The sequence below is a fragment of the Dorea sp. D27 genome, assembly GCF_001185345.1.
Classification (GTDB): domain Bacteria; phylum Bacillota; class Clostridia; order Lachnospirales; family Lachnospiraceae; genus Extibacter.
In genome coordinates, this window is sequence record NZ_KQ236743.1 from 502343 (window position 1) to 560013 (window position 57671).

Here is a 57671-nt window from a genome sequence, read left to right on the forward strand (position 1 = left end):
TAGTGTATACAGCACATACAGTTTAAAACGTTGTATATTATCGTAGTTAAACGTTTGCAGCGAGGCGTACACGCCGTTGCTGCTGGAAGAGCCGGAGTCAGGCAAGGGATGTTATCTCACATAACAGCCCTGTACCTGATACCGGCTCTTCCTCATTATAATTCCATTTCGCCAAGGGTTTCAACTTGACGCATCTTTTATTCATATAGCCACACAAGCCAAATTCTTTCCGGCCTCCAGTATTGTCACACAGCCGACCCCGCCCGTGCCAGTAAAGTAGATAGCCGCTGGGGAGGCAGGGGGCAGATGCGAAGGTATAAGCGGAAGGGACGGAGAATCCTCACCAGATTCCTTAGCTTGTGGGATGAGAGCCGCTATCGGCGAACATTCCACAGGCTTAGGAATCTGTGTGATAGTCGCAGTCCCGGACGCATCGCAGCATATGCCCCCTGCCTTCCCAGCGGCGCCCTGCTTCACTAAACCTACATTTGCGATACGGCAATGCTGGACATAGGACGTAAAGAACGGTATCATTATGGTAAGAAAGTGACAGGAGGTTTTTGCTATGGTACGGGATTTTGGTATTACGGAAAAGGGAGAAAAAACGAGGTTATATGAACTGAGGAATGTTAACGGCATGACGGTTTGCGTAAGCGACTACGGCGCCACTGTCGTATCGGTAAATGTGCCGGGGCAAGATGGCAGGGTCAGAGACGTGGTGCTTGGTTATGACTGTGCCCGTGACTATGAAGCAGGAGGACAGTCGTTCGGGGCGACAGTAGGGAGAGTCGCCAACCGTATTGGCGGGGCGCGGTTTTCGCTGAATAATCAGACATACATACTTGTACAAAATGACAATGGCAATAACCTGCACAGTGGTCCTGATATATATAACCATCGTCAGTGGGAAGTAGAAGAGGCGGATGAGAGGCATGCCGTATTTCATCTGTTCAGCCCGGATGGAGACCAGGGCTATCCTGGCAGCCTGGATATAACGGTAACATACAGCCTGGATGACGGGAACGGACTAATGATTCACTATGAGGCGGAAGCGGAAGCGGATACGCTCGTAAACATGACAAACCACAGCTATTTTAATCTGAATGGACACGACTCGGGAGATGTGCTGGAACAGAAGCTGTGGCTGGAAGCAGATGCCTATACACGTGCGGACAGGGAGTCCATCCCCACCGGTGAGATAGTGGATGTGGCTGGAACGCCTATGGATTTTCGTACCGGAAAACCGGTTGGCCGGGACATACAGGCAGATTATGAAGCCTTGAATTTTGCCGGAGGCTATGACCACAACTGGGTGTTGAATGGCGGCGGTTTCCGGAAAGTGGGCGGCTTTTCATGTGAAGAGAGCGGCATCAGCATGTACATATATACGGATATGCCGGGGATGCAGGTGTACAGCGGTAATTTTCTTGCTCATGAACGTGGGAAAGAAGGGGCGCTTTATGAGAAGCACCAGGGCATTTGTTTTGAGACGCAGTATTTTCCCGATGCGGTGAATAAGGACAATTTTGTAAGCCCGATAGTAAAGGCTAAAGAAAAGGCGGTTTCTGACACATCTTACGTATTTGAGTTTTAAAGATTCAGAAAATTATAAGTATTTTTTCATAAAATATTTCTCCTTCTTGTGATAGAATGATATAGGATGAATGGAGAGATATTATGGACAGAAGGATAGCGGAAGCAAGGCGCAGGAGGATGATCCAGCGTAATGTACGGCTCGGAATACTCGTGCTTGCCGTGCTTATTGTGCTGGTGGGGATACTCAGGATTGTAAAGCCGGCCTGGTTTACAGATGATTACATAGAGCTCAAGGGCAGCGATATCGACGCTTCCCGGCCGGACCTGGATGTGGAGCTGCTCACGGAGAACCCCTACTCAAGGCCGGGGACGAAGACGGACAAGATTAAAGGAATCGTCGTGCATTATACAGCCAATCCTGGTGCAACCGCCATGGATAACCGGAACTATTTTGAAGGGCTCAAGGACAGCCATGAGACGAAGGCAAGCAGTAATTTTATCGTAGGCCTGGAAGGTGAGATTGTCCAGTGTGTTCCGACGTGGGAAGTTGCCTATGCTTCTAACAGCAGGAACAATGATACGGTGTCTATCGAGTGCTGCCATCCGGATGAGACAGGGAAGTTCAATGATGAGACGTATAAGTCCATGGTCCGGCTCTGTGCGTGGCTTTGCATGAAGTTTGACCTGGACAGCGAGAATGTCATTCGGCACTATGATGTAACGGAGAAGAACTGCCCGAAATATTTCGTGGAAAATGAAGATGCGTGGAAGCAGTTCCGGGCAGATGTGCAGGCAGCTATCGAAAAATAAAGAATCAAAAAATAATAGGAAAATGCGTTGACTTTTTATTATGTGTTGATATAATGAGAGGTAGCTGGTATACAGCGATTAACATGAGAAAAGCAGAGACGGAAAAGAGTAATCTATCGGAGCCGTACAGAGAGAAAAACAATTGGTGGAAGTTTTTTATGGCAGAAGGCAGATGAAAACCATTCCTGAGCTGTGATGCTGAACCGACAGTAAGCATTGCCGTATTCCTGCGTTAAGGGATAGGATTTGTGAGAGTCTGAAGTGAAAAGTTAAGGTGGAACCGTGCAGCAATCAGATGCACCCTTAAACGGACAGCGTAGGCAGTCTGTTTTGGGTGCTTTTCTTATGTTAGAGGAAATTTCACTGCCCAAAGCAAATTTATTTCCTAAAGCAAAATAAACAATAAGGTGAAAGGAGCATAACAAGATGAAAGTAAGTATGAGAGACGGATCCGTGCAGGATCTGGCATTTGCAGATGAAGTGGGACAGGAGGCGTTCCGCCACACGACATCCCATATCCTGGCTCAGGCCGTAAAGCGTCTGTACCCGGATACGAAGCTGGCAATCGGGCCGGCCATCAAAGACGGCTATTATTATGATTTTGAATTCAGCTTTCCATTTACGACAGAACATCTGGCTGAGGTAGAGAAGGAGATGCGCAGGATCGTCAAGGAATCCCTACCGCTTGAGAGAAGTGTCGTAAGCCGTGAAGAAGCACTGAAGCTGATGGAAGAAAGAGGAGAGACGTATAAGACAGAGATGATTCAGGATCTTCCGGACGAGGAAGAAATCAGCCTTTACCGGCAGGGAGAGTTTGTGGACTTTTGTGCAGGCCCTCACGTGTCTAACACGAGCGTCATCAAAGCGTTCAAGCTCCAGAGCGTGGCAGGGGCTTACTGGCACGGAGATGAGAACAAACAGATGCTCACAAGAATCTATGGGACATCTTTCCCGAAAGCGGACGAGCTGGATGCATACCTGAAGAGGATGGAAGAAGCGCGGCTGCGTGACCACAGAAAACTAGGAAAAGAATTGGGGCTGTTTGCTATTATGGATGAAGGCCCCGGCTTTCCATTTTTCCTGCCAAAGGGGATGGTGCTCAAGAACCTGCTTATTGATTACTGGAGACAGCTGCATCTGAGAGAAGGATATGTGGAAATCTCTACACCTATTATCTTATCCAGACACCTGTGGGAGAATTCAGGGCATTGGGACCACTATAAAGATAATATGTACACGACAGTCATCGATGACGAGGATTATGCGGTGAAACCGATGAACTGTCCGGGTGGGATGCTCGTATACAAAGTAGAGCCACGATCTTATAAAGACCTTCCGATGCGGGTGGGTGAGCTCGGACTCGTACACCGCCACGAGAAGTCAGGACAGCTTCACGGTCTCATGCGTGTGCGCTGTTTCACCCAGGATGATGCTCATATCTTTATGACTGAAGATCAGATAAGGGATGAGATCAAAGGGGTGGCAAGGCTGATTGACGAAGTGTACTCCAAATTTGGATTCAAATACCATGTGGAACTGTCTACGAGACCAGAAAACAGCATGGGGAGCGATGCAGACTGGGAGATGGCAACAGAAGGCTTAAGAGGGGCTCTGGAAGAGCTTGGGGTAGATTATGTGGTTAATGAAGGCGATGGCGCATTCTACGGCCCTAAGATCGACTTCCATCTGGAAGATTCTATCGGACGGACATGGCAGTGCGGAACGATTCAGCTTGACTTCCAGATGCCGCAGAGGTTTGAGCTTGAGTATACAGGCGCCGACGGTGAAAAGCACAGGCCGATTATGATACACCGGGTTGCTTTCGGTTCCATTGAACGTTTTATCGGTATCCTTATCGAGCATTACGCGGGCAAGTTCCCGACATGGCTGGCGCCGGTACAGGTGAAGGTCCTGCCGGTATCCGACAAGTTTGCCGACTATGCACAGAAGGTGACGGACGAGCTGAAGGAAGCCGGAATCCGTGTAGAACTCGACAGCAGAAGCGAGAAGCTCGGCTATAAGATTCGAGAGGCACAGATGCAGAAAGTACCTTACATGGTAATTGTGGGAGAGAAAGAGGTTGCCGAGAATGTCGTATCCGTCAGAAAGCGCGACGAGGGAGATATCGGAAGTATGGAGCTGAAGGCATTTGCAGATAAAGTGCTGGAAGATAAATAAAAAATAAAAAAGGAAATGGGGACGGGGTTTTTTTCAAAAAACCCCGTCCCCATTTCCTTTTAACCTGTCCCTGATTCGCTTTATAAGTATCCGAGCTGTTCCAGTGTGTTGAGAACCATATGCCTGCCAGCGTCAGTTCCGTCGATGATTCTTCTGGCACGGACAGAGTCGCCGATGTTGAGAAGTGCCGTATCCTCATCTTCAAAGGCTCTGGTGAGCGATTCCCAGATGGGGGCGTGGGCTTTCATGCCGAGGCAGACGAAACCGTAGTCGAACGGAAGCTCTTCCTCTCTGCCGTCTCGCTCCACGATGAAGGAGTGGGGATTGACTTTCTTAAGTGCGGTGTTTACGAGCTGCGTCACATTATGCTTCTCTATGCACTCTTTCATGGAAGAGGCAGAGGAGGCGTCCAGGCCGCTGCCGATAGCAGGCATCATCTCTATGATGGTCGTGTCTGCGCCGCGGGGGGCGAAGAATTCTACTACGTCAAGCCCGACGGCTCCGCCTCCGATTACGATGACGCTCCTGCCGGACATGTCTTCCGGATAACTGTCGATATTGTGGATAAGATCCAAAATCGAGTACACATCCGATTGCTTGTCCGCAAGACTCTCATGCAGGCCGTCAATTGGAGGAAGAAGCGGTACGGAGCCGGTAGCGTTTACAACGAGGTCAGGCTGGAAGGACCTGATAATATCGGCAGAGGCGTCCACCCCGGTTTTGACGGTCAGGTTATCAAGTCCTGCCGCGCGGTGCTCAAGATAGTCAGGGAAGTCGGCAAGCCGCTTTTTGGCGGGAATCTTAGAGATTTCCACGGAGAGCCCGCCTATGTGGTCCTGCCTTTCCAGAAGCGTTACGTTACAGCCTGTCTCAGCCGCGGTACAGGCAGCCTCCAGCCCGGCGGTTCCCGCACCGGCGACGACTACGTTGCAAGGTCTTCTTACTTTCTGTCTCTTATAAGCTTCGCCTCCGGTCACATCGGGATTAATCGTACAGCGCAGCGGCCGGTTGCCGCCGATGCGGTTGCCGACGCAGCCCACATTGCAGGAAATGCATTTACGGATACTGCCTGTGTCGCCCTGCCTTGCCTTGCTGCACCAGTCAGGGTCCGCGATAAGGCCGCGCCCGATTCCGATAAGGTCTGCATCTCCCCTAACCAGTATGTCTTCCGCAACCTGCGGGCTCCGGATGTTGCCGATAGCGATGGTCGGCTTGTGGAACTTTTCACGGACCGCCCTGGCCATGTAGGAGCGCCAGCCATCCACCAGGTAGTTGGCATCAATCTGGTACTGGATGGACGGATTCAGCGCAGCTGAGGTGTCAAAGAGATCTACGCCGTCATTCAGGAATTCCAAATATTCAAGGCAGTCATCGATCGTATTGCCACCCTCCACGAGTTCATCCACGCTGAGCCGCAGAGAGACAGGAACATGTGGCCCGGCAGCAGAGCGGACCTCATCTATGACCATCCGGCAGAAGCGGGCGCGGTTCCTGGCACAGCCCCCGAACTCGTCTGTCCTGTCGTTCATCGTTGGCGAAAGGAACTGGCTGATCAGGTAGGAGTGCCCTGCATGGATTTCTACCAGGTCAAATCCCGCGTTGACCGCCCGCCTTGCGGCGGCACCGTAGTCTGCGGCGATGCTTTCTAGCTCTTCCCTGGACAGCGGCCTGGGGCATTCGCCGCCTTGTTTGGATGGCAGGACGGAAGCGGAGACAGGCTGCACGCCCGTGCGGGCTGACATGGCGGAAGCACCTGCATGGTTGAGCTGAATCCCCATACATGCGCCGTGTCTGTGACAGGCTTCCGTCAGTTTGAAAAGCCGGGGGATATAGCAGTCTTTGTCTATGCGCAGCTGTGTCGTTCCGTTGGAACCTTCCGGATATTTTACACAGATATTTTCCACAAGGATAAGCCCTGTACCACCCTTTGCCCGAAGCTCATAATATCTGATGTGTTCATCGCTCAAGTTACCGTCATGTTCCGCCAGGTTGCTGCCCATGGGCATCATGACAACGCGGTTTTTCATCGTCATCCCTCTGATAGAGAGTGGGGAAAACAAGTGCTTAAAATTATTTTTCATCTTAACATCCTCCATTGTTTAAACTATCGTTCGTCACTGTTCTATAGTTGGATTATAAGATATTGTTAAAGATAAAACAAATTCATGTTTTTGTATTGTTTAATAGATATGTTCTATGAATTGTGATATGATTGTAAAAAATAGACAAAGGAGGCAGAACATGAATTTGAATCAATTGCACTACTTTGTTACACTTGCACATATGGAGCACTATACAAATGCTGCCCAAAAGCTGTCAATTACGCAGCCCAGCCTGAGCCACGCCATATCATCTCTGGAACTCGAACTCGGTACAAGCCTGTTTGAACGACAAGGCAGGAATGTAGCCCTTACCAAATACGGGAGGCTTTTTATGGAATACGCCGAAGAGGCGCTCGATATACTGGATGCAGGAATCAAGAAGACGAAGGCCATGACGAGTGAAAAGAGCGGAAAAGTCGACATCGGTTACATATATACGCAGGGTAGTGAGTTCATCCCTGAGATAGTATCCGGCTTTCTGGAGTCAAACAGGGACAAGAAGGTAGACTTTGGCTTCAGTAATGGTATCACGAAGGAAATCGTACAGGGCGTAAAAGAAGAAAAGTATGACATCGGTTTCTGCTCGATGGCATCGGGGGAAAAAGAGCTGGAATTCACCCCTGTGTCGCAGGAAAAGCTCGTTGCGGCCGTACCGCCGGGACATCCGCTGGCAGGCAGGAAGAAAGCAAGCTTTGAGGAGATTGCCTCATACCCTCAGATATTCTTCAATAAAGGGAGCGGCCTGCGCGGCGTCATCAGCCAGATATTCAGAGATTACGGAATGAAGCCGGATATCGTCTATACCGTGGACGAGGACAGTGCCATGGTCGGGCTTGTGGCGAGAGGGTTCGGCGTCTGTATCGTGCCGGATGCGGCTACGGTGCGCAGCATGAAGGCCTCCTTCCTGGAGATAGAGAACCTTGACTACCGGAGGTTCATCTATATGGTGACGCTGAAAAACAAGTACCAGGCCCCTATCGCCAGGCTGTTTGCGGAATACGTAAAAGACTATTACAGCCTGAAAAAATAAAGTATAATTGTTGCGCTGTACCGGGAAAATTGATATAATATATCGGTGTGAAAACGGATTAGTATAAAACAGGAGAGAAAAAATAATATGAATGATTTAGAGATGTACAGAGAGCAGCTGGCATTGTGTGATGATAAGCTCATCGACGCACTCGTAGAGCGGAATGCGGTCATTGAGAAAATCATGGCATACAAAGAAAAGTATGGAATGCCTATCCTGCAGCCTCAGCAGGAAGCGAAGCAGAAGCAGCGACTGGAAGAAAAGCTGGCTGACAGCAAGTATAAAGATGAAATATATGACGTGTTCCGCTGCATACTGAAGAACAGCAAGAGAATCCAGGCAAGGAAGCTGTTTGACTACAATATCGTGCTCATCGGATTTATGGGGGCAGGCAAGACGACGGTTTCCGATTATCTGAGTACGATGTTTGCAATGGAGATTATAGAGATGGATCAGGTGATTGCAGACAGGGAAGAAATGAGCATTCCGGATATATTCGCTACATACGGGGAAGAATACTTCAGAAATCTGGAGACAAACCTGTTGATAGAAATGCAGTCGAGAAAGAATACCGTAATCTCCTGTGGAGGCGGAGCCGCTCTTAGAGAGCGCAATGTAGCCGAGATGAAGAAGAACGGCAGGGTCGTACTATTGACGGCCAGCCCTGAGACGATATACGAGCGCGTGAAAGACAGCGATGACAGGCCGGTGCTTAACGGGCGCAAGAACGTGGAAGGGATATCAGAACTGATGGAGCAGCGCCGTGAAAAATATGAGGCGGCTGCTGACATTGTAATCAATACCGACAATAAGAACGTGCTTCAGATATGTGAAGAGCTTGTACAGCGCGTTACAGAAATGGAAGATAAATAATGTTTAATAGATTTTTTCCGGACCGATATGTGGCATCTACCTATGTCATAGACTTTGAAAAACTGTACAGTGAAGGTGTCAAAGGACTTATCTTCGACATCGATAATACACTTGTCCCCCATGGCGCTCCGGCAGACGAGCGGGCAGAAGAACTGTTCGCGAAACTTAAGCGTATCGGCTTTGGCTGCTGCCTCATCTCTAACAACCAGGAGCCAAGGGTCAAGATGTTCAATAAGAATATCCAGGTGGATTATGTATATAATGCACATAAGCCGTCCACGAAAAACTACATGAAAGCTATGGAGATAATGGGGACGAAAGCGGATAATACGGTCTTTATCGGCGACCAGCTGTTCACCGATGTCTGGGGAGCAAAGAGGGCGGGGATTCCGAATATACTCGTGAAGCCGATACACCCGAAAGAGGAGATTCAGATCGTACTGAAGCGATATCTGGAGAAAATAGTGCTGCACTTTTATAAGAAGAGCCTGAACAGGTAAAAAAAGGTTGAAAAAACGCAGAATGTATTATAGAATTAGAAAAGTGAGAAAGAACGTCAGGTGCAATCGGAGCACCTTTTAAGGAGGATTATTCATGGTATCAGCAGGTGATTTTAAGAACGGCTTGACCGTAGAGATTGAGGGGAATATCTACCAGATTCTGGAGTTTCAGCATGTAAAGCCAGGAAAAGGAGCTGCCTTCGTACGTACAAAGATGAAAAATATCATCAACGGCGGTGTGGTCGAGAAGACATTCCGTCCGACAGAAAAGTTTGAGCAGGCACACATCGACAGGAAAGAGATGCAGTACCTCTATTCAGACAGCGATTTATTCTATTTTATGGATGTGGAGACATACGACCAGATTGCAGTCAATGCAGAGACGGTCGGTGATTCTCTGAAGTTCGTAAAAGAGAATGATAACGTAAAAGTTATCTCTTACCAGGGAAGCGTATTTTCAATAGAGCCTCCGATTACGGTTGAGCTTGACATTATTGAGACAGAGCCTGGATTCAAAGGCGATACGGCTCAGGGGGCTACGAAACCGGCTATCGTCGAGACAGGGGCTCAGGTTATGGTACCTCTGTTCGTGGAACAGGGAGACAAGCTGAAAATCGATACACGTACAGGAGAATATCTGTCACGGGTATAGCCATGCTTCAGCTGCCGGCCCTGCCGGGCGGCATGACAAGATTATCGTTATTAAGACAAGAAAAGCCTTGCATTTTATGCAGGGCTTTTTTATAATTGATATACCATAATATTTCAGGGCTGTATCGCACAGCCTGTCCAGATGACATCTATATTCATGCCGATTCATGTATACGGCCGGATTCAGGCAGTTTCTGCCGGATATTCAGAATAAAGCCAATAAGATACTGCTGCACGAAGAAAGGAGTAATATGACTTACGATCAGTTTGTGCAGGCCGTGGAAAGAAAAGTGAACGAGGAAACCGATGATGATATTGCCGTATGCATTCACACGGCAGTCAAGAATAATGGAAGGGAAAGGAAAGGGATAAGGCTGACGAAACGTGGTATCAACATATCGCCTGCCATCTATCTGGAAGAGTACTATGAGCAGTTCCGGTCAGGAGGCTCGGTAGAGGATGCCGCCAAGGATATCTTGAGGCTGTATGACGAGGTAAGATTCAGCCGTTCATGGGAAAAGGATACCATATCAGACTATGTGAAGGTAAAAGAGAAAATCGTATATCACCTCGTCAACAAGGAAAAGAATGAAACTATGCTGTCAGATACCCCATATGTACCGTATCTTGATATGGCAGCCGTGTTTTATGTCCTGCTAGAAGCAAATGCCTATGGCACGGCTGCTATGATGGTCAAGAATGAGCATCTGATGCTTTGGAACGTAACGGAAGAGGAGATATACCGTCAGGCATGCCGCAACACAGAACGGCTTCTTCCCTACGAGTTCAGGACGATGAAAGAAGTGATAGCAGAGCTGACGGGAAGCAAAGAGGATACAGGAAAGGATGTCATGTACGTACTGAGCAATACGATAAGGAGCTTTGGCGCGGCTGCAGTCCTGTATGACGGCGTGCTTGCGTATATCGGAAGCTGCCTTAAAGAGAACTATTACGTGCTGCCGAGCAGCGTCCATGAAGTGATAATCATACCGGAAAGCGAAGCCCCGGGCAGGGAAGAGCTGTCAGCGATGGTGGCAGAAATAAACGCGGCCGAGGTAGAAGAAGAGGATGTGCTGTCGGATAATGCATATTATTACGACCGGAAGCTGAAAAAATTACAGGAGTAATGAAGATGTCCCTTTCCATCACGTGCACCGGGTGTTAAAATGATACAAAGGAGGGTGGTGGAATGGGACAGGATACGGTCAGGCTGTATACGAGACAAAATGAAAAGACGCTGCTGCCGCTAAAGAGGCAGGGACGCATCATCAATCAGAGAATATATGTGGAGATGCACTTCGGAGATATCGCGCCGTTGTTTCTGGAAAGCTATGACTGGTTTACAGAAGAAGCGGCAAAGAGGGTGCCTAAGCCGGAGGACGTCAAGGCGCCGATCTGGTGTTCGATCAGTGCACAGAACTGCCTGAAGCCGATTGACGGGACGGTCGTATATGTGCTGGAAGTACCGGAGGAAAAGGTGATATATTTTGACGAGGGAAAGTGGGACTACGTGCTGAACCGGATCTATCTTCCGAAAGACGACCGCGACAGGGCTGCATATAAGGAACATCTGGAGGGGCTTGGCATCTCCAGCGGGTTTGAATTCTTCGATGGGCGGTATAAAGGCATGTATCCTGAGGAAGAGCGGCGCATCAGAGACAGCTGGCAGCGCGTCTTTGAGATTGACAGATGGACTATATTCAACGTATGCGGCAACCTATGGGAAATCAGAGAAGAATATGTACAGAAAATCGTATATCCCGGGGACGACCTGGAAGGGCTTAAGTATTAAGCGAACAAAAAAGGATACCTTTTTTGCCGGCAAAGTGCTATAATAGAACTGTTCACAATCTGCACTGCTAAGGAGGAATCGGTATGAAACTGGTAATAACTATGAGCCGGCGTTACGGTACGGGCGCAAGCATCATCGCGCAGGAACTTTCCAAGAGGCTTGAGGTACCCGTATATGACAAGGTCAACGTGGAACAGGAACTGTATAAGAATATCTATGAATCTGAAGTGGAAGTGATAAAGGAGCTTGCAGAGAAGCCATGCATCATCCTTGGGCGGTGTGCTTCGGAGATATTGAAGGACAGGAAGAATGTGTTCAATGTCTACGTGTGCGCTGACAAAGAGGACCGGGTACAGCGGATTATGGAGAAGGACGGCATCTCCTACGAGGAAGCAGAAGAGAAGGTGGAGAGGACAGACGAAGAACGGGCTACGTACTATCATGAACATACTGGCAAGGCGTGGGGAGACGTCAACAATTACCATATGATACTGAATACATCCGATTTGGGAGTAGAGAACTGCGCGGATATACTTATGCGCTACTTTGAGAAGATGGAGTACATATAAACTTTTATTTTGTCGAAGATATCTTCTTTACATTATTTGAGAAATGTGATAATATTACAAAGGCAATTTCATATAGGACAAATTATGCACCCGTAGCTCAGGGGATAGAGCACCGCCCTCCGGAGGCGGGAGCGGCGGTTCGAATCCGCCCGGGTGTGTACTTAAAAAAGTGCTTACAATGGAGGGAGTCTTATGAGAGCAAGATGGAAAGACTGCTCCGGCCGGCTTAAGAAGTATAGAAGGGCTAATATAATCATAGCCGTCATGCTGCTTGTTCTGGCTTTGGGCGTAGTCGGGTTCAATCTTACGGAAGAGAAGGTCCAGAAAGCACAAAAGACAAATTCCCAGGACATCAAGGCGGAAAATAAAGGATATGACAGTATGGAGACAAATCCGCTGAGACTGGAAGAGTACCCTGAGGTGACAGATGTGGTAAAGTCTTATTACGCGCGTCTGGCAGAGAATTCGGATTTTGTCGAGTCTTATGACAATGTACAGGTCTATACGAAATTGGGAAAATACAAAGATTCATATGTGGCTTTTGTCAAATATGATATGAAGATAAAAGATATCTACACAGGGGTTCCCGGATTAGGAACGCTGTATGTAGAAAAAAACAAAGGGAGCGGCAAATATCATGTGAGCCAGACCGTGGAAGACGACGAGCTGAAAAGCTCCGTGGAAGAAGTGGCCGGCCAGGATGATGTGGACAAGCTGCTGGCGGACACTACGTCACAGTATCACAGTGCCGTCGAATCTGACGCGTTGCTCAGGGAAGCTCTGGCAGATTTGAAGAATGCATACGAGGATTCCACTGGGACAAGCAGTAATGAATAAAGTATATTAAGTCAGACCTCTGTATCTCCAGAGGTCTGACTTTTTAAAAAATACAAAGGATAGGATGGGTAAGAGAAGATGTCGGGATATAAAGAGGCATTTAAAAAAGCGTTTCCATACACGATTCCGGTAATGACGGGCTATATCTTTATCGGTATCGCATTCGGAGTCATGTATGCAGAGAAAGGCTATTCTTTTTTGTGGGCGTTACTGATGAGCCTGCTCGTATATGCGGGTTCGGGACAATACCTGGCAGTGAACTTTTTTGTGCCTGGAATCTCGTTCCTCCAGGTCATATTTATGACGCTCATGGTGAACGTACGCCATATATTCTATGGCATCTCTCTTCTGGAAAAATTTAATAACATGGGAAGAAAACGCTGGTATATGATTTTCGGCCTGACCGATGAAACGTATTCCCTTCTCTGTACGACAAAAGTGCCGAATGGGGTAGAAGAAGAGAAGTTCCTGTTTGCCATATCCTTGATGGACCAGTCGTACTGGCTTATCGGTTCCGCTATCGGCGGACTGGCCGGCAGCCTGCTCCCTTTCAATTCGGATGGGATTGACTTTGCCATGACCGCTTTATTTGTCGTCATATTCATAGAACAGTGGATGGACAGGAAGAACAGGACGCCTGCGGTGATCGGAATCGCGGCTGCGTTCCTCTGCCTCCAGATATTCGGCTCGGATAAGTTTGTGCTTCCTTCCATGCTGCTCATCGTCCTCGTACTGTTTATGCTGCGAACGAGGCTGGAGAGAAGGGAGGAGATACAATGCCCATAAGTGCAGCCATGTCATTTTTCATAATTCTTGCAGTCGCGGGTACGACCTTCGCGACTCGTGTCGTTCCCTTCCTCGTGTTTCCGAAAGGAAAAGAGATACCTCGTATCGTACAGTATCTCGGGAAGGTGCTTACGCCTGCGGTTATCGGTATGCTTGTCGTGTACTGTCTGAAAGCGACTCCTGTGCTGGAGAGCCCCCATGGCGTGCCGGAAGCGCTGGCGGTCATCGTGACGGCGGGGCTCCATGTGTGGAAGCGCAACAATCTGCTCAGTATCGGGGCAGGAACCATATTATATATGCTCCTTATCCAGGTGGTGTTCTAGAATACCTGGCCATTCAGATAGGGGTCTGTAAGTCTTAACAAGCCAACGATGGACGATGGCAGGACAAAACGGAAAGAACCGGGCGGCATCTGCCGCCCGGTTCTTTCTCGTACGAAGTATTGCATGCTTACTGAAGATTTGTCTTCTTCCTCAAAATATAGTACGTAAAGATGTAGAGGATGACAGACGTAACGATGGAGAGTGCGGCTGTAATCTTACAGAGATAAATCATATATTCCGCGAAGTTAAAGTCTAATGTTCCATTCTGCGTAGCTATCGGAAGATAGTCCGCGAAGAATCCGGTAAGCGTCATGACGAGCAGGCTGAAGATAGAGATGACGGTCGTGATGATGAAGTAGGACACGACGGCACCAAGGATACGGTGGTTTGAAAACAGCTGTCCCATGGCGATGGAAGCATATATCATGATTACGCTGCTGACCGCACCTATGATTACGAGCAGGATGATTGCGGCGATGAGCAACGCCGGTGTGGTATTTCCCGTAATACCCAGCTGCTTCAGAACTTCTGCCTTGTTCGTGTTGTATGCATCTGTAACAGACGGTGTCATAATGACTATCCACATTGACAGCAAGACGAGCGCGATGTCAATGATGCACCAGATGGTTGCTGCGATTGTCTTTGAGAGCAGATGCTGTCCCGGCGTCACCGGGAGCGTCCGCGTCAAATATCCTTCACTGGAGAACAGGTTCTTGTAGAACTTGACCGCGATTATCATCTCTGTTCCAAATACGACACCAGCCACTATGAGAAAATAAAGCATGAAGGCAAGTGACAGCATAAGCGTGGTCGTGTCATTGAATTCTGTAAACTGGATCCGGTTCGTGAGAAAGAATCGTCCTGCCAGGGCAGATAGAATGAGAAAGCCGTGTATAATGATTAAGAACCGGTTCAGCGCTTTCATGTCATATTTTATCAGTTTGCCTAACATCTGAACACCTCCCTGAACAGTGCATCTACGGATTTGCCATGGTCCATGCGTATCTCATCTACCGTGGCATTGAGCGCGAGCTGGCCCTGCCGGATGAATATGACTCGGTCCAGTATATTTTCAATGTCATGGATCAGGTGAGTGGACAGGATTACAGTGGCATTTTCGTTGTAGTTGCCCAATATCGTCTGCAGTATATAATCCCTTGCGGCCGGATCCACCCCGCCAATCGGCTCATCCAGGACATAGAGCTGTGCGTCGCGGCTCATGGCAAGCACGAGCTGGACTTTTTCCTTCGTGCCTTTTGAAAAGGTCTTCAGACGTTTGTTCACGTCTATCTCCAGGTCTGTCAGCATCTTATAAGCCCTGTCCGTCACGAAATCACTGTAAAAGTCGGAAAAAAATGCAATCATGTCTTTTATCTTCATGGAGTCATCGAGGTGGATGCGGTCAGGAAGATAAGACACGATTTTCTTCGTCTCTACGCCCGGTTCCTTCCCGTCTATCAATACCTTGCCGGAAGTAGGTACGAGAATATCATTGATCAGTTTGATGAAAGTGGTCTTTCCGCTGCCGTTAGGTCCTAGCAGCCCCACGATCTGTCCCCTTCCGATAGAAAGGCTCAGATTGTTCAAAGCATAGAAGCTGCTGCCATACCTTTTGGAAAGACCCTGACATTCCAAAATTGGATTCATATTAGTGTTCCCCCTTTATCGCTTCCTGTATCAGCAGAAGAGTTTCTTCTTCCTGAAAGCCTAGCTGTTTCATTTTTTCAAAAAAATCTCTGATGTGCTCTGACGCCAGTTCCGTCTTCATCTGTTTCAGCATCTTTTCATCCTCCGTTATAAATCGTCCGCTTGTCCGCTGGGAGTATACCAGGCCGCCGCGTTCAAGCTCGGACAGCGCCTTCTGCATCGTGTTAGGATTCACGGCAGCGGCCAGCGCGAGGTCGCGCACAGATGGAAGCTTGTCGCCAGGCTTATATATGCCTGCTATGATATCCTGCTGGATCTTTTCCATAAGCTGCAGATAGATGGGCCGTTCGTTATCTAAATCCCATGGCATGTAATCACCTCGTTTCTGAAAGGATAATTGTTATTGTATTATCTATGTAATACAATAATACAGAAGGGAGGAATTGTCAAGTGATTGTGTTAGATTGGCTGGAAAATCATGCAAAAAGTCCCGGCAGAGATGGTAAGTTTCTGCCGGGACGATGGTATGTCCGATATAATGAGCTATTTGACACTATCCGCCTCGTATTCTTCCAGTACGGAACCCGCGAGATGGGAATGGAACAGGCCGCTTCGGAGCATCGCTATCTCGTGTCTATAAGGAGGATAAGACTTCTTGGGATTGTCAATTGACGGAATATACGGCGTCTCGAGAATCTTAGGTATATCCTGAAAGTCAGGATGGTGTACGATATAGGAGAGTGCGTCAAAACCGATTTCCCCGCTGCCGATGTTGATATGCCTGTCCTTTCGGGCGCCCTGCGGGTTGCGGCTGTCATTGATGTGGAATACCGCAATCTGATCCTTGCCGATTATCTTATCAAAATGTTCCATGACACCGTCAAAATCATGGATGATATCATAACCGCTGTCATGTGTATGGCACGTATCAAAACATACTCTAAGCTTATCATTGCAGACGACGCCGTCATAGATGCGGGCGAGCTCTTCAAAAGTACGGCCGATCTCAGACCCCTTTCCGGCCATCGTCTCCAGCGCGATATGAACGGAGGTATCAGGAGTCAGTATCTCATTAAGCCCCTTTATGATCTGGGCGATACCCTTTTCTGGCCCTTCGCCTACGTGGGCACCGGGATGGAGGACGAGGGTCCCGCTTCCGCACGCCGCGCTACGCTCAAGATCCATCCTGAGAAATTCTACGGCCAGTTCATATGTCCTTGGATTGACCGTATTGCCCAGATTGATAATATAGGGCGCGTGGATGATAATATCGCTTATATTATGACGATTCATATATTCCCATGCAGCGTCTATATTCAGTTCGCTTATGTCCTTTCGTTTCGTATTTTGGGGAGCCCCGGTAAATACCATAAAGGTATCGGCACCGTAGGACACCGCTTCTTTTGCCGAGCCGAGCAGCATATCCTTTCCGCTCATGCTGACGTGGGAACCTATCTTTATCACTTTTGTATACCTCTCTTCTTATTCATTTGTCACTGCCTGCGGAACTTATCCTTTCCCTGGCCGCAGACCGGACATTTATAGGAATCAGGAAGGTCTTCAAACGGCGTCTCGCCGTCGTACACATAACCGCATATGCTGCATACCCAAGCTCCGTCAGAGCTTTCTGCTTCTTCCGGCAGATAGGTAGGCGCGTTCTTCGGGCTCTTTCCTTTGACGACATTGTGGTAGTAAGCGTAAGTCATTGCCGGGGAATCTCCCAGGATATCACCATCGACAACTTCGCCGAGGAAGACGGTGTGGGTCGAAGTCTCCATCGTATCTATCACTTTACAGACGATATAGCCGCAGGAATCATCGATGACAGGAAGCCCTTTCTTCATGGTATGGCTGATGCCTTCAAATTTGTCCACATCTTTACCGCATTGGAAACCGAACTGTCCGATGAGAGAAGAGGCCGAAGTCTCCGACAATATGGATATTGCGAAGAGGCCGCTTTTGGCGATGCAGGAGTTGGTAAAGTTGTCATGGTTCATGCTGAGCGCGATGGTGGCTGGCTCCGACGTAATCTGCATGATGCTGTTGGCGACACAGCCGGTGCTGCGGTCACCGTCCAATGTAGATATGATATAGACGCCATAGGATAAGTTGCGGAATACATTTTTGTTCATATGCTTACCTCCTGATAATATAATAATAGTAATTGTTATTAATATAATACCATGTTATGGGAAGTTTTGCAACAGCAGATTTAAAATATGGTTGTTGCAAAACTTCCCTTGTGATAGAATAACTAGGTAAAATACGTTATAATCAAGTTTTTCATATATAGAAGCCATATATGCAAGGAGGAGGCAAAATGGAGAAAATAATCAGTCTCATCGAGAAAGAGATGGAAGAAGCGTTTGAGAAAGCAGGGTATGACAAGTGTTATGCCAAGGTGACGCTGTCCAACCGTCCCGACCTGTGCGAATATCAGTGTAACGGTGCGATGGCGGGTACGAAGGCATACCGGAAGGCGCCGTTGGTGATTGCAGAGGATGTAACGGCAAATCTTTCCGCAGATTCATGTATAAAAGAGGCAGTGGCTGTGAAGCCGGGATTCATCAATATCCGGCTGAAAGAGTCATTTGCCGCGGGCTACCTGAATGAGATGAGTAACGACGACACACTTGGCTTGTCAAAAGCCGGGGAGCCGAAGATGATCATCGTCGATTACGGCGGACCGAACGTAGCCAAGCCGCTTCATGTAGGACATCTGCGCTCCGCGATTATCGGAGAGAGCTTGAAGCGCATCGCGAGAGCGATGGGACACGTAGTGCTTGGTGATATCCACCTCGGCGACTGGGGATATCAGATGGGGCTGATCATCACAGAACTTAAATGCCGCCAGCCAAAGCTGCCCTACTTTGACGACAGCTTTGCAGGAGAATACCCGAAGGAAGCGCCATTTACCATCTCAGAGCTGGAAGAGATATACCCGGCGGCAAGCAGCAGGGCAAAAGAGGATGAGGACTACCGTGACCAGGCGCTCAATGCCACTTACCTTCTGCAGAACGGGCACCGAGGATATACTGCAGTCTGGAACCATATTATGGAAGTGTCTGTGGCGGATCTGAAGAAAAACTACGAGAACCTGGGGGTCAGCTTTGACCTGTGGAAAGGGGAGGCAGACGCGCAGAAATATATCCCGGATATGCTGAAGCGGCTGAAAGAAGAGGGACATGCCCGTTTCGATGACGGTGCCCTCGTGATTGATGTGCAGGAAGAGACGGACACGAAGGAAGTGCCTCCGTGCATGATTCAGAAATCGGACGGCGCGTCACTCTATGGGACGACCGACCTTGCGACGCTCGTGCAGAGAGAGCAGGACTATCATCCGGATGAAATCATATATGTTGTGGACAAGCGGCAGGAACTGCACTTTGAACAGGTATTCCGGGCTGCTAAGAAGTCAGGCATCGTGAGGGAAGAGACGAAGCTTTGCTTCCTCGGTTTTGGCACGATGAACGGAAAGGACGGAAAACCCTTCAAGACGAGGGAAGGCGGAGTAATGCGGCTGGAAAGCCTGATTGCTGAAATCGAGGAGGAGATGTACAAGAAGATAAGCGATAACCGTACGGTGTCTGAGGAGAACGCGGCCCGTACAGCGCAGATAGTCGGCATGTCCGCCATCAAATACGGCGACTTATCCAACCAGGCGTCCAAAGATTATGTGTTCGATGTGGACAGGTTCACTTCTTTTGAAGGCAATACGGGACCGTATATCCTGTACACGATTGTGCGTATCAAGTCTATCCTGAACAAATATAAGGAAAACGGCGGTTCCTTTGAAGGAATCAAGATGGAGGGAGCCCATTCCGAGAGCGAGAAGGCGCTTATGCTTGAAGCGGCCAAGTACAATGAAGTGATTCAGACCGCGTTCGACGATCTTGCGCCCCACAAGATTTGTGCCTATATATATGACCTGGCAAATGTCTTCAACCGTTTTTACCATGAGACGAAGATACTTGCGCAAGAAGACGGGAACAGGAAACAGAGCTATGTCGCGCTGCTCGTGCTGACGAAGAAGGTGCTGGAGGCATGTATCGGCCTGCTCGGATTCGAAGCACCTGAGAGGATGTAGGAAAAGGTGGATGAGATGACAAGGAAATTGTTTTATGAAGACAGTCATATGCAGGAATTTGAAGCGGAGGTGCTGTCATGTGAACCTTCCGGGGACGGATATATCATCACTCTTGATGAGACGGCCTTCTTCCCGGAAGGCGGTGGACAGTACGCTGATACAGGATGGCTTGGTGATGTCCGTGTTACGGATGTACATGAAAAAGGCGGTATTGTCAGGCATATGGCTGACAGGCCGCTGGAGCCGGGGACGAAAGTAAAAGGGCGGATCAACTGGGAAGAGCGGTTCGAGAAGATGCAGCAGCACTCGGGCGAACACATTATATCCGGGCTCGTTCACAAGAAGTTCGGCTATGACAACGTAGGATTCCATCTTGGGAGCGGGTACTGCACGATTGATTTCAACGGGCCGATAACGAATAGAGAGCTGAAGGAGATCGAGGAGCTTGCCAATGAAGCCGTGTTCAGAGACCTCGACATCCAGGTCGCATATCCCTCAAACGAAGAATTGCAGAGCATTGATTACCGAAGCAAGATAGAGATAGAAGGGCAGGTGCGCATCGTAACCGTGCCAGGTTATGATGTGTGTGCATGCTGTGCGCCCCATGTGGACAGGACAGGGGAAATCGGCCTTATCAAGCTGACGGATATGGTAAATTACAAAGGCGGGGAACGTATCAACATGTTGTGCGGTATCCGTGCTCTCAGGGACTACCGGCAGAAGGAACGCAATGTCAAGGAAGTCTCGGCGCTTCTCTGTGCGAAGGAGGATGAGGTCGCGGAGGCAGTGAGACATCTGAAAGAGGAACAGATTCAGCAGAAAGGGAAGCTCGCTTCTCTCCAGCAGAAGCTGATTGCATATAAGGCGGCGGAAATCAGCGCGGACAGCGGGCGAGTGGTCGTGTTCGACTCTGAGCTTAGCGGGAACGGGCCAAGGGAACTTATGAATCTGCTTCTGGACAGAGGGGCACGCGTATGCGCCGTGCTGGCGGGCACGGACAGGGAAGGCTACCGTTATGTCATCGGAAGCAGGGCGGAAGATGTCCGCCCCCTGTGTAAGAGCATGAACAGCAGATTCTCCGGCAGAGGCGGAGGCAAGCCTGAGATGGTGCAAGGTTCGCTGGCCGGAGAGGAAAAAGAAATCCGAAGTTTTATAGAGGGCCTGTAGGCAGTTCTCTGAGTGAAAGCAGGGGAAGGGCGTATATAGCCGCGGCAGCGTGCTCCATTTTACGGAAAGCGATGCGGCAGGCATATGCGCTTTTCCTTTTTTTTGACATTTAACGATTTTCTCATGGTTTTATCACAGATTGAACACAATTACACGGTACACTACATACATAAACAGTTAGAAATAATGGTTCATCTGACGTATAAAAACGAAAGGAGTCTTATATATGGATAATCAATATAATTATTATAATCCGGAGCAGGAGCATACAGGAGGGGCGCCCGGCGGTTATGACAATAAGCCGGAGCGGGTGAAGAAGACAGCACCGAAGTGGGTAAGGCTTGTAAGCTCTGCGCTTGTATTCGGCCTTGTGGCAAGCGTGGTATTCCAGACGGGCAATGTGGTCGGAAATAAAATCTTCGGAACAGGCGGCAGCGAAAAGACTGCAAAGCAGACATCCACCGTAGGCAGCACAAAGCTGAACACGTCGACAAACAGCACGGTTAATTCGGACATTGCCGATATAGCGAATAAGGCTATGCCGTCAGTCGTTTCCATCACAAACATGAGCGTTCAGCAGGTGCAGAACTTCTTCGGCGGCGTGCAGGAGCAGGAAAGCAAGAGCGTAGGTTCCGGCATTATCGTCGGACAGAATGACGACGAACTTCTTATCGTAACGAATAATCATGTGGTGGAAGGAAGTAATACGCTTACCATATCCTTTATCGATGAAGAGAGTGTAGAAGCGAATGTAAAAGGTACGGACGCGGCGAAAGACCTGGCAGTGATTGCAGTGCCGCTGGATTCTATCAAGAGTTCCACGATGGACGCTATCGCGGTTGCAACGCTCGGTGATTCCACAAAGCTGAAGGTCGGCGAGCCGGCCATCGCGATTGGCAACGCCCTCGGCTACGGCCAGTCTGTTACGACGGGTATCATCTCTGCGACGAACAGAGAACTTGACACGTATGACGGTGAACTGATTCAGACAGATGCCGCCATCAACCCAGGCAATAGCGGTGGCGCGCTTCTCAATGCCAATGGCGAGGTAATCGGAATCAACTCGATTAAAGTCGCTACCGACACGGTAGAAGGTATGGGTTACGCGATACCGATATCCGATGCGGGCAGCATCATACAGAATCTGATGAATAAAGAGACACGTACGAAGGTTGCAGAAGGCGAGCAGGGATATCTTGGAATCCAGGGCGTGGACGTCAATTCCGAAAGTGCGCAGATGTATAATATGCCGACCGGCGTCTATATATCTGAAGTTATCGACGGCGGTGGTGCCAAGAAGGCGGGGCTTGCCAAAGGCAGTATTATCACTGAGCTTGACGGTTCGTCCATCAACAGTATGGATACATTGAAAGAACAGCTCCAGTATTATAAGGCGGGCGAGAAAGTTACGCTGACCGTACAGACGCCGGACAAGAGCGGAGAGTATAAAGAGAGCAGCGTAGAAGTAACCCTTGGAACAAGTGCACAATAATGATATAATGTACCTGGAAGGTAACGTATAAACACGAAAATTGCCTGGGAGGTACGAAGATGTATTCATTTGACGAAATCAAAAAAGCAGACAGTGAAATAGCAGAGGCGATTCATTCAGAGATGGAGCGGCAGAATTCCCACATCGAACTGATTGCCTCTGAAAACTGGGTGAGCAAGGCCGTGATGGCGGCCATGGGAAGCCCTCTTACCAACAAGTATGCGGAGGGATATCCGGGGAGACGTTACTATGGCGGATGCCAGTGTGTGGATATCGTGGAAAATCTGGCGCGTGAACGGGCGAAAAAGCTGTTCGGCTGCGATTATGTTAATGTACAGCCTCATTCCGGCGCGCAGGCTAACCTTGCCGCATATTTTGCTATGGTAGATCCCGGTGATAAGGTGCTGGGCATGAATCTGGATCATGGAGGACATCTGACCCACGGGTCACCGGTGAATTTTTCCGGGAAGTATTTTGATATCGTATCTTACGGAGTCAACGATGAAGGTGTGATTGACTATGACAACGTAAGGGAGATTGCACTTGGCGAAAGGCCAAAACTCATTATTGCAGGGGCCAGTGCGTATGCGAGGACGATAGATTTCAAACGGTTCCGGGAGATTGCGGATGAGACGGGTGCATACCTGATGGTGGATATGGCTCATATAGCCGGTCTTGTAGCCGCGGGACTTCATCCGAGCCCGATACCGTACGCCGATGTGGTAACGACAACGACCCATAAGACGCTGCGCGGGCCAAGAGGCGGCATGATACTGTGCAACAGGGAAGCCGCGGACAAGTTCAACTTTGACAAGGCGATATTCCCGGGAACGCAGGGCGGTCCGCTGGAACATGTTATTGCAGGAAAGGCAGTCTGTTTCAAGGAGGCGCTTGAACCGGAATTCAAAGCATACCAGCAGCAGATTATCGACAACGCGCAGGCGCTGTGCAGGGGACTTATGGACAGAGGGGTAAGAATCATATCCGGAGGCACGGACAACCATCTCATGCTGGTGGATTTGAGCGAAGAGGAGGTTACAGGCAAGGATTTGGAGAGACGCCTGGACGAGGCTCATATTACATGCAACAAGAACACAATTCCAAATGACCCGCGTTCCCCGTTTGTGACGAGCGGAGTAAGACTTGGTACTCCGGCGGTGACGACGAGAGGGATGAAGGAAGAGGATATGGATGCCATCGCGGAAGCGATTGTGCTTGTGATAAAAAGTGAAGAGAATATAGAAAAAGCAAAAGAAATTGTGGCAGGGCTTACGAAGAAGTATCCACTCTGCCAGTAGTGAGAGTAAGGGGCTGGAGCTGCCGCGTACGAGAGCGGGGATCTGGCCCCTTTATTTTCATTTGATAATTTTTTTTCATTTTGTACGTTCTCCGTTGACAAATATACCGTATAGAGGTATAATCTAAATACCCAATAGGGGTATGAACGGAGGCGTTGAAATGATTACAAAACAGTTTAATATAGGCGGTATGAGCTGTGCGGCCTGTTCCAGTGCGGTGGAGAGGGTTACGAGGAAGCTTGACGGTGTGGAACAGAGCAGCGTGAACCTGACGACCGGCATAATGACGATAACCTTTGACGAACAGGCATTGTCGGACGAAGTGATTATCAGAAAAGTGGAGAGGGCGGGATTCCAGGCAGTGCGCCATATCGATAAGAGCAAAGAAGAGAAGAAAGAAGAAGAAGCGGAGATGGAAGACGAGGTTCATAAGACGAGGACGCATCTCATCATCAATATTATCCTTGCCGTTCCTCTCCTCTATATTTCCATGGGGCATATGGTTCCGTTTCCGATGCCCCTCCCGGCACTGCTGGATATGCATCACAGCCCGCTCAATTTTGCGCTGGCGCAGCTCATACTTACGTCAGTCATTTTATTTAACGGAAGAAAATTCTACCTCGTCGGCTTTAAGAGTCTGTTCAGGGGACATCCGAATATGGATTCGCTTGTGGCGATTGGTACGGGAAGTGCATATGTGTACAGCCTTGTGATGACGTTTCTGATACGGTCGGACGATATGGCGGTCCACAACCTATACTATGAGTCGGCTGCTATCGTCGTGACGCTTGTCATGGTCGGTAAATATATGGAAGGCCGGAGCAAGAACAAGACGAAGGATGCCATACGGAAGCTGATGGAGCTGGCGCCGGACACGGCCTGCGTGCTGAGAGGCGGAGAACAGGCAGAAGTGCCGGTGGAACAGGTTGGACTGGGAGAGCTGATTCTCATCAGGCCGGGTGATAAAGTGCCCCTTGACGGAACCATTACCGAAGGGCGCACGACGGTGGATGAATCCATGCTTACAGGTGAAAGTATCCCGGTAGAGAAGGAGGCGGGTTCCGAGGTAATAGGAGGCAGTGTCAATTACCAGGGTGCTGTCACGGTTAAGGTTACGCGCGTCGGTGCTGATACGACGCTTGCGAAGATTGTGAAGATGATGGAGGACGCCCAGGGTAAGAAAGCGCCTATCTCAAAACTTGCGGATACGGTAGCGGGGTACTTTGTCCCTGCCGTCATGTGTATCGCGTTTGTAGCGGCTGTCGTGTGGGCGCTGCTCGGCCATGACGTTGCGTTCGTGCTTACCATATTCGTATCAGTGCTTGTCATTGCGTGTCCGTGCGCGCTCGGGCTTGCCACTCCAACCGCGATTATGGTCGGAACCGGGCTTGGGGCAGGTAACGGTATCCTGATTAAGAGTGGGGAGGCGCTTGAGATTGCACACAAAGCTGACGCGGTCGTGCTTGACAAGACAGGAACGATTACCGAAGGAAAGCCGGCGGTCATGAACATCGTAAGTCAAGACACGGCGGAAGAGCGGCTGCTGCAGATTGCGGCGTCCTGCGAACAGGCATCGGAGCATCCACTCGGACGTGCCATCGTGGATGAGGCAAAAAAGAGAGGTCTGCCGCTTCTGAGAGCAGAAGATTTCCAGAGCGTCACCGGACAGGGAATCGAGGCGGTTATCGAGGGCGACACATATTATATCGGAAACAAGAAGCTGTGCGAGTCTCTTGGGATTGGACTTGGAGCATACCGCAAGGCGGCAGAGGAAATTGCTGCGAAGGGGCAGACGCCTATGTTTGTCGTGCGAAAGTCCGACAGACCGTCAGAAGGTGAGAAAGAGCCGGCTGCTCCGGCAGGGATTATCAGCGTGGCGGATCCGGTGAAGGAGACGAGCCGGGAAGCCATAGCACACATGAAGGAACTTGGCATTCAGGTCTATATGCTGACTGGTGATAACCGGTTGACGGCAGAGTATATTGGAGGTAAAGTAGGAGTAGACCATGTGGTCGCAGAGGTGCTGCCGAAGGATAAGGCAAATGTGGTGGAGAAGCTTCAGAAAGAAGGGCGCCGCGTGATGATGGTGGGTGACGGCATCAATGATGCTCCCGCGCTCGTACAGGCGGACGTCGGAGTGGCAATTGGAAGCGGAAGTGATATCGCCATCGACTCAGGAGATATGGTTCTTATGAAGTCTGATCTGAATGATGTCTATAAGGCTATCCGGCTGAGCAACGCTACCATAAGAAATATCAAGCAGAACCTGTTCTGGGCGTTTTTCTATAACTGCTGTGGCATTCCGCTCGCAGCCGGAGCGCTGTACGCGATAAACGGGACGCTGCTGAATCCCGTCTTTGCGGGTCTTGCCATGTCCTTGAGCTCCGTGACCGTTGTGGGAAATGCACTCAGGCTTCGCAGGCTGAGATTATAGGAAGAATACACGAAGAGGAGATGAACTATGGAAGAGAATAGCTGTTGTACGGAACGTACGAAGCACCGGGATGCCGGCGAATATAAAGAGCTGGTGACGAGGCTGAACCGTGTCGAGGGACAGGTGAGGGGAATCAAGAAGATGCTGGAGGAGGACCGGTACTGTGTGGACATATTGACACAGGTCTCTGCAATTCAGGCAGCATTGAATGCATTCAGCAAAAAGCTGCTCGTGAATCACATCCATACGTGTGTGGTCGATGATATACAGGAAGGCAAAGTAGAAGTGGTCGATGAACTGTGTGATACGATTCAAAAATTGATGAAATAGGAGGATGGGTCAGATGACAGTTATTAAGGTGGCAGATATGCACTGTGAGAAATGTGTGGAGAGGATTTCTAAACTTCTGACAGAGGAAGGGCTTGATTTCAAGGTGAGCCTGGAAGATAAGACGGTGACGGTGGACGGATGTGAACACTGTGTAAAAACTGCGTTGGAAGCTTTGGATGACCTTGGATTTTCCGCGGAAGTGTAGAGAAGTGGGGGCAGCTGAGTAATTTGTTTTGATATTTGCACTGTTATATAGTATAATACGCAGTGGAAGTACAGTATAGAAACGAACGAGGAGGGACAAATTTCCATGAAATGTCCAAAATGCGGCCAGCCGTTAAAGCCGAGCCAGAAAGACCCGGATTACATGTTATGCTTCAACTGCAGAAAGAAGTTCAAGGTATCAGGTGCGAAGCAGCGCAGGGAAGAGGAAGAAGACCAGAAGTATGCCAATATTCCGCCGAAGAAGGTGCGGGATAAGCGGGAAAAGGAAATGCGCAGGGCATATGATGAACTGCTTTCCGTGGAAGAGGAGAGACCGAGAAAGAGGCCGAAGAGAAGGCCGGAGCCGGAAGTTGAGGACGACTATTATGATCTGGAAGATGATAAAGTGTCCAAAGTGCCGGTGATTATACTGGGAATTGCAATTGTAGCCGTGGCAGCATTGATTATTTACATGCTCTTAAAATAGGCAGCCGATAGTGAGGCCGCTGATTGCAGATGCGCAGTCATCTGTAGTCAGCGGCCTTTTTCTGCACAACTTTCCGGTCAGTCCCATACTATAATATTGCAAATGATTATGGAAGGAGTATGACACATGCCGAATTACCGTTATAATGCGCCGGAGTACGGAAGGCGTAATAATTGTGGAAGAACAGCACCTGTCATGAGAGAGGAAGGCTGCCGTACGAAAGTACAGCCGAAGATGCAGCCGGCCTGCTGCGATGACAGGGCAGCTTGTGACGAACTGAGCGGAATGCCGATAGCGATGGCCTATGTACCGTGGCAGCAGTGGCGTGCCTTGTACGAAGTAGAAAAAGGATTTCACTGTGGTACGATTTTTGAAGAACTGAACAAACCATTCCGGGGGATAGGAGGGTGTTCAAGATGACAGATAATAAACCTTGCAGGCGGGAACTTTTAGAGTGGATTAACGTGGTGAGCTTTGCGGTGGACGATGTGAAGCTGTTTCTCGATACGCATCCTTGTAATGCAGAAGCTCTTGAATTTTTTAACGAATTTGAAAAACAGAGAGTCCAGGCATTGAAAGAATATGCCAGATATTACGGCCCATTGACACTTGACACAGCTGATACGGAAGCAGACAGGTGGAAATGGATCAACGAGCCATGGCCGTGGCAGGAAGGAGGATGTTAGTATATGTGGAATTATGAGAAAAGACTGCAGCATCCGGTAAAAATAACGCAGACGAACCCAAAGATCGCCCAGATAATTATCACTCAGTTCGGAGGACCCGACGGAGAGCTGGCAGCGTCAATGCGGTATCTGTCCCAGAGATATTCGATGCCGTATAAAGAGGTAACCGGCATCCTGACCGATATAGGTACGGAGGAGCTGGCACACATGGAGATGATCTGCGCAATCGTTCACCAGCTTACAAGAAACCTGACACCGGAAGAGATTGAAAAATCAGGCTTCGACAAATACTACGTAGACCATACACTGGCACTGTGGCCGCAGGCGGCCAGCGGCGCGCCGTGGACGGCAACATACTTCCAGTCCAAAGGAGATCCGATAACGGACCTTCACGAAGACATGGCGGCAGAACAAAAAGCACGGACTACTTACGATAATATACTGAGGCTCGTAAAGGACCCGGAGGTATGTGAACCGATCCGTTTCCTGAGAGAACGTGAAGTCGTACACTACCAGCGATTCGGAGAATCACTGCGCATCGTACAGGATAACTTGGATAGCAAGAACTTCTACGCATTCAATCCAGAGTTTGATGTCAGAAAATAAAGTGAATTGTCGAAGGGGTCAGACCCCTGCATATGCAGGGGGTCTGACCCCTATGAAAATTCTCTTGACTTTTGCGGCGGGTTAATGATATACTCACCCCGTAAAGTAAACAAAAGGGATTCCATTACTGACGGATAATGTGGGTTACCACAGGGGAATGGAGTCTTGGAATAAGCCGACCGTCTGGGCAGCATCATTTTTCTGGTGCTGCTCTTTTTTTAGCGGTTGGGGTCAGGCCCCATTCAAAAGGGGTCTGGCCCCAATGAAAAGAGCGCAGGGAATGATGTCATACACACAGAGAACAGGAGGAATGGAATATGTTTACACAGTGGGAAGGTTTTAAGCCGGGGATATGGCAGGAAGAGATGAATGTACGTGATTTTATCCAGCATAACTATACCCCTTATACGGGAAATGGGGATTTCCTGGAGCCGGCGACGGAACGTACCGGTAAGCTGCTGCATAAGTTCGAGAATCTGCTTGTGCTTGAGCGTGAGTTCGGAGGCGTGCTTGACATTGATACCCAGACAGTAACTTCTCTTTTGAATTACAAGCCGGGCTATCTGGACAAGGAGCAGGAGATCATCGTAGGACTCCAGACAGACCGTCCGCTGAAAAGGGGCGTCAATCCCTTTGGGGGTCTGCGCATGACAAGGGACGCGTGCCGGGCGTATGGATATGAGCTGTCGCAGAAGGTGGAAGACGAATTCCAGTACAGGACGACTCACAATGACGGGGTGTTCCGTGTCTATAGCAAGGAGACGAAAGCCGCCAGGCATTGCGGTCTTATCACGGGTCTGCCCGATGCTTACGGACGCGGCCGTATCATCGGCGATTACCGCCGTGTCGCCCTCTACGGCCTCGACTATCTGATTGAACAGAAACAGGCCGACAAAGACAGGCTGAGCCTGGAGGTCATGGATGTAGACCACATACGTCAGCAGGAAGAGCTGTACCAGCAGATCAACTTCCTCGGCAAACTGCGCGACATGGCCGCGATGTATGGATATGACATTACAAAGCCAGCGGCGGATGCCAGGGAAGCGGTGCAGTGGCTTTATTTTGCATATCTCGGTGCCATCAAAGAGCAGAACGGAGCAGCTATGAGCCTTGGCCGCACCTCTACGTTCCTTGACATCTATTTTGAACGTGATATTGCAAAAGGCACTCTAAGCGAAGTAGGAGCCCAGGAGATTGTCGATGACTTTGTGATGAAGCTGCGCATGGCGCGTCATCTGCGCACGCCTGACTATAATGAGCTGTTTGCCGGCGACCCGATGTGGATTACGGAATCTGTAGGCGGCATGGGGGAGGACGGCAGACCCCTTGTAACGAAAAATTCATTCCGCATGCTCCATACGCTATACAATCTGAAGCCATCGGCAGAGCCAAACCTTACGGTATTGTGGTCAAAGAATCTTCCGGATAATTTTAAGAAGTATTGCGCAAAGGTTTCCTGTGATACGGATGCCATCCAATATGAAAATGATGACCTGATGCGTCCGCAGTTCGGCGACGATTACGGAATTGCCTGTTGTGTATCTGCCATGAGAATAGGGAAAGAGATGCAGTTCTTCGGGGCCAGGGCCAATCTTGCCAAGCTGCTGCTCATGTCGCTGAACGGCGGCAGGGATGAAAAGCAGAACATTCAGGTGGGGCCGGCACATGAACCATACGGTGGAGAATACCTCGAATACGGTAAGGTCATGGAACTTCTGGACGTGTACCGTCCGTGGCTCGTGAGGATGTATGCCAACACGATGAATGTCATCCATTATATGCATGACAAATATGCCTACGAAAAGACGCAGATGGCCCTGCATGACACAGAAGTACACCGGTTCATGGCATTTGGCATCGCAGGAATGAGCGTGCTGGCAGATTCTCTTTCTGCTATCAAGTATGCGAGGGTAAGATGCATCCGTGACGAGGAGACGGGACTAATCAGTGATTTTGATATAGAAGGAGCATATCCGGCTTTTGGAAATGATGACGACCGTGTGGATGACATTGCCTGTGAACAGGTAAAACTGTTCTACGAAGAGCTGAAAAAACAGAAGCTGTACCGTGACGCTGAACCGACACTATCTATACTCACGATAACTTCCAATGTCGTGTACGGCAAGAAGACCGGTTCCACACCGGACGGACGGAAAGCGGGAGAGCCGTTTGCCCCCGGGGCCAATCCTATGCACGGCAGAGAGAAGAACGGCGCGCTTGCTTCTCTTAACTCTGTCGCAAAGCTTTCCTATCAATACTGTAAGGATGGAATCTCCAATACATTTTCTGTCGTTCCCGAGGCACTTGGAAAGACAGAGGAAGAAAGGCTTGATAACCTGACGTCCATACTGGACGGATATTTTGGCCAGATGGCGCATCATCTGAATGTAAATGTGCTGAACAGGGATACGCTTATGGATGCATACGACAATCCTGATAAATATCCCAACCTTACTATCCGCGTGTCCGGCTATGCGGTGAACTTCAACAAGCTGACGCGTGAACAGCAGAAGGAAGTGATTTCACGTACATTCCATGAAACGATATAGCGGTCGTATCCACTCCTTCCAGTCCATGGGAGCAGTGGACGGGCCGGGGCTCAGATTCGTGGTATTTATGCAGGGGTGCCCTCTGCGGTGTGCTTACTGCCATAATCCGGATACGTGGGAGCCGGATGCCGAAGAGGAATACACGCCGGAAGAGGTGGCGGAAAAGATTCGCCGCTTTCTGCCGTATTTGAAAAATGGAGGTGTCACGGTGACAGGCGGGGAGCCGCTCATGCAGCCGGAATTTGTGATGGAGCTGTTCCGTATTCTCAGGGAAGAAGGGGTACACACGGCTCTCGATACGAGCGGGGTCGGAGACATGCAGAAGACCGGACGCGTATTAGAGTATACGGATCTGGTACTGGCTGATGTAAAGTTCCTTACTGCGGAAGACTACAGATATTACTGTAAAGCAGATTTCCAGAAGGTTGCAGCTTTCTTAAATCTGACAAAAAAGAAGAACATTCCGCTCTGGATCCGGAGAGTTGCCGTCCCTGGCATCAATGACACGAAGGAAGATATTATAAAGCTGGTGGATTTCCTGGAAGAGTATCCTAATGTAGAGAAGATAGAGCTGCTGCCGTTCCGGAAGCTCTGTCTGGAAAAATATGAAACGATGGGCATACCGTTTCCGCTTGCGGATGTGCCTGAGATGACGGAGACGGAAGCCGGGAGGTTGAGAGAGAGCATTCCGGTCCGTTACCGGTAGACAATAGAATCCCTTATATAGACGTAACCGGCTGTCTGGATAGGCAGCCGGTTTTGCAGCGAATACCGGGGAAAAGAAAAGCCGCATTTATTCCCCGCCTGGACCGTCTTTTCTCGGACGTTCAGACTCCGGAAGCGGAGCAACAGACTTTTCGGAGTTTGAAGCGTTGATCTTACCGTCATAAGCGTCTTTGCTTTCCGTATAGTCAATTGGACGTTCCGTTGTAAATGAAGATTTGTTTTCTTTCATACGTGCACACTCCTTTCAAAGGTATGATGCTCACAGGCGAGAAGAAATATACTTGTCAAAGGTCCTGATTTATTTCACTGTACAGGATATCAGGAGTAAAGTATAATAAAAAAACAAAAGTATTATGACGGATTTACATTGTGCATGTTCTGCAGCCTTTTCCGGCATCTGGCTTATAGAGTGCTTCCGCTGGCGCAGGCTGAGGATGAGCTGAAACGTGTCAGAGATGTGAACGGGCGGCCGAGGAGAATATTTCTCGGGGACGGCAACGCATTTGGTCTTGAGACCGGCCATCTGGAAATAGTGCTCGACATGATTCGTAGCTATTTTCCCCAATGCGAGGCTGTCAACATGGACACGACGGTTACGAGCATTCTCATGAAATCAGATGAGGAGCTGGAGATGCTCTGCCGGTCTTTTTCAACAGCACGTGCCCACGGCATGTGGTTAACCTCTCCATGTTCCACCATAAGGAAGTGCCGCCGTATCAGCATATCCGGGACAACACGTTCCGACCTGCGGCTGAACTTGAGAACCTGAGGGAAGAAAGAAAGCTGGAGGAGGCCATCAGACGGTACGAACACAGAGACCCGGTATTCTCTTACGTACAGGGGGAGTGTCCGCATCTGGAAAAATGTGACGGGCTTCAAAAAGTGTGGGATATGACCACATGTAACCGGGGAATCTAGTCAGCCTGCACACTCCATATACCGGGAGGATATCCTTACAGGCAGAAAATTCAGTTGTTTTTATTCTTTCATATCGTTATAATAAGAACGGTAGATTGGAGTGTAGATATTATGGCGAGAAGTCGGAAGACAAGAAAAAAGAAAATGCCCAAGTCGCGGTATTTTGATTATAGCATGCTTGCAGTCCTTATATTTCTCATCTGTTTTGGACTTGTTATGCTGTACAGCACGAGTTCATACAGTGCACTTGTAACTTATGGCGACAGTATGCATTATTTCAAACGGCAGCTAATATTCTGCGTGATGGGGCTCATAGTCATATACGTGGTGGCGAAAATTGATTATCATATTTATATCAAGTGGGCCAAACTGCTGTACATAGTCTCTGTGCTTTTGATGATGCTTGTAAAGACACCTCTGGGAAAAGAGGTGAATGGCGCCAAGCGCTGGATACAGCTGCCCTTTGATCAGCAGTTCCAGCCGGCGGAGGTGGCCAAGATAGCAATTATCTTATTTATCCCTGTGCTTATCTGCAAGATGGGCAAAGAGATTAAGACGCTCGGAGGAATCGCGAAAATACTTGCGTGGGGAGCTTTTTCCGCGGCCTGTGTCCTGTTTCTGACGGACAACCTGAGTACAGCTATCATTGTAATGGGCATTACCTGTATCATGGTATTTGTCGTGCATCCGAAGACGGCCCCGTTTATCGTGCTTTTTACGGCAGGTATGGGCGTGATACTTGTGGCGGTCCAGATTCTGGGCAGGGTGCTTGTGACGAGTGAAAACTTCCGTATGAGAAGGATACTCGTATGGCTGGCTCCGGAAGAACATGCCGCAGAGGGCGGCTACCAGATTATGCAGGCCCTCTATGCCATCGGATCAGGAGGATTTTTTGGAAAAGGACTGGGAAACAGCGCACAGAAGATGATCATTCCGGAAGTCCAGAATGATATGATTCTCTCTATTATATGTGAGGAACTGGGAGTGTTCGGGGCAATTATGGTACTCGTCCTGTTCGGGATGCTTCTGTACCGCCTGCTCTTCATCGCCCAGAATGCACCTGACATATACGGTTCTCTCATAGTGACAGGCATATTTGCTCATATTGCCCTTCAGGTCATCCTGAATGTTGCGGTTGTGATAAACCTGATTCCGACGACCGGAATCACGCTTCCGTTCATCAGCTACGGAGGAACTTCTATCCTGTTTTTGACAATCGAGATGGGAATTGCGCTTGGGGTGTCGAGAAAAATTAAGTTTGAAGACTAGAGTGTCTGGGAAAACTTTAGTAAAAATACTTTTATTTCCAATACAAATGTGCTATGATTACAAATGTAGTATTGAAAACTACATATTATAGCAACAGATGACATGCCAGCCAAACACAGATATGGTATGCCGGGAGGAAAGATATGAGTTATAAAGTGATTGTAGACAGCTGTGGAGAACTTACAGATGAGATGAAAAAGTCCGGGTACTTTGAGACAGCGTCTCTAAAAATAGAAGTAGCGGGACATCAGATTGTTGATGACGAGACTTTTGATCAGGAAAGATTTTTGAAACTGGTGGCAGCTTCGCCGGACTGTCCTAAATCTTCCTGTCCGTCGCCGGAAAGATATATGGAGGGGTTCCACTGTGATGCGGATCATGTATATGCGGTGACGCTTTCCTCGGAGCTGAGCGGTTCTTATAACAGTGCCCTGCTCGGCAAGAATCTGTACCTCGAAGAATATGGGGAGAAAGATATCTACGTGTTCAACTCCCGCTCGGCCTCTGTCGGTGAGACATTGATAGCGCTGAAGATTGCAGAATGTGAAGAGGCAGGGATGGCATTTCAGGACGTAGTAGATACGGTGGAAGAATATATAGCGGAACAAGATACGTATTTTGTGCTGGAGACACTGGAGACATTGCGGAAAAACGGACGGCTTACCGGCCTGAAGGCTATCGTTGCCACGGCGCTTAACATAAAGCCGGTAATGGGTGCCACGGCAGAAGGGACGATTTGCCAGCTGGGACAGGCAAGAGGAATCAAGAAGGCGCTCGTGAAAATGGTGGAAGAAATTGCAAAGAGGCTGAAAGAGCCGGGAAAGAAGATACTTGCCATATCACACTGCAACTGTCCGGAGCGTGCCCGCCAGGTAAAAGACATGCTGCTTGAAAAGGCGGATTTCCGGGATGTCATCATTGTAGATACGGCTGGAATCAGCAGTATGTATGCTTCAGACGGAGGCGTAATTGTAGTTGTATAATGCCGGAAACTATGGTAGAATAACTCTTAGTTGTTGAGCTATAGAAGGAGCGAAAAAATATGAGCCAGGAAAAAGTAGACAGATATAAACAAGAAAAAGCTAACCGCAAAAAGAATGTGAAAAAGGAGAAAGCCGCAAACATAGCCCGCAAATGTGTCGTAGGGCTGGCTGCACTTCTTCTTGTAGGCTGGGTAGGGTATTCTGCCTACGGAACATATAAGTCAAATAAACCAAAAGAGTCAGTAGAAATCGATTATACCGCACTGACAGAATTTCCCACTAACCTCACCGAGGCAGCAGGAAATACAGAAGAATAGCCAGTATGATTCATGATTACAAAGGCGCTGCAGAACAGATGGCTTGTCCATCAGCACTGCGGTGCCTTATTTTTGTGCTTGAAAACAAAAGGAAAAGAAGTCTGACAATGGCCCGAATTTTGAAAGGGGTCAGACCCCTGCGGCCGCAGGGGTCTGACCCCTTTCAAAATTTTCTAAAAAAAGGGTTGAAATCGCCCAAAAAGTGGTTTACAATGTATTCAAGTGGTAGAAAGTGGTGAAAAGTGGTATAAAGTGGTGCGAAAGTGGCAGACCACTTGAAAGAGGGTGAGTTCTTATGTTGAAAGGAGAATACAGTCATAATATCGACCCTAAGGGCAGATTAATCATTCCGGCCAAGTTTCGTGACGATCTAGGGGAGAATTTCGTCATAACAAAAGGTATGGAAAACTGCCTATATGTATATCCTGAAGATGAATGGAACGCCTTCGAAGATAAACTTAACGCTTTGCCTACGACCACGGACAAAAAAGCCAGAGCTTTTGCCTACTTCTTTCAAGGGAGTGCAACTGACGGCGACCTTGACAAGCAAGGAAGAACTTTAATCCCTTCTGTACTGAGGACTTACGCGCATCTTGAAAAAGAGGTCGTGTTTATCGGCATGGGGAAGCGTGCCGAGATTTGGGACAAGGCCAGATGGGATGAAAAGAATGCTGAAGTGGAGCTCAACATTGAGGATATTGCATCTGATATGGAAGAGAGCGGATTCAGTATCTAGAGGGAGAAGATATGGGATTCGAACACAAGTCAGTATTACTTGATGAAACTATTAATGGGTTGAACATCAGGCCGGACGGCACTTATGTGGACGGAACGCTTGGTGGAGGTGGACATGCATACGAGGTATGCAGACGCTTAGGAAACAAGGGGAGTATTGTAGGAATAGACCAGGACGCGGCGGCAATCACGGCCGCAGGCGCCCGCTTAAAAGACTTCGGGGAGAAGGTCACGATAGTCAGGAGCAACTATTGTGATATGAAGTCGCAGCTCCATCAGTTAGGCATTGACAAAGTCGACGGGATCGTGCTCGATTTGGGCGTATCATCTTATCAGCTGGATACGGCAGAGCGGGGATTCTCCTATCGCGAAGATGCGCCGCTGGACATGAGGATGGATACGCGTCAGAAGATGACAGCCAGGGACATCGTCAATGACTACGGTGAGATGGACCTCTACCGCGTGATACGGGACTACGGGGAAGATAAGTTTGCAAAGAACATCGCCAAGCATATTGTAGCCGCACGCGCGGAGAGGCCCATCGAAACTACCGGACAGCTGACCGGCATCATAAGACAAGCCATTCCGATGAAATACCAGAAAAAGTCTGGGCATCCTTCCAAGAGGACGTTCCAGGCTATCCGTATTGAACTGAACAGGGAGCTGGAAGTTCTGCGGGATTCTCTGGATGAGATGATAGACTTGTTGAAACCAGGAGGGAGGCTGTGCATCATAACCTTCCATTCACTGGAGGACAGGATAGTAAAAAGTGCATTTAGGAAAAATGAAAATCCATGCACCTGTCCAAGCGATTTTCCCGTATGCGTATGCGGAAAAGAACCAAAGGGGAGTATTTTAACTAGAAAACCGATTCTTCCGGATGAGGAGGAGTTGGAATATAACAGCCGTGCGAAGAGTGCCAAGCTCCGCATATTTGAACGACGATAATTTAGAAAGGGGAAAGACATGGCAGCAAGATATACATCATCCAGAAGCAGAACAACCTATGGAACATCAAACAGAACACGCAGTCAGATGTATGTCTACGGCAATGTGGTGACAAAACCGGCATATGAGCCGGAACGGCGTACAAAAGAACCTGAGAGACCGAGGAAGACAAGCAGGCAGGTGCGCAAGAACCGCAGGAAGGCGCTGCACATGAGCCCCGGATATGTTATTTTTCTGGCAGTGGCGGCCATACTTGCACTCGTGGTATGTGTAAATTATGTCCAGCTTCAGTCCAGGCTTACAAGCCGCTCGAAAGCAATCACCGCGATGCAGGAAGAGCTGGCGGATATGAAAGAAGAAAATAATACAAAGTATAATGCTGTGATGGATTCTGTCAATCTGGACGACATTCGGGATAAAGCGCAGAATGAGCTGGGAATGGTATATGCCACTTCAGATCAGATTGTAGAGTATGACAATCCCGCGTCAGATTATGTGAAACAATATGAGGATATACCGGAGGATGGTATACTTGCCCAATCAGACAAAAAACAATAAACAGGTGGAATTATGGGAAAACAGACAAGAAATGTATTTAAAAGAAAGTTTTCCAAACTGATGCAGAAAAAGCTAGTAATGCTCTTCGTAGCAATTGTACTAGCTTTTGGCGTATTAGTGGGGAGAATTACATATATCAACGCGGCCAGCGGGGACAGGTATACGAAGGTGGTGCTCGACCAGCAGCAGTACGACAGCCGTACGATACCGTTCAAACGGGGCGATATCGTAGACCGGAACGGGACGAAGATAGCCACGAGCGAGCGGGTCTACAATGTCATACTGGACGCCAAAGTGATGACAAGCGACAAGGACTATATAGAGCCCACGATAGAAGTGCTGAAAGACTGCTTTGAAATAGAAGAAGAGGATGTCAGGAAACTGATAAAAGACAACCCTGGAAGCAGATATAACATACTGAAAAAAGGAATTGATTATGAAAAGGCCAAAGAATTTGAAAAGATTGATTCAGATGACAAGAAATATCCAGATGTAAAAGGCATATGGCTGGAAGAGGACTATGTCAGAAAATATCCATACAATACGCTTGCCAGCGATGTCGTCGGATTTACTGTAGACGGCAATGTGGGAAGCAATGGGATAGAAGCATCCTACAATTCTGTCCTGAATGGTACCGACGGCAGGGAATATGGATATTTTGACGCGGAATCCAGTGTGGAGCGCACGGTAAAAGAAGCAGAGAACGGAAGCACCATCATGTCTACCATTGACCTCCAGGTGCAGAGCATCGTTGAAAAGCACATACTGGAATTCAATGAAAAGAATAAGAACGGCGCCTCAGAGGGAGAGGGCAGCAAGAACACGGCGGTTATCGTCATGAACCCGCAGAACGGCGAGATAATCGCGGAAGCATCTTATCCGAACTTTGACCTCAATAACCCGAGAGATCTGACGAAATATTATTCCGAGGAAGCCATAGAGGCAATGAAGGATGAAGAAAAGCTTGAGAAGCTGAATGCACTGTGGAACAACTTCTGCGTGAGCGACACGTATGAACCCGGTTCTACCTATAAGCCGTTCACCATATCGGCCGGCCTGGAGACCGGCGTGCTGACCGGAAGCGAAAGCTATACGTGCGGAGGCATGCTCCATGTGGGAGACCACGATATCCATTGCAGCAACCGTGACGGACACGGGACGCAGACGCTGAAGAAGTCACTTGAAAATTCATGCAACGTGGCATTAATGCAGATAGGCGCAGCACTCGGAAATGACGAATTCTGCAAATACCAGGAGCTGTTCGGATTCGGCTCGTCCACAGGCATAGACCTGCCGGGAGAAGAGACAGGACTGCTGTATGAACCTGATAATATGGACCCGGCCAGTCTTGCTACTAATGCATTCGGCCAGAACTTCAATGTAACCATGACACAGATGGCATCCGCGTTCTGTTCGCTCATCAACGGGGGCGATTATTATAAGCCCCATGTGGTGAAGCAGATTCAGGATGAAAACGGAAATGTAACAGAAAACAAGGATCCGGTGCTCGTTAAGCGGACCGTTTCCAAAGAGACGAGCGAGATCATCAAAGACTACATGCTCGGCGTCGTGCAGGAAGGTACCGGAAGTTCGGCTGCGGTAGAGGGTTATGACATAGGCGGAAAGACAGGAACCGCGGAGAAGCAGCCCCGAGGTAACGGCAAATATCTCGTATCCTTTATCGGATATGCGCCCCAGGACAATCCTGAAGTAGTCGTATATGTCGTGATTGACGAACCAAATGTGGCGGCTCAGGCAAGCAGCTCTTATGCGACTGAGATGGCATCCAAGATAATGGCGGAAATCTTCCCTTATCTCGGCGTGACAAAGACCACACTGGAAGCAGAATAGAATTAAATAGGTAGAATAACCTCACAGAAGTGTTAATAAGTTATAAAAACGGCTTCTGTGAGGTTTTTTTGTGAAGAATAAGACCTATAATAAAAAGAAGATCTTTGTAGTATTTATCTGTGCCGCAGTCATCATACTGGGGCTCGTAGGAAGGCTTGTGTATCTTATGGTGTTCGATGCCGAATATTACCAGAAAAAAGCCGAATCTCTCCACGAGCGCGAAAGGGATATCAAAGCGGCCAGGGGAGAGATTGTCGATGCAGGCGGGACGGTGCTTGCGACAAACAAGACCGTGTGCACGATATCGGTCATACACAGCCAGATGAAGGACCCGGAAGGCGTAATCAAAGCACTTAGCGCTGAGCTTGAAATGGACGAGGATACGGTGCGTAAGAAGGTAGAGAAGGTCTCTTCGATGGAGCGTATCAAGACAAATGTAGATAAAGCTACAGGAGACCGTATACGGGAACTGGAACTGGAAGGCGTCAAAGTTGATGAAGATTTTAAGCGTTATTATCCCTATGATGAACTGGCATCCAAAGTGCTCGGATTCACAGGAGGGGATAACCAGGGAATCATCGGCCTGGAAGTGAAATATGAAGAATATCTGAAAGGGATTAACGGAAAGATACTCACGACGACAGATGCCAGAGGCGTCGAACTGGAAGGCGTGGCGGAGGACAGGATGGAACCGGTGGCCGGAAACACGCTCCAGCTTAGCCTGGACTATAACATACAGATGTATGCACAGCAGATGGCAGAGAAGGTCATGGAAGAAAAACAGGCAGACAAAGTGTCGATTCTCCTGATGAACCCACAGAACGGAGAGATCATCGCCATGGTGAACGTGCCGGAATTCAACCTGAATGACCCGTTTACGCTGAATACGGAGGAAGATGCGGACGCGATGTCGCCCGAAGAAAAACAGGACGCGCTGAACCAGATGTGGCGTAACGGCTGTATCAATGACACATACGAGCCAGGTTCCACATTCAAGATTATTACAGCGTCCGCCTGCCTGGAGGAAGGCGTCGTATCTCTGGATGACAATTTCAGCTGTCCCGGCTACCGGGTAGTGGAGGACAGAAAGATACGGTGCCACAAAGTTGGGGGCCACGGCTCAGAGACTTTCGTCCAGGGAATTCAGAATTCTTGTAACCCTGTGTTTATCGATATCGGGCTGAGGCTTGGCGTCGATAAGTTTTACGAATATTTCAACCAGTTCGGGCTTATGGGCATGACAGGGGTAGACCTGCCGGGGGAAGCCGGTACCATTATGCACAAGAAAAGCAACGTAGGCATGGTGGAGCTGGCCACGATGGCGTTCGGGCAGTCGTTCCAGATAACGCCGATGCAGATGGCGACGACCGTCAGCTCCCTTGTCAACGGGGGGACGAGAGTTACGCCCCACTTCGGAGTCAAAGTCATGGATTCCAAGGGCGAGGAAGTGGAGACGTTCCAGTATAAAAAAGAAAAAAATATCGTATCAAAAGAGACTTCTGAGACGATGCAGATGCTGCTGGAAAGCGTAGTCTCCGAAGGTTCTGGAAAGAATGCTTATGTGGAGGGGTATCACATCGGTGGAAAGACCGCCACCTCCCAGACACTGCCGAGAAGCGCTAACAAATATATCTCTTCCTTTATCGGCTTTGCGCCGGCAGATCACCCGCAGGTTCTGGGGATGTGTGTCATTTATAACCCCCAGGGCGTATATTATGGTGGTACGATAGCAGCTCCTGTCATCAGGGACATTTTTGAAAATATATTGCCCTATCTTGGCATTGAAAAAGAGTAAAAAATGAAGTATACTATGTTAGGTTAGAGATTAACAAAAGAAGCGAAGAGGTGGATTATGGATTATAGAGTTTTTCTCCCGGTATTGATTGCATTCGCGCTTAGCGTAGTGATGGGTCCGGTGATTATTCCGATTTTAAGAAGGCTTAAGATGGGGCAGACGGAACGGGAAGACGGTGTGAAGTCTCACCTGAAAAAAGCGGGCACGCCGACGATGGGCGGAGTCATCATACTGGTGAGTGTTGTGGTTACTTCGGTGTTCTATCTGAAGAACTACCCGAAGATCATACCTATATTGTTCGTAACCCTGGGGTTTGGACTCATCGGTTTCCTGGATGATTATCTGAAGGTTGTGATGAAGCGTTCCGACGGCCTGTACCCAAAGCAGAAATTTGCGCTGCAGATACTGGTGACAGCCGTCCTTGCGTTTTACCTCGTGCGTTTTACAAATATACCGCTTACGATGCTCATCCCATTTTCTGGCGGACAGTACCTTGACATCGGCTGGCTTGCGATACCACTCATGTTCGTGGCCGTGCTTGGAACGGTCAACGGTGCCAATTTTACAGATGGGCTGGACGGCCTGGCATCCAGCGTAACCGTCCTGATAGCCACGTTCTTCACCGTGGTTGCAATCGGCACGAAGAGCGGCATAGAGCCGATAACGTGTGCTGTCGTAGGTGCACTTCTCGGTTTCCTGCTCTTTAATGTCTATCCGGCCAGCGTGTTCATGGGTGATACGGGGTCGCTTGCACTAGGCGGGTTTGTGGCGTCAACGGCGTATATGCTCCAGATGCCGATTTTTCTTATCATCGTCGCATTTATATATATGGTAGAGATATTATCTGTCATGATACAGGTAACTTATTTTAAAAAGACGGGGGGCAAGCGTATCTTCAAGATGGCCCCCATACATCACCACTTCGAATTGTGCGGATGGTCGGAGACGAAGGTCGTTGCAGTATTTTCTATCATTACAGCGCTTCTCTGTCTCGTTGCGCTGATGGCTATGTAGGAGGAAATTATGGAAGTTACAAATAAGAAGGTGCTCGTATTCGGTTCCGGACTGAGCGGAACAGGCGCTGTGGGGCTTCTGGCGGAACACGGCGCAGATGTAGTGCTGTACGACGGGAACGAGAAGCTTGACAGAGCAGAGCTTGCGGGCCGCGTCGGCAAAGACGTGCAGATTATACTCGGCAGCTTTCCAGAAGAGCTGCTTCAGACGGTTGACATCGTCGTATTAAGCCCGGGAGTGCCGACAGACCTGCCGGTCGTACGGCAGATGTTCGAGCGTGGAATAGAAGTCATCGGAGAGGTCGAGCTGGCGTATGCATTCGGGAAAGGCGACGTACTTGCCATCACGGGCACGAACGGCAAGACGACGACGACATCGCTGCTTGGCGAGATTATGAAGAATTATAAAAAAGAGGTGTATGTCGTAGGCAATATCGGCAATCCATATACCGTCGCGGCGGGAGAGATGTCGGACAATGCCGTGGCCGTGGCAGAGATGAGCAGCTTCCAGCTGGAGAGCATCGTCAGCTTCCGGCCTGCTGTCAGCGCTCTGCTTAACATATCTCCAGATCATCTGAACCGCCACCATACGATGGAAGCTTACATTGAAGCGAAGAAAAATATAGCCAGGAACCAGACTGAGGATGACTGGTGCATTTTAAATTATGAAGATGAAGTGACGCGGGAATTCGGAAAGAATGTCAGGGCACAGGTTCTATATTTCAGCAGCCGGCGTAAACTAGAAAGAGGCATCTATCTTGATGATGGAATGATCGTCTATAAGAACCCGGAGGAAATCCACATCTGCCATGTGGAGGACCTGCAGCTTCTCGGAACACACAACTATGAAAATGTTATGGCTGCAGCTGCGATGGCGGCTGTATATGGCGTCCCGATGGACAAAATACGGGAGAGCATCAAGGCATTCAGAGGAGTGGAACACAGAATCGAGTTTGTAACGGAGAAGGACGGAGTCGCATACTACAACGATTCCAAAGGGACGAATCCGGATGCGGCAATCAAGGGGATACAGGCCATGAGCCGCCCTACCATACTTATCGGCGGCGGGTATGACAAGGATTCTTCCTACACGGAATGGATAGAGAGCTTCGGCGGGAAGGTCAGGAGGCTGATCCTTCTGGGTGCCACGAAAGATAAGATAGCAAAAGATGCAGAAAGCTGCGGCTTCCATGATTATACGTTCGCAGATACGTTTGAAGAGGCGGTGCTAATGTCAGCAGAGATTGCAGGTCCCGGAGAAGCGGTGCTTCTGTCCCCGGCCTGTGCCAGCTGGGATATGTTTCCAAATTATGAGACACGTGGAGATAAGTTTAAAGAAATTGTAAATTCCTTATAAGGAGTGCATATCGCTTGACACGGTCCAAAAAGAAAAAGTATGATTATACGATGCTGGCAGCCCTGCTGCTGCTCGTTCTTATCGGCCTGGTGATATTATACAGCACCAGCGCATATAACGGAGAAGTGAAATTTCATGATTCGTTTTATTATCTGAAGAAACAGGCGTTTGCTACAGTGCTTGGGATTGCCGGAATGTTTTTTGTCGCAAATATGGATTATCATGTGTGGAAGCATGTGGCAGTGCTCGGGTATTTCACGGCGCTTCTGCTGTCTGTTGCGGTAATATTTGTCGGTGATGAGTATAACGGGTCCAAAAGATGGTTATCTTTGGGGCCTTTTTCTTTTCAGCCGTCAGAATTTGCCAAGGTGGCCGTCATTCTGTTCCTGGCACATATCATAACGAAAAATATCAAGACCATGGGAAAGATGAGAACGATGGTAAAAGTGATGGTCCTCATACTTCCGATAGTCGGCCTTGTTGGCGCCAGCAACTTAAGTACCGCTATTATCATTCTCGGGATAGGCGTTATTCTCGTATTTGTGGCAAGCCCGAAGTACAGCCAGTTTATCTTGATGGGAGCGCTCGGAGCCGGCTTTATGACCATTTTCCTGGCACTTGAAAGCTACCGGCTGGAGAGGCTCGCGATCTGGCGGAATCCCGAGGCATTTGAGAAAGGATACCAGACGCTGCAGGGCCTTTATGCAATCGGTTCAGGGGGGCTCTTCGGCAGGGGGCTCGGAGAAAGCGTGCAGAAGCTGGGATTTGTACCGGAGGCTCAAAATGACATGATATTCTCTATCGTCTGTGAAGAGCTTGGACTGTTTGGCGCAGGATTTATACTAATCTTGTTCCTCATACTCATATGGCGCTTTTTCGTCATTGCCACACATGCGAAGGATCTGCTCGGGGCGCTGATAGCGGCCGGGGCCATGGGACATATGATGATACAGGTAATCCTGAATATTGCGGTCGTGACGAACACGATTCCGAACACGGGCATCACCCTGCCGTTCATCAGCTACGGTGGCACGTCGGTCGTATTTCTGCTGCTGGAAATGGGGCTTGTGCTCAGCGTGTCATCTCTGATAGAATGAGAGAGGGTAAGGAGAAAACTTAGGAGGAGTATACGATGGGAAAAAGTGAGTATCAGGAGGAAGAGGCGGCGAGGCCGAGGAAAAAGAAGAAAAGCCATAAAGTCTATGCGCTTATGGTCCTGGTCATGGGCATTGCCATAATCGTGCTCGCAGTCCTGATTCTATTCTATGTACAAAAGATAGAAGTTGAGGGGAACGAATACTGTAAGGATAAGGAAATCATCAATACGGTACAGAATGACAGGTTTTCGATTAATTCATTGTACATACTCGGGAAATATGCGCTTGGCCGGGGGGAACAGCTTCCGTGCCTGGACGTTATGAAAGTCAGCATGAAAGCGCCGTGGATCGTGAAGGTAGCAGTGAAGGAAAAGCCTATCGTTGGTTATATATACGCGGGAAATGAATACGCATATTTTGACAAAGAAGGAATGATTGTATATAAAGGCACAGAGTTTATCGAGGGACTTCCATGCATCGAAGGCATAGACACAGGTGACATCAGCCTGTACGGTACGCTAGAGAGCAAGGATAAAGGTATCTTTGAAGAGATGCTCTTAACGTCACAGCAAGTGAAAAAATATAAGCTGTCCCCGGACAAGATCGTATGCCAGGACGGCAAGATATATCTGTATAGAGGAAAGATACGGATTTCGCTCGGCAGCAGTGTCTCTTCGGAACAGATAGCACAGATTCCGCCGATTATGGAGAAGCTGGAGGGGAAAGAAGGAACACTCCACCTAGAAAATTATTCGGAAGGAAATACTACAATCACATTCAATGCAGAAGAAATTCTGGAAGAAAATTAAGAAAAATGCGTAAAAATCAATAAATTAAGATAAAATTCTATTGATATTTTATACAAAAGCTTATATTATATACTATATATAGCAAAATGCATTTTTGCGTTTTGCTCTGTGGGATGTATAATATATAATAAGGATAGGATAAAGGAGGAAAAACCCTTGCTAGAAATTAAGACGAATGAATCAGAAGCAGCGGCAAAGATAATTGTTGTTGGAGTCGGCGGAGGCGGTAATAACGCAGTAAACCGAATGATTGACGAACAGATTGCCGGTGTTGAATTTATTGCTATTAATACAGATAAACAGGCACTCCAGTTATGTAAGGCACCTACGCTTATGCAGATAGGGGACAAGATTACGAAAGGGCTCGGTGCGGGAGCAAAGCCGGAAGTAGGCGAAAAAGCGGCGGAGGAAAGCTCCGAAGAGATATCAGCAGCGCTTAAGGGCGCTGACATGGTTTTTGTTACGTGTGGCATGGGAGGCGGTACCGGTACGGGCGCCACGCCGGTCGTCGCGCGTATAGCGAAGGAGCAGGGTGCACTGACGGTCGGCGTTGTCACAAAGCCGTTCCGTTTCGAGTCAAAGACTCGTATGAACAATGCACTCTCCGGAATCGAGAAGTTAAAGGAAAGCGTAGATACGCTGATCGTCATTCCGAATGACAAGCTGCTGGAGGTCGTGGACAGACGCACGACCATGCCTGAGGCGCTGAAAAAGGCGGACGAAGTATTACAGCAGGGTATCCAGGGCATCACCGACCTTATCAACGTACCTTCACTTATCAACCTTGACTTTGCGGATGTGCAGACGGTCATGACGGACAAGGGTATCGCCCATATCGGTATCGGTCAGGGCCGCGGCGACGACAAAGCACTCGAGGCGGTTAAGCAGGCTGTTGCCAGCCCGCTGCTTGAGACGACGATTGCAGGTGCGTCCCATGTCATTATCAATGTGTCTGGTGATATTACGCTTATGGATGCTTCCGACGCGGCAGAGTATGTGCAGGATCTGGCAGGGGAAGATGCAAATATTATCTTTGGTGCCATGTATGATGATTCAAGAGCAGACGAGGCTACCATTACAGTCATAGCTACAGGTCTACATAACGTAGGCGGAAGCGCTTCAAAGCTGAAGGCAAGACTGGAGACCCAGAGGGGAGCGGTACCGCAGCAGGGTGCACAGGCATATGAGAGGCCGGCAGCCGCCACGGCGGCAAAGCCGTCATCCCAGAAGCTGGATCTTGGCATGGCTCCGACCAGAGGCGGCGGTACGACAGCAGCGCCCCGAAAGCCGGCAGGGGGGACGACACCTTCTCTGGACACGCCGAGAACGCCGACAAGCAAGGTAAAAGAACAATCCATCAAGATACCTGATTTCTTTAAACGATAGAGAGCAGAACAATAGTAGGATAACCAGGAGGACTTCACATACGAAGTTCTCCTTTTTTTTTATAAAAGCAACATTGTTCTTTCTTTTATTCGACAATATATCACAATTCTTATCCCCATTCGCTTTTAACTGCCATATTTCTCCCATAAAATTCTCGCTTTTATGCAAAAAACAGACACAAAGTATTGTGCTTTGTCAAAACACAAATCCGAAAAAAACAGTCCCTAAAAATCTATATCTTGTGGTTTGGAACAGCTGTCGAAAGAAAATAAGAATGGATTCCATCATCTGACAAAATCTTTTGGGCCTTACTCGTATAATAAATCTTGCTTGAGTACCAAATCGATTTAGTATCAAAAGAGAAAGAGGTGGAATGTGTATTATGAGTTATACATAGACGTATTTTTTCTGGTAAATTTCATGATGGACTTCATACTCCTGCAGATTACCCGCAGAATCCTGAAATGTCCTGCCACACATGGAAGGATCTGTCTGGGCGCGGCTGCCGGAGCATTGCTTACCTGTGCCGTCGTGGTAGTTCCCATACCATATGCGTTTGTAAAATTCATACTGTTCCACGGTCTTGTCAATATTGTAATGCTTAAGGCAGGATTGAAAATCAGCTGGGACAGGACATTTGTGAAAGCTTATGTCGTGCTCTATATCAGCGGCATCCTCGTCGGAGGCGTATTTGAATACCTCCGGCAGTATATGAAGATTGGAAGCCTGTTCTTTGCCCTTGCGGTCGTAAGCTATTATGCAGTACTTGGAATCTGGAACTTTCTGTCTTATCTTTCAAGGCTGAAAGAATACAGATGCGAAGCAGTCCTGTACAAGGATGAAAAAGTGTGCAGGGTGGAAGCGGTGATAGACACCGGCAACAGCCTGAAGGATGCCTTGACAGGCAAGCCGGTCAGCATCGTGGATGAAAGCGTCGTGAAGGCGCTGACAGAAGCTGCTCTGCCGGACGGCATCCGGTACATTCCATACCATTCCGTCGGGAAAGAGACAGGAGTCATGCCGGTCATTACGCTGGATAAGATGTGCGTGCGCCAGAAGAACGAGAAGTGGATCGAGCGACCGCTCATCGGAATCTGTGACGGCCATGTGGCATCAGATGGAGCATATAGGATGATATTAAATCCTGATATATTATAGGAGGAACAGATTATGGTTATCAAAGTAGCAGTACCGCATCAATTTAAACTAAAAGTAATTCCAGACTTTCGGACACTGCTTTTTCCGGATAAAAAGGATATACACTATATTGGGGGCTCTGAGATACTTCCCGCGCCGCTTGAGGCAGAGGAAGAAAGTGCCGTGATAGGTGACCTCGGTTCCGAATATGACGAGCAGGCCAAAAAAGTGCTCATTGAACACAACCTCCGCCTGGTAGTGTACATAGCCAAGAAGTTCGATAACACGGGCGTCGGTGTGGAAGATCTGATTTCTATCGGCACGATAGGACTGATTAAAGCGATCAATACATTTAACCCTGAGAAAAATATAAAACTTGCGACTTATGCATCACGGTGCATTGAGAATGAGATACTGATGTATCTGAGAAGAAATAACAAGACGAAGATGGAAGTGTCCATAGACGAACCGTTGAATGTGGACTGGGATGGAAACGAACTTCTTCTCTCAGACATCCTGGGAACTGAAGAAGATACGATATATAAGGACCTGGAAAATGAAGTAGAGCAGAAGCTTCTGCTGAAAGCAATCAGCAGGCTCTCAGGCAGGGAGCGGACAATAATACAGATGCGCTTCGGCCTTGGAACTCCTGACGGGGAAGAAAAGACGCAGAAAGAGGTGGCAGATATGCTCGGCATATCACAGTCCTACATATCAAGACTGGAGAAGAAAATCATGCAGAGGCTCCGAAGAGAAATGGTAAAGTATTCATAGCCACGTCCATAAAAAGGTGATACAATAAAAGAAAAAAGGGGTTGTGCATATGAAGCTTACTTTTATTGGGGCCGACCATGAAGTTACGGGAAGCTGTCACCTGGTGGAAGCCTGTGGAAAAAATATTCTCGTCGACTGTGGCATGGAGCAGGGACCGGACCTGTATGAGAACCAGGACATACCGGTAACCCCCGGGGACATCGATTATGTTCTGCTCACCCATGCACATATCGATCATTCCGGAAAGATTCCGATGCTTTGCAAGCAGGGGTTCAAGGGGGACATAATCTCAACCTTTGCTACCGCCGACCTGTGCAACATCATGCTGCGTGATTCCGCGCATATCCAGGTGTTTGAGGCGGAATGGCGCAACAGGAAAGCGAAGCGAAGCGGAGCCGAGCCGTATGAGCCGCTATACACGATGGAACACGCGGAGGCGGCTGTCAAGCTTCTTTCCCCCTGTGACTATAACCAGAGGATTACGCTCTGCGAGGGAATCGATGTGCGCTTTACCGACGTCGGACATCTGCTCGGATCTGCGGCTGTTGAAGTGTGGATAACGGAAGACGGCGTGCAGAAGAAGATCGTATTCTCTGGTGATATCGGCAATCTGAACCAGCCGATTATCAAGGATCCCCAGAAGGTAAAAGAAGCGGATTATGTCGTGATAGAATCTACATACGGCAACCGGACGCATGGCGACGAAACGCCGGATTATGTCGCTGATTTTACAAGGATACTGCGTGAGACTTTTGAGAAGGGCGGCAATCTCGTAGTGCCTTCGTTCGCTGTAGGCCGGACGCAGGAGCTGCTTTATTTTATCCGGGAAATCAAGGAGAAGAAGCTGCTGCCGGAATTTCCTGATTTTGAAGTATACGTGGATAGTCCGCTTGCTATCGAGGCTACGAATGTGTTCAACAAGAATGTATGGTCCTGCTTTGATGAAAAGGCGCTGGCCCTGGTGAATAAGGGAGTGAACCCGCTCTTGTTCAGGGGGCTTAAGACGACAATCACGAGCGATGAATCGAAGATGATCAACTTTGACGACAGGCCGAAAGTCATCTTATCCGCTTCCGGGATGTGCGAGGCCGGCAGGATCCGCCATCATCTGAAGCACAATCTCTGGAGGAAAGAATGCACCATATGTTTCGTCGGCTACCAGGCGGTGGGAACGCTCGGCAGAAAGCTCATAGAAGGGGCAGAAAGCGTGAAGCTGTTCGGAGAGCCGGTAGAAGTCAATGCAAGGATCGAGGTGCTCAAAGGGATCAGCGGACATGCGGATATGAACGGGCTTCTGGCATGGCTGAAAGGGTTTGAGACTGTGCCATCCCATGTATTTGTCGTACACGGCGAAGACCAGGTCACGGATGAATTTGCCCGGACGATTACCGATACGTTCGGATGTCCTGCGCTGGCGCCTTATTCGGGAGGCTGCGTGGACCTGGCGACAGGGGAAGTGCTTACCATCGGTGTAAGGGAACCGAAAAAAGCGGCGGAGAAGCCGGCTAAGATAAGGGCGGAAGCGGCGTTCAACAGACTCGTCGCAGCCGCAAAACGTCTGCTGGAGGTCGTATATAAGAATGAAGGCCTTGCAAATAAGGAGCTGGCCAAGTTCGAGACGCAGATCCAGAATCTGGCGGAGAAGTGGGACAGAGATTAGAAAAGTGATGTCAAGCCCCAATAATTTTTATATTTTTGAAACGTTCGTATAATCCAAATCCATAATGAGAAAAATCTTATTGTACTTAATATATTTGACAAAATGTTATGTTCAGTAAGGAGGATTCTTATTATGGCTCAGGGAAAAGTTGAAATATGTGGTGTTAATACAGCGAAGCTTCCCATCCTGAAAGAAGAGGAGAAGGAAGCTTTGTTTGCGCGTATAAAGGCAGGGGATCAGGAAGCGAAGGAAGAATATATCAAGGGAAATCTGAGGCTTGTCCTTAGCGTCATCAAGCGTTTCGGCGGCAGCAACGAGAATCCTGACGATCTCTTCCAGATAGGCTGCATCGGGCTGATCAAAGCAATCAATAACTTTAATACTGAGCTTGACGTCAAATTCTCAACCTATGCGGTTCCGATGATTATCGGCGAAATAAGGCGCTACATGAGAGACAACAATTCCATACGCGTCAGCCGGTCGCTCCGCGATACCGCTTACAAAGCGATATATGCGAAAGAAAATTATGTAAAAAGACACTTAAAAGAGCCTACGGTACAGGAGATAGCTGAGGAGATAGGAATCTCAAAAGAAGATATCGTCTTTGCGCTCGATGCGATACAGGTGCCGATGAGCCTGCAGGAGCCTGTGTACAACGACGGCGGAGATGCCCTGTATGTGATGGATCAGATAAGCGACACGAAGAACAAAGAAGAGAAATGGGTGGAGGACCTGTCGCTGGAAGCTGCCATGGAACATCTCGGTGAGCGTGAACGCTATATCATAAAACTCCGGTTCTTTGAAGGCAAGACGCAGATGGAAGTGGCGGAAGAAATCAACATTTCTCAGGCACAGGTGAGCAGGCTGGAGAAGAATGCCCTTCGTGTCATGAAACAATATCTGGAAAATTAGCAGTCATGAAAGACATGACTTTATAGATGTACAGAGAACTGCGCGGCAGAGAAAGAAGGGACGATTCTTTTTCTGCCGCGTATTCTCTGCCCTGTCGTCCGCTTCCCCAAATTCCGCTTGAAATTTGCATACGTTCATACTATTATTAGGTACATAGGAGGATGTATGTATGAAAGCTTGCATATTTGATTTAGACGGGACATTGACGGATACATTGGAATCCTTGGCGTATTCGGTAAAAGCGACCTTGAGGGAGATGGGACTCAGGGAGATAACGACGGACGAGTGCAGGCGGTTTGTCGGTAACGGGGCCAGACGGCTGATGGAATGTTCGCTTGAGGCTGCCGGGGACAAGACGGGCAGCAGAATTGATGAAGGTATGGAGATATACGGACGTATATTTGATGCAAACTGTACATATCATGTAACACCATACGAGGGAATACCTCAGACGATTTCCGGACTCAGGGCAAGGGGCCTGAAGCTGGGGGTTCTTTCCAACAAGCCGCATATGCAGACCGTAAAAGTAGTGCGGGAGATATTCGGGGACGATATCTTCGACTGTGTGCAGGGGCAGATGGAAGGCCTGAAAAGGAAGCCGGATCCCGAGGGAGTGTACGAGGTGCTTGAACGACTGCATACAGAGAAAGAAGAGTGCCTGTATATAGGCGATTCCGAGGTGGATGTAAAGACCGCCTGCAATGCAGGGATAACATGTATCGGAGCGGCGTGGGGATTCCGTTCAAGAGAAGACCTGGCAGATGCAGGGGCAGAGCATATCATAGATATGCCGGAAGAATTACTGCAATATGTATAAGAAGATTGTAACGTCACTTTAAGGGAGGATATCAAAGATGTATGAGTATGATGAAGATTGCCTGAGAACGTTTTTGGAGAAACAGTCGCAGCTGTTTGACGAGCCGGTCGCCATAACACCCGAAGAGGCAGAAGCATTTCTTGAAGACTGCATGGCCGTCGTTGTGGATGGAATCGGTGCAGTGAGGGAGTTCTTTGAAGAAGAAGGGCTGGACATAGAAGGAATGTCCGAGGAGGAGCTGGAAGAGGCTTCCGAGGTGTTCCCTCTGCCTAACGGCAGATACCTTATCGTGGAAGGGTAGCCTGAACAGCACAGTACATTAGAAAAGCCGCAGCTATTTGGTAACTGCGGCTTTTTTCAATGCTTCATCAATGGCATTGACGATAAGTTGAGAGGTATATGGATTGTCTTCGGAATACTTGATATCGTCAAGCGACTGTTTGTCATACACCTGTTCTGCAATGTCCTCGATTGCAGGCTGTATAAGCGGGAACATGGTTGTTACTGTTTCGTCCAGGTTAGAAAACCGCACGGAATTGATGTGGGATTCATCTACCGATACTTCCACCTCCAGCGCTGTATTATTCAGCGTAACGGTGGATGTATAGACCCCCGGGACGTATTTTTCTTCATCCACCCCGGCGCCTTTGCTCTTGGGCAGGAACATAAATACCAGTAAAAGAATCAATACTATTGCCAACACGGCAAACACCGCCGTGTATATAATCTCTTTCATATGCAATACAACTATTTTTGTTTTAGAACTCATAAAGCCCTCCTGTGTCGTGTATCGTATTTTCACTTTCTATAATGTATGAGATTTATCCTAAAATTATTCGTGGCTTTTACGTGACAAAATGATTGCCCTCTTGTAGAATGTAATAGGGAGAAAACGAGGTGAGAGAACATGTTTATTATCGCAGGACTTGGCAATCCTACATTACAGTATGAAGGTACAAGGCATAACGTAGGATTTGATGTCATAGATACGATTGCGGACAAATATAATATTTCCGTAGATTACCGGAAGAACAGGGCATATATCGGAAAAGGCATCATTGCCGGACAGAAAGTGCTGCTCGCAAAGCCGCAGACGTATATGAACTTAAGCGGCGAGAGCATAAGAGCGCTCGTGGACTATTATAAAGTAGATGAGGAGACGGAACTTCTCGTCATCTATGACGATGTAAGCCTTGGGGTCGGACAGCTGCGCATACGTAAGAAAGGCAGCGCAGGGGGGCACAACGGGATAAAAAGTATCATCTCGTGCCTTGGGACAGACATATTTCCGCGCATAAAAGTAGGAGTCGGCGAGAAACCGAAGCGGTATGACCTGGCCGATTATGTGCTTGGCCATTTTTCTAAAGAAGAGCGGGAGAGGATGGAGGAAGGCTATGGACATGCGGCTGAGGCAGTGGAGATGATAGCGGCTGGTGATATAGATGCCGCTATGAATGAGTATAACCGAAAAGTAAAGCCTAAGGAGGGCTGATTATGCAAGCCTTAATAAGGCCGTTAGAAGAATTGGCGGAATTTGAAGAGCTTCAGAAAACGAAGAAAAGCAGATCCGGGATGATACAGATATCCGGCTGCGTCAATTCACAGAAAACTCATATGATGTACGCGTTGAGCGATGGCTGCCGCTATAAAGTCATCGCCTGTTCCAGTGAGTCGAAAGCGAAGCAGATCTATGAAGAATATCGTTTCCTGGATCCGAATACATACCTGTATCCGGCGAAGGACCTTTTGTTCTATCAGGCAGACCTAAGGAGCAGGGAACTGGTACAGCAGAGGATGGAAGTCATCCAGTCCGTCATCTCGGGGCAGGACATAACCGTTGTCACGAGCTTCGACGGATTCATGGATGCCCTGCTGCCAAAGGCTGAGATCGAGAGACGTACGATAACGGTGAAGAGCGACAGCGCGGTCGACCTGGCCAAGATGCAGAAAGATCTGGCGGGACTTGGATATGACAGGGAGATACAGATAGAAGGTCCGGGACAGTTTGCTGTCCGCGGAGGGATTCTGGATGTATATCCGCTGACTGAGGAACTTCCAATCAGAATAGAACTCTGGGGAGACGAGGTGGACTCGATCCGTACCTTTGATGTCGGCACGCAGCGGTCAATAGAGAATCTTGAGGAAGTCGTCATATATCCGGCCAGCGAATTCCCGGAAGAGGGGGAGAAGAGGGTTTCCTTTCTGGATTATTTTGAGCCGGAGCGTACGATACTCTTTCTCGACGAACCGGTGCGGCTTCTGGAAAAAGGGAAAGGTGTCGAAGATGAATTTATAGAAGCGCAGAAACGACGCCTCGAAAGCGGCTATGATATGACCGATGCGGAAGCACAGCTCTTTCATGCGGATGAGATAGTCAGACGGATGAACGGCTATAGCAGCATCGGCTTCTCTGCGTTGGAAATGCGCTGCAGAGGGTTTGAAGTCCGCGGCTCTCTCAGTCTGATGACGAAGAGCGTCAATCCATATAACAGCAGCTTCGACATGCTGACGCAGGACTTGAAGCGTCTGAAGAGAAACGGTTACCGTGTCGTGCTCCTTTCGGGTTCCAGAACGAGGGCAAAGCGGCTGGCCGAAGATCTCCGTGATTATAACCTGAGCAGCTATTACAGCGATGAGATGGACCGGGAGGTGGATCCTGGTGCGATTATGACCGCTTATGGACATGTGGCGGAGGGATATGAATATCCGATGCTTAAATTTACCGTGATAGCAGAGACGGATATCTTCGGCAAGGTAAAGAAGAAAAAGAAGAGGAAATCATACGAAGGCCGTAAGATTCAGAGCTTTTCAGAGCTGAAGCCGGGTGACTATGTCGTCCACGAAAACCATGGTCTGGGAATCTACCAGGGGATAGAGAAGATAGAAGTGGACAAAGTGGCAAAGGATTATATGAAGATATCCTATGCAAAAGGTGGAAATCTCTACATTCCGGCCACTCAGCTTGATCTGATACAGAAATATGCAAGCTCGGACTCGAAGAAGCCGAAGCTGAACAGGCTCGGGACACAGGAGTGGACGAAGACGAAGAAAAAAGTCCGGGGGGCGGTAAAAGAAATCGCAAGAGACCTTGTGGCGCTTTACGCGGCCCGGCAGGAACAGGAAGGGTATGTGTACGGGGAAGATACGGTCTGGCAGCGGGAGTTCGAAGAGATGTTTCCTTTTGAGGAGACGGAAGACCAGCTTCTGGCCATCGAGGCGGTAAAGCGGGATATGCAGAGCCGCAGGATTATGGACCGCCTTATCTGCGGGGATGTCGGCTACGGCAAGACCGAGATAGCAATCCGGGCGGCTTTCAAGGCCGTGCAGGAGGATAAGCAGGTCGTATATCTCGTGCCGACGACGATTCTTGCCCAGCAGCATTACAATACATTTGTTCAGCGGATGCGTGACTTTCCGGTAAGGATAGACCTCATGTGCCGGTTCCGTACACCGTCACAGCAGAAGAAGACGGCGGAAGACACGAAGCGGGGTCTCGTGGATATCGTGATTGGGACACACCGTGTGCTGAGCAATGATATGGAGTTCAAGAACCTTGGGCTTCTCATCATAGATGAGGAGCAGAGATTTGGCGTGCAGCATAAAGAGAAGATTAAAAAACTGAAAGAAAACGTGGATGTGCTGACGCTTACGGCTACCCCTATCCCCCGGACGCTTCATATGAGCCTGATCGGCATACGTGACATGAGCGTGCTGGAAGAAGCGCCGAACGACAGGATGCCCATACAGACTTATGTGATGGAATATAACGATGAGATGGTGCGTGAAGCAATCGAAAGGGAGTGCGCCCGCCAGGGACAGGTCTACTATGTCTATAACCGTGTGGAAGATATCGCTGAGGTTACGGCCGGCATACAGAAGCTCGTGCCGGAAGTCAGCGTCGCTTTTGCACATGGGCAGATGAAAGAACACCAGCTGGAAAAAATCATGTATGACTTCATCAACGGCGAGATAGATGTCCTCGTATCAACCACGATTATTGAGACAGGGCTTGACATATCAAATGTCAATACGATGATTATCCACGATGCGGACCGGCTGGGACTGTCGCAGCTCTATCAGCTGAGGGGCCGTGTGGGCCGTTCCAACAGGATGGCATATGCGTTCCTTCTGTACCGGAGAGACAAGATGCTCAAAGAAGTGGCGGAAAAGCGCCTGTCTGCTATCCGTGAATTCACCGATCTTGGCTCCGGGTTCAAGATTGCCATGCGGGATCTGGAGATCAGAGGTGCAGGAAACCTGCTTGGTGCCCAGCAGCACGGGCATATGGAGGCAGTCGGATACGATTTGTACTGCAAGATGCTCAATGAGGCGGTAAAGCATCTCAAAGGAGAGATGGAAGAAGAGACCTATACGACGACAATGGATCTGAACGTGGATGCGTTTATCCCGGATTCTTATATTCCGAACGAATATCAGAAGCTGGATATATATAAGAGGATTGCCGCGGTGGAGACGGAAGATGAGATGGAGGACATGGTAGAGGAGCTCATCGACCGTTTCGGCGATATACCGAAGAAAGTGGAGACGCTGCTTAACGTCGCCCGTCTGAAAGCGCTGGCCCACCACGTATACGTGACGGCTGTGGAACAGAAAGGCGAGACATATACCTTTGTGATGTATGAGAAGGCGAAGGTCCGTCCGGAACGGATTCAAGACCTTCTGGATACGTTCAAAGGGGCGCTCGTATTTAAGACGGATACGCCGCCATATTTTGTCTATGAAAAGAAGAGCAGGAATAAAAAGGAAAAGAATGAGGACATTCTGCAGGTTGTGAAAAATGTGTTAATTGGAATAAAAGGATTGATTGACGCTTAAAAACGGGCTATAATAGTGAAATTAGCAGTACTAAGGAGGGTATATAAAAACATGAAAAAGAGAGTGTTACTATTTGCAATAACGGGTCTGCTTGCGGCAGGCGTCCTCACCGGCTGCGGATCCATCGACGAGAATGACGTGGTGGCTACTGTGGGAGAGAAAGAGATTACAGCCGATGTTGCAAATTTCTTTGCGAGATATACACAAGCCCAGTATGAAACGTATTATTCCGGCTACCTTGGGGAAGATATGTGGAATACTGACGCTGCAGAAGGACAGACGTATGAAGAATATGTCAAGGACTCTGTGCTGAAAGAGCTGGAAAGGATGATTGTGCTGGAAGAGCACATGGGAGATTATGACGTATCTCTTACAGAGGAAGAGAAGGCTGTCATTGAAAAATCTGCCAAAACATTTGATGAAGATAATACGCTGGAATCCAAGGAGAAGATATCAGGCTCCAAGAAAACGGTAAAACGTGTACTGACACTGATGGCAATACAGAAAAAGATGTCAGAAGCCATAGAGGCGGGCGCGGATACGGAAGTATCGGATGACGAAGCGGCTCAGAAGAGTATGCAGTACGTACTGTTCCCCTATACGAAGACAGATGATTCCGGCGAATCTGCCGACCTGTCGGATGAGGAAAAGGCTGAGGCCAAAAAGAATGCGGAGAACTTTGCAGACAGCGCTAAGACAGCGGAAGACTTCAGCGCGCTTGCCACGGAGCAGGGGCTGGAAGCACAGACCGCCACGTTTGACAGCGAATCCGCAAGCCCGGATGAAGACCTCGTAAAGG

The 57671-nt window shown here is 48.8% G+C and carries 57 protein-coding genes, 1 tRNA gene, 1 riboswitch and 1 other annotated feature (1 of these 60 cut by a window edge); of the genes, 50 read left to right on the forward strand and 8 right to left on the reverse strand.

Annotation, left to right across the window (positions count from 1 at the left end; genetic code table 11):
- The first annotated feature begins 565 nt into the window (after positions 1–565).
- From HMPREF0980_RS02385 to thrS, 3 genes are all read left to right on the forward strand, one after another.
- On the forward strand, positions 566–1594 hold the full coding sequence (locus tag HMPREF0980_RS02385; RefSeq protein ID WP_049727536.1) for an aldose epimerase family protein: 1029 nt from the start codon (positions 566–568) through the stop codon (positions 1592–1594).
- 83 nt (positions 1595–1677) lie between these two features.
- Positions 1678–2346 (forward strand): peptidoglycan recognition protein family protein, encoded by a 669-nt coding sequence (locus tag HMPREF0980_RS02390; RefSeq protein ID WP_049727537.1) that lies wholly within the window; start codon positions 1678–1680, stop codon positions 2344–2346.
- Between the two features lie 86 nt (positions 2347–2432).
- Positions 2433–2654: a binding site (T-box leader), on the forward strand.
- Between the two features lie 118 nt (positions 2655–2772).
- Positions 2773–4524 carry a threonine--tRNA ligase gene (thrS, locus tag HMPREF0980_RS02395; protein WP_049727538.1) on the forward strand — a complete coding sequence of 584 codons (1752 nt, stop codon included), beginning with the start codon at positions 2773–2775 and terminating at the stop codon, positions 4522–4524.
- 80 nt (positions 4525–4604) lie between these two features.
- Here the strand turns inward: thrS and HMPREF0980_RS02400 are convergent, their stop codons facing one another.
- Entirely contained in the window at positions 4605–6605 is a 2001-nt protein-coding gene (locus HMPREF0980_RS02400; RefSeq protein ID WP_049727539.1) for an oxidoreductase, read from the reverse strand.
- A 160-nt stretch (positions 6606–6765) separates the two neighbouring features.
- Here HMPREF0980_RS02400 and HMPREF0980_RS02405 point away from each other — a divergent pair, with 160 nt between their 5' ends.
- The 11 genes from HMPREF0980_RS02405 to HMPREF0980_RS02455 all read left to right on the forward strand — a co-directional run bounded on the left by HMPREF0980_RS02405 (position 6766) and on the right by HMPREF0980_RS02455 (position 13987).
- Complete coding sequence (locus tag HMPREF0980_RS02405; RefSeq protein WP_049727540.1) at positions 6766–7656, forward strand: LysR family transcriptional regulator; 891 nt, start codon at positions 6766–6768, stop codon at positions 7654–7656.
- An 87-nt stretch (positions 7657–7743) separates the two neighbouring features.
- Positions 7744–8529, forward strand: coding sequence for a shikimate kinase (locus tag HMPREF0980_RS02410; protein ID WP_049727541.1), 786 nt, complete (start codon positions 7744–7746; stop codon positions 8527–8529).
- Entirely contained in the window at positions 8529–9029 is a 501-nt protein-coding gene (locus HMPREF0980_RS02415) for a YqeG family HAD IIIA-type phosphatase (protein ID WP_049727542.1), read from the forward strand. The genes HMPREF0980_RS02410 and HMPREF0980_RS02415 overlap by 1 nt, the downstream gene beginning before the upstream one ends.
- Before the next feature lie 94 nt (positions 9030–9123).
- On the forward strand, positions 9124–9681 hold the full coding sequence (gene efp, locus HMPREF0980_RS02420; RefSeq protein ID WP_049727543.1) for an elongation factor P: 558 nt from the start codon (positions 9124–9126) through the stop codon (positions 9679–9681).
- A 250-nt stretch (positions 9682–9931) separates the two neighbouring features.
- The gene (locus tag HMPREF0980_RS02425; protein WP_049728298.1) at positions 9932–10807 is read left to right on the forward strand and encodes a DUF5688 family protein; all 876 of its coding nucleotides are present in this window, start codon (positions 9932–9934) and stop codon (positions 10805–10807) included.
- A gap of 62 nt (positions 10808–10869) precedes the next feature.
- Positions 10870–11472 (forward strand): DUF3841 domain-containing protein, encoded by a 603-nt coding sequence (locus HMPREF0980_RS02430; protein WP_049727544.1) that lies wholly within the window; start codon positions 10870–10872, stop codon positions 11470–11472.
- A gap of 83 nt (positions 11473–11555) precedes the next feature.
- Entirely contained in the window at positions 11556–12041 is a 486-nt protein-coding gene (locus tag HMPREF0980_RS02435) for a cytidylate kinase-like family protein (protein WP_049727545.1), read from the forward strand.
- A gap of 86 nt (positions 12042–12127) precedes the next feature.
- Positions 12128–12199: transfer RNA gene (locus HMPREF0980_RS02440), tRNA-Arg, on the forward strand.
- A gap of 34 nt (positions 12200–12233) precedes the next feature.
- Positions 12234–12878 (forward strand): hypothetical protein, encoded by a 645-nt coding sequence (locus HMPREF0980_RS02445; RefSeq protein WP_049727546.1) that lies wholly within the window; start codon positions 12234–12236, stop codon positions 12876–12878.
- A gap of 78 nt (positions 12879–12956) precedes the next feature.
- Positions 12957–13664, forward strand: a complete 708-nt coding sequence (locus HMPREF0980_RS02450) for an AzlC family ABC transporter permease (RefSeq protein ID WP_049727547.1) — start codon at positions 12957–12959, stop codon at positions 13662–13664.
- Positions 13655–13987 carry a branched-chain amino acid transporter permease gene (locus HMPREF0980_RS02455; RefSeq protein ID WP_049727548.1) on the forward strand — a complete coding sequence of 111 codons (333 nt, stop codon included), beginning with the start codon at positions 13655–13657 and terminating at the stop codon, positions 13985–13987. The genes HMPREF0980_RS02450 and HMPREF0980_RS02455 overlap by 10 nt, the downstream gene beginning before the upstream one ends.
- A 127-nt stretch (positions 13988–14114) precedes the next feature.
- Here HMPREF0980_RS02455 and HMPREF0980_RS02460 read toward each other — a convergent pair whose 3' ends face one another.
- From HMPREF0980_RS02460 to HMPREF0980_RS02480, 5 genes are all read right to left on the reverse strand, one after another.
- Positions 14115–14939, reverse strand: a complete 825-nt coding sequence (locus tag HMPREF0980_RS02460) for a hypothetical protein (protein ID WP_049727549.1) — start codon at positions 14937–14939, stop codon at positions 14115–14117.
- A complete protein-coding gene (locus tag HMPREF0980_RS02465) occupies positions 14933–15634 on the reverse strand; it encodes an ABC transporter ATP-binding protein (protein ID WP_049727550.1) in 702 nt (233 codons plus the stop codon). Before HMPREF0980_RS02465 ends, HMPREF0980_RS02460 begins: the two co-directional genes overlap by 7 nt.
- A 1-nt stretch (position 15635) precedes the next feature.
- A complete protein-coding gene (locus HMPREF0980_RS02470) occupies positions 15636–16004 on the reverse strand; it encodes a GntR family transcriptional regulator (RefSeq protein WP_049727551.1) in 369 nt (122 codons plus the stop codon).
- A gap of 173 nt (positions 16005–16177) precedes the next feature.
- Positions 16178–17095 (reverse strand): deoxyribonuclease IV, encoded by a 918-nt coding sequence (locus HMPREF0980_RS02475; protein ID WP_049728299.1) that lies wholly within the window; start codon positions 17093–17095, stop codon positions 16178–16180.
- A gap of 32 nt (positions 17096–17127) precedes the next feature.
- Positions 17128–17766: a flavin reductase gene (locus HMPREF0980_RS02480; protein ID WP_049727552.1), complete on the reverse strand. Its 639-nt coding sequence runs from the start codon at positions 17764–17766 to the stop codon at positions 17128–17130.
- Positions 17767–17954: 188 nt separating this feature from the next.
- On the opposite strand from HMPREF0980_RS02480, the gene argS reads away from it, so the two are divergent.
- From argS to pflA, 13 genes are all read left to right on the forward strand, one after another.
- Positions 17955–19721 carry an arginine--tRNA ligase gene (gene argS / locus HMPREF0980_RS02485; RefSeq protein ID WP_049727553.1) on the forward strand — a complete coding sequence of 589 codons (1767 nt, stop codon included), beginning with the start codon at positions 17955–17957 and terminating at the stop codon, positions 19719–19721.
- A 15-nt stretch (positions 19722–19736) separates the two neighbouring features.
- Entirely contained in the window at positions 19737–20888 is a 1152-nt protein-coding gene (locus HMPREF0980_RS02490; protein ID WP_049728300.1) for a serine-tRNA(Ala) deacylase AlaX, read from the forward strand.
- 226 nt (positions 20889–21114) lie between these two features.
- Positions 21115–22380: a S1C family serine protease gene (locus HMPREF0980_RS02495; protein ID WP_049727554.1), complete on the forward strand. Its 1266-nt coding sequence runs from the start codon at positions 21115–21117 to the stop codon at positions 22378–22380.
- A gap of 59 nt (positions 22381–22439) precedes the next feature.
- Complete coding sequence (gene glyA / locus HMPREF0980_RS02500) at positions 22440–23678, forward strand: serine hydroxymethyltransferase (protein ID WP_049727555.1); 1239 nt, start codon at positions 22440–22442, stop codon at positions 23676–23678.
- Positions 23679–23838: 160 nt separating this feature from the next.
- Positions 23839–26112: a heavy metal translocating P-type ATPase gene (locus HMPREF0980_RS02505; RefSeq protein WP_049727556.1), complete on the forward strand. Its 2274-nt coding sequence runs from the start codon at positions 23839–23841 to the stop codon at positions 26110–26112.
- Between the two features lie 27 nt (positions 26113–26139).
- On the forward strand, positions 26140–26442 hold the full coding sequence (locus HMPREF0980_RS02510; RefSeq protein WP_049727557.1) for a metal-sensing transcriptional repressor: 303 nt from the start codon (positions 26140–26142) through the stop codon (positions 26440–26442).
- 13 nt (positions 26443–26455) lie between these two features.
- Entirely contained in the window at positions 26456–26647 is a 192-nt protein-coding gene (locus HMPREF0980_RS02515) for a heavy-metal-associated domain-containing protein (RefSeq protein WP_049727558.1), read from the forward strand.
- A gap of 105 nt (positions 26648–26752) precedes the next feature.
- Complete coding sequence (locus HMPREF0980_RS02520; protein WP_049727559.1) at positions 26753–27133, forward strand: zf-TFIIB domain-containing protein; 381 nt, start codon at positions 26753–26755, stop codon at positions 27131–27133.
- Positions 27134–27259: 126 nt separating this feature from the next.
- Positions 27260–27553: a spore coat associated protein CotJA gene (locus HMPREF0980_RS02525; protein ID WP_049727560.1), complete on the forward strand. Its 294-nt coding sequence runs from the start codon at positions 27260–27262 to the stop codon at positions 27551–27553.
- Complete coding sequence (locus tag HMPREF0980_RS02530; protein WP_049727561.1) at positions 27550–27819, forward strand: spore coat protein CotJB; 270 nt, start codon at positions 27550–27552, stop codon at positions 27817–27819. The genes HMPREF0980_RS02525 and HMPREF0980_RS02530 overlap by 4 nt, the downstream gene beginning before the upstream one ends.
- A gap of 3 nt (positions 27820–27822) precedes the next feature.
- A complete protein-coding gene (locus tag HMPREF0980_RS02535) occupies positions 27823–28425 on the forward strand; it encodes a manganese catalase family protein (RefSeq protein WP_049727562.1) in 603 nt (200 codons plus the stop codon).
- A gap of 113 nt (positions 28426–28538) precedes the next feature.
- Positions 28539–28621: riboswitch (ZMP/ZTP riboswitch) on the forward strand.
- A gap of 121 nt (positions 28622–28742) precedes the next feature.
- A complete protein-coding gene (gene pflB, locus HMPREF0980_RS02540) occupies positions 28743–30974 on the forward strand; it encodes a formate C-acetyltransferase (RefSeq protein ID WP_049727563.1) in 2232 nt (743 codons plus the stop codon).
- Positions 30961–31680, forward strand: coding sequence for a pyruvate formate-lyase-activating protein (gene pflA, locus HMPREF0980_RS02545; protein WP_049727564.1), 720 nt, complete (start codon positions 30961–30963; stop codon positions 31678–31680). The genes pflB and pflA overlap by 14 nt, the downstream gene beginning before the upstream one ends.
- 87 nt (positions 31681–31767) lie before the next feature.
- On the opposite strand, the gene HMPREF0980_RS19080 is transcribed toward pflA, so the two are convergent.
- Positions 31768–31929 (reverse strand): hypothetical protein, encoded by a 162-nt coding sequence (locus HMPREF0980_RS19080; protein ID WP_198146146.1) that lies wholly within the window; start codon positions 31927–31929, stop codon positions 31768–31770.
- Positions 31930–32073: 144 nt separating this feature from the next.
- On the opposite strand from HMPREF0980_RS19080, the gene HMPREF0980_RS18845 reads away from it, so the two are divergent.
- From HMPREF0980_RS18845 to HMPREF0980_RS02650, 20 genes are all read left to right on the forward strand, one after another.
- Positions 32074–32469, forward strand: coding sequence for a hypothetical protein (locus tag HMPREF0980_RS18845; RefSeq protein ID WP_049727565.1), 396 nt, complete (start codon positions 32074–32076; stop codon positions 32467–32469).
- A 260-nt stretch (positions 32470–32729) separates the two neighbouring features.
- A complete protein-coding gene (locus HMPREF0980_RS02555; protein ID WP_049727566.1) occupies positions 32730–33887 on the forward strand; it encodes an FtsW/RodA/SpoVE family cell cycle protein in 1158 nt (385 codons plus the stop codon).
- 143 nt (positions 33888–34030) lie between these two features.
- Entirely contained in the window at positions 34031–34870 is an 840-nt protein-coding gene (locus HMPREF0980_RS02560) for a DegV family protein (RefSeq protein WP_049727567.1), read from the forward strand.
- Positions 34871–34929: 59 nt separating this feature from the next.
- Positions 34930–35187 carry a hypothetical protein gene (locus HMPREF0980_RS02565; RefSeq protein ID WP_049727568.1) on the forward strand — a complete coding sequence of 86 codons (258 nt, stop codon included), beginning with the start codon at positions 34930–34932 and terminating at the stop codon, positions 35185–35187.
- A 295-nt stretch (positions 35188–35482) separates the two neighbouring features.
- The gene (gene mraZ, locus HMPREF0980_RS02575; RefSeq protein ID WP_006442076.1) at positions 35483–35923 is read left to right on the forward strand and encodes a division/cell wall cluster transcriptional repressor MraZ; all 441 of its coding nucleotides are present in this window, start codon (positions 35483–35485) and stop codon (positions 35921–35923) included.
- 11 nt (positions 35924–35934) lie between these two features.
- Positions 35935–36870 (forward strand): 16S rRNA (cytosine(1402)-N(4))-methyltransferase RsmH, encoded by a 936-nt coding sequence (gene rsmH, locus HMPREF0980_RS02580; protein ID WP_049727570.1) that lies wholly within the window; start codon positions 35935–35937, stop codon positions 36868–36870.
- An 18-nt stretch (positions 36871–36888) separates the two neighbouring features.
- The gene (locus HMPREF0980_RS02585; protein ID WP_049727571.1) at positions 36889–37428 is read left to right on the forward strand and encodes a hypothetical protein; all 540 of its coding nucleotides are present in this window, start codon (positions 36889–36891) and stop codon (positions 37426–37428) included.
- 12 nt (positions 37429–37440) lie between these two features.
- Positions 37441–39279 (forward strand): peptidoglycan D,D-transpeptidase FtsI family protein, encoded by a 1839-nt coding sequence (locus HMPREF0980_RS02590; protein ID WP_049727572.1) that lies wholly within the window; start codon positions 37441–37443, stop codon positions 39277–39279.
- A 70-nt stretch (positions 39280–39349) separates the two neighbouring features.
- Positions 39350–41074 (forward strand): peptidoglycan D,D-transpeptidase FtsI family protein, encoded by a 1725-nt coding sequence (locus HMPREF0980_RS02595; RefSeq protein ID WP_049727573.1) that lies wholly within the window; start codon positions 39350–39352, stop codon positions 41072–41074.
- Positions 41075–41131: 57 nt separating this feature from the next.
- Positions 41132–42088: a phospho-N-acetylmuramoyl-pentapeptide-transferase gene (gene mraY, locus HMPREF0980_RS02600; protein WP_049727574.1), complete on the forward strand. Its 957-nt coding sequence runs from the start codon at positions 41132–41134 to the stop codon at positions 42086–42088.
- Between the two features lie 9 nt (positions 42089–42097).
- Positions 42098–43444 carry a UDP-N-acetylmuramoyl-L-alanine--D-glutamate ligase gene (gene murD, locus HMPREF0980_RS02605; RefSeq protein ID WP_049727575.1) on the forward strand — a complete coding sequence of 449 codons (1347 nt, stop codon included), beginning with the start codon at positions 42098–42100 and terminating at the stop codon, positions 43442–43444.
- A 50-nt stretch (positions 43445–43494) separates the two neighbouring features.
- Positions 43495–44541 (forward strand): FtsW/RodA/SpoVE family cell cycle protein, encoded by a 1047-nt coding sequence (locus tag HMPREF0980_RS02610; protein ID WP_147629789.1) that lies wholly within the window; start codon positions 43495–43497, stop codon positions 44539–44541.
- 35 nt (positions 44542–44576) lie between these two features.
- Positions 44577–45350: a cell division protein FtsQ/DivIB gene (locus tag HMPREF0980_RS02615; protein WP_049727577.1), complete on the forward strand. Its 774-nt coding sequence runs from the start codon at positions 44577–44579 to the stop codon at positions 45348–45350.
- 156 nt (positions 45351–45506) lie between these two features.
- Positions 45507–46736 (forward strand): cell division protein FtsZ, encoded by a 1230-nt coding sequence (ftsZ, locus tag HMPREF0980_RS02620; RefSeq protein ID WP_049727578.1) that lies wholly within the window; start codon positions 45507–45509, stop codon positions 46734–46736.
- Positions 46737–47111: 375 nt separating this feature from the next.
- On the forward strand, positions 47112–47894 hold the full coding sequence (locus HMPREF0980_RS02625; RefSeq protein WP_049727579.1) for a sigma-E processing peptidase SpoIIGA: 783 nt from the start codon (positions 47112–47114) through the stop codon (positions 47892–47894).
- Between the two features lie 12 nt (positions 47895–47906).
- Positions 47907–48647: an RNA polymerase sporulation sigma factor SigE gene (gene sigE, locus HMPREF0980_RS02630; protein ID WP_049727580.1), complete on the forward strand. Its 741-nt coding sequence runs from the start codon at positions 47907–47909 to the stop codon at positions 48645–48647.
- Positions 48648–48696: 49 nt separating this feature from the next.
- A complete protein-coding gene (locus tag HMPREF0980_RS02635; protein WP_049727581.1) occupies positions 48697–50307 on the forward strand; it encodes an MBL fold metallo-hydrolase RNA specificity domain-containing protein in 1611 nt (536 codons plus the stop codon).
- 132 nt (positions 50308–50439) lie between these two features.
- Positions 50440–51219: an RNA polymerase sporulation sigma factor SigG gene (sigG, locus tag HMPREF0980_RS02640; RefSeq protein WP_049727582.1), complete on the forward strand. Its 780-nt coding sequence runs from the start codon at positions 50440–50442 to the stop codon at positions 51217–51219.
- 169 nt (positions 51220–51388) lie between these two features.
- On the forward strand, positions 51389–52036 hold the full coding sequence (locus HMPREF0980_RS02645) for an HAD family hydrolase (protein ID WP_049727583.1): 648 nt from the start codon (positions 51389–51391) through the stop codon (positions 52034–52036).
- Between the two features lie 37 nt (positions 52037–52073).
- Positions 52074–52337, forward strand: a complete 264-nt coding sequence (locus HMPREF0980_RS02650) for a hypothetical protein (RefSeq protein WP_049727584.1) — start codon at positions 52074–52076, stop codon at positions 52335–52337.
- A 33-nt stretch (positions 52338–52370) separates the two neighbouring features.
- Here HMPREF0980_RS02650 and HMPREF0980_RS02655 read toward each other — a convergent pair whose 3' ends face one another.
- Entirely contained in the window at positions 52371–52805 is a 435-nt protein-coding gene (locus HMPREF0980_RS02655; protein WP_049727585.1) for a hypothetical protein, read from the reverse strand.
- Positions 52806–52943: 138 nt separating this feature from the next.
- Between HMPREF0980_RS02655 and pth the strand changes: the two genes are divergently transcribed.
- The 3 genes in view from pth to HMPREF0980_RS02670 are tightly spaced (at most 51 nt apart) and all read left to right on the forward strand, a layout consistent with a single transcriptional unit that may run on beyond the window.
- The gene (gene pth, locus HMPREF0980_RS02660) at positions 52944–53528 is read left to right on the forward strand and encodes an aminoacyl-tRNA hydrolase (protein ID WP_049727586.1); all 585 of its coding nucleotides are present in this window, start codon (positions 52944–52946) and stop codon (positions 53526–53528) included.
- A 2-nt stretch (positions 53529–53530) separates the two neighbouring features.
- Positions 53531–56872, forward strand: coding sequence for a transcription-repair coupling factor (gene mfd / locus HMPREF0980_RS02665; protein WP_049727587.1), 3342 nt, complete (start codon positions 53531–53533; stop codon positions 56870–56872).
- A gap of 51 nt (positions 56873–56923) precedes the next feature.
- A protein-coding gene (locus tag HMPREF0980_RS02670; protein WP_049727588.1) for a peptidylprolyl isomerase crosses the window boundary here: on the forward strand, positions 56924–57671 show its 5' portion. The gene runs 305 nt beyond the window's last position; the window shows 748 of its 1053 coding nt (coding positions 1–748); its start codon is at positions 56924–56926; the stop codon falls past the right edge of the window.

What these genes read in the sequence shown, in the direction of transcription:
- HMPREF0980_RS02385 (WP_049727536.1), top strand. Translation starts at nt 566, where the DNA reads ATGGTACGGGATTTTGGTATTACGGAAAAGGGAGAAAAAACGAGGTTA.
- HMPREF0980_RS02390 (WP_049727537.1), top strand. Translation starts at nt 1,678, where the DNA reads ATGGACAGAAGGATAGCGGAAGCAAGGCGCAGGAGGATGATCCAGCGT.
- thrS (WP_049727538.1), top strand. Translation starts at nt 2,773, where the DNA reads ATGAAAGTAAGTATGAGAGACGGATCCGTGCAGGATCTGGCATTTGCA.
- HMPREF0980_RS02400 (WP_049727539.1), bottom strand. Translation starts at nt 6,605, where the DNA reads ATGAAAAATAATTTTAAGCACTTGTTTTCCCCACTCTCTATCAGAGGG.
- HMPREF0980_RS02405 (WP_049727540.1), top strand. Translation starts at nt 6,766, where the DNA reads ATGAATTTGAATCAATTGCACTACTTTGTTACACTTGCACATATGGAG.
- HMPREF0980_RS02410 (WP_049727541.1), top strand. Translation starts at nt 7,744, where the DNA reads ATGAATGATTTAGAGATGTACAGAGAGCAGCTGGCATTGTGTGATGAT.
- HMPREF0980_RS02415 (WP_049727542.1), top strand. Translation starts at nt 8,529, where the DNA reads ATGTTTAATAGATTTTTTCCGGACCGATATGTGGCATCTACCTATGTC.
- efp (WP_049727543.1), top strand. Translation starts at nt 9,124, where the DNA reads ATGGTATCAGCAGGTGATTTTAAGAACGGCTTGACCGTAGAGATTGAG.
- HMPREF0980_RS02425 (WP_049728298.1), top strand. Translation starts at nt 9,932, where the DNA reads ATGACTTACGATCAGTTTGTGCAGGCCGTGGAAAGAAAAGTGAACGAG.
- HMPREF0980_RS02430 (WP_049727544.1), top strand. Translation starts at nt 10,870, where the DNA reads ATGGGACAGGATACGGTCAGGCTGTATACGAGACAAAATGAAAAGACG.
- HMPREF0980_RS02435 (WP_049727545.1), top strand. Translation starts at nt 11,556, where the DNA reads ATGAAACTGGTAATAACTATGAGCCGGCGTTACGGTACGGGCGCAAGC.
- HMPREF0980_RS02445 (WP_049727546.1), top strand. Translation starts at nt 12,234, where the DNA reads ATGAGAGCAAGATGGAAAGACTGCTCCGGCCGGCTTAAGAAGTATAGA.
- HMPREF0980_RS02450 (WP_049727547.1), top strand. Translation starts at nt 12,957, where the DNA reads ATGTCGGGATATAAAGAGGCATTTAAAAAAGCGTTTCCATACACGATT.
- HMPREF0980_RS02455 (WP_049727548.1), top strand. Translation starts at nt 13,655, where the DNA reads ATGCCCATAAGTGCAGCCATGTCATTTTTCATAATTCTTGCAGTCGCG.
- HMPREF0980_RS02460 (WP_049727549.1), bottom strand. Translation starts at nt 14,939, where the DNA reads ATGTTAGGCAAACTGATAAAATATGACATGAAAGCGCTGAACCGGTTC.
- HMPREF0980_RS02465 (WP_049727550.1), bottom strand. Translation starts at nt 15,634, where the DNA reads ATGAATCCAATTTTGGAATGTCAGGGTCTTTCCAAAAGGTATGGCAGC.
- HMPREF0980_RS02470 (WP_049727551.1), bottom strand. Translation starts at nt 16,004, where the DNA reads ATGCCATGGGATTTAGATAACGAACGGCCCATCTATCTGCAGCTTATG.
- HMPREF0980_RS02480 (WP_049727552.1), bottom strand. Translation starts at nt 17,766, where the DNA reads ATGAACAAAAATGTATTCCGCAACTTATCCTATGGCGTCTATATCATA.
- argS (WP_049727553.1), top strand. Translation starts at nt 17,955, where the DNA reads ATGGAGAAAATAATCAGTCTCATCGAGAAAGAGATGGAAGAAGCGTTT.
- HMPREF0980_RS02490 (WP_049728300.1), top strand. Translation starts at nt 19,737, where the DNA reads ATGACAAGGAAATTGTTTTATGAAGACAGTCATATGCAGGAATTTGAA.
- HMPREF0980_RS02495 (WP_049727554.1), top strand. Translation starts at nt 21,115, where the DNA reads ATGGATAATCAATATAATTATTATAATCCGGAGCAGGAGCATACAGGA.
- glyA (WP_049727555.1), top strand. Translation starts at nt 22,440, where the DNA reads ATGTATTCATTTGACGAAATCAAAAAAGCAGACAGTGAAATAGCAGAG.
- HMPREF0980_RS02505 (WP_049727556.1), top strand. Translation starts at nt 23,839, where the DNA reads ATGATTACAAAACAGTTTAATATAGGCGGTATGAGCTGTGCGGCCTGT.
- HMPREF0980_RS02510 (WP_049727557.1), top strand. Translation starts at nt 26,140, where the DNA reads ATGGAAGAGAATAGCTGTTGTACGGAACGTACGAAGCACCGGGATGCC.
- HMPREF0980_RS02515 (WP_049727558.1), top strand. Translation starts at nt 26,456, where the DNA reads ATGACAGTTATTAAGGTGGCAGATATGCACTGTGAGAAATGTGTGGAG.
- HMPREF0980_RS02520 (WP_049727559.1), top strand. Translation starts at nt 26,753, where the DNA reads ATGAAATGTCCAAAATGCGGCCAGCCGTTAAAGCCGAGCCAGAAAGAC.
- HMPREF0980_RS02525 (WP_049727560.1), top strand. Translation starts at nt 27,260, where the DNA reads ATGCCGAATTACCGTTATAATGCGCCGGAGTACGGAAGGCGTAATAAT.
- HMPREF0980_RS02530 (WP_049727561.1), top strand. Translation starts at nt 27,550, where the DNA reads ATGACAGATAATAAACCTTGCAGGCGGGAACTTTTAGAGTGGATTAAC.
- HMPREF0980_RS02535 (WP_049727562.1), top strand. Translation starts at nt 27,823, where the DNA reads ATGTGGAATTATGAGAAAAGACTGCAGCATCCGGTAAAAATAACGCAG.
- pflB (WP_049727563.1), top strand. Translation starts at nt 28,743, where the DNA reads ATGTTTACACAGTGGGAAGGTTTTAAGCCGGGGATATGGCAGGAAGAG.
- pflA (WP_049727564.1), top strand. Translation starts at nt 30,961, where the DNA reads ATGAAACGATATAGCGGTCGTATCCACTCCTTCCAGTCCATGGGAGCA.
- HMPREF0980_RS19080 (WP_198146146.1), bottom strand. Translation starts at nt 31,929, where the DNA reads ATGAAAGAAAACAAATCTTCATTTACAACGGAACGTCCAATTGACTAT.
- HMPREF0980_RS18845 (WP_049727565.1), top strand. Translation starts at nt 32,074, where the DNA reads ATGTTCTGCAGCCTTTTCCGGCATCTGGCTTATAGAGTGCTTCCGCTG.
- HMPREF0980_RS02555 (WP_049727566.1), top strand. Translation starts at nt 32,730, where the DNA reads ATGGCGAGAAGTCGGAAGACAAGAAAAAAGAAAATGCCCAAGTCGCGG.
- HMPREF0980_RS02560 (WP_049727567.1), top strand. Translation starts at nt 34,031, where the DNA reads ATGAGTTATAAAGTGATTGTAGACAGCTGTGGAGAACTTACAGATGAG.
- HMPREF0980_RS02565 (WP_049727568.1), top strand. Translation starts at nt 34,930, where the DNA reads ATGAGCCAGGAAAAAGTAGACAGATATAAACAAGAAAAAGCTAACCGC.
- mraZ (WP_006442076.1), top strand. Translation starts at nt 35,483, where the DNA reads ATGTTGAAAGGAGAATACAGTCATAATATCGACCCTAAGGGCAGATTA.
- rsmH (WP_049727570.1), top strand. Translation starts at nt 35,935, where the DNA reads ATGGGATTCGAACACAAGTCAGTATTACTTGATGAAACTATTAATGGG.
- HMPREF0980_RS02585 (WP_049727571.1), top strand. Translation starts at nt 36,889, where the DNA reads ATGGCAGCAAGATATACATCATCCAGAAGCAGAACAACCTATGGAACA.
- HMPREF0980_RS02590 (WP_049727572.1), top strand. Translation starts at nt 37,441, where the DNA reads ATGGGAAAACAGACAAGAAATGTATTTAAAAGAAAGTTTTCCAAACTG.
- mraY (WP_049727574.1), top strand. Translation starts at nt 41,132, where the DNA reads ATGGATTATAGAGTTTTTCTCCCGGTATTGATTGCATTCGCGCTTAGC.
- murD (WP_049727575.1), top strand. Translation starts at nt 42,098, where the DNA reads ATGGAAGTTACAAATAAGAAGGTGCTCGTATTCGGTTCCGGACTGAGC.
- HMPREF0980_RS02610 (WP_147629789.1), top strand. Translation starts at nt 43,495, where the DNA reads ATGCTGGCAGCCCTGCTGCTGCTCGTTCTTATCGGCCTGGTGATATTA.
- HMPREF0980_RS02615 (WP_049727577.1), top strand. Translation starts at nt 44,577, where the DNA reads ATGGGAAAAAGTGAGTATCAGGAGGAAGAGGCGGCGAGGCCGAGGAAA.
- sigE (WP_049727580.1), top strand. Translation starts at nt 47,907, where the DNA reads ATGGTTATCAAAGTAGCAGTACCGCATCAATTTAAACTAAAAGTAATT.
- HMPREF0980_RS02635 (WP_049727581.1), top strand. Translation starts at nt 48,697, where the DNA reads ATGAAGCTTACTTTTATTGGGGCCGACCATGAAGTTACGGGAAGCTGT.
- sigG (WP_049727582.1), top strand. Translation starts at nt 50,440, where the DNA reads ATGGCTCAGGGAAAAGTTGAAATATGTGGTGTTAATACAGCGAAGCTT.
- HMPREF0980_RS02645 (WP_049727583.1), top strand. Translation starts at nt 51,389, where the DNA reads ATGAAAGCTTGCATATTTGATTTAGACGGGACATTGACGGATACATTG.
- HMPREF0980_RS02650 (WP_049727584.1), top strand. Translation starts at nt 52,074, where the DNA reads ATGTATGAGTATGATGAAGATTGCCTGAGAACGTTTTTGGAGAAACAG.
- HMPREF0980_RS02655 (WP_049727585.1), bottom strand. Translation starts at nt 52,805, where the DNA reads ATGAGTTCTAAAACAAAAATAGTTGTATTGCATATGAAAGAGATTATA.
- pth (WP_049727586.1), top strand. Translation starts at nt 52,944, where the DNA reads ATGTTTATTATCGCAGGACTTGGCAATCCTACATTACAGTATGAAGGT.
- mfd (WP_049727587.1), top strand. Translation starts at nt 53,531, where the DNA reads ATGCAAGCCTTAATAAGGCCGTTAGAAGAATTGGCGGAATTTGAAGAG.